Here is a 57,671-nt window from a genome sequence, read left to right on the forward strand (position 1 = left end):
CAGAATGAGAGGCGTGTAGTATGGTGCTCCATCCGTTTCCTCCTGGTTTCCCAGCGTAATATACGGGAAGCCGAAGAGGATGTCCAGCATTTATTTATCGCAGGGGATCAAGCTCCGTCAAAAACGGGTAATGCTCCCATCGTCTGTCGGGCCGATTCGATGGCCGCCTCGATCCGGGCCAACTCCTCGGCCGGCTTTTCCCACCAGTCGGTGGACCAAACTCGATGGATAGTCCAGCCAAGACCGATCAGGATGCTTTCCCGCAACTTGTCCCGGTCCCGGGCTGTCTTGGATCGATGGTAGTTCGCCCCGTCGCACTCTATCCCCAGCAGGTAACGCCCCGGCCGTTCCGGATCGACAATGCCGAGATCGATCCGATACCCGGAGCAGCCGACTTGTGGATACACGGTATACCCCTTGTCCCGTAGGGCATCACAGACCTGGACCTCGAAGGGGGATTCGCACTCTCCTTCACCTTCTGACGAGCGACGCTCAGCAATAGCTACCGGGCCACGTTCGGCATAATCGAGGAAGCATTTGAGGTCGGCCACCCCCTGCGATCTGGTCTTAGAGAGGTCGATATGTTCGGCACGGAGGGTGGAAAAGACGATCACTTCCTGACGCGCCCTAGTGATGGCAACATTGAGACGCCGTTCACCGCCATCGCGGTTCATGGGGCCGAAGTTCATCGAGACCCGTCCCGTGGCATCGGGACCGTAGCAGATGGAGAAGAGGATCACATCCCGCTCGTCTCCCTGGACGTTTTCCAGGTTCTTGATAAAGAGCGGCTCGACCGCTCCGTCGGCGAAGTATTGCTCGATCTCCGGATTCTGCCGGCGTGCCTCCTCCAGCAGATCGTCGATAAGCTGCTGTTGGGCCTGGCTGAAGGTGACAATGCCTATGCTGAACTTGGCTTGCAGAGGATCGAGCAGCCTGTTCAACACCTCGCTCACGACTGCTGTGGCCTCGGCCCGATTGGTCCGGCTCTTGCCCTTGTCATATTCACCAGTGACAGGGCGGAACGATACCCCCAGCTCCTGGTGGGGCGAAGGGAAAGTAAGCAGCCGGTTGCCGTAATAATGGTAATTACTGAAGGCGATCAGACTTTCATGACGGCTGCGATAATGCCAGTTGAGATGTCTCTCGGGAAGCTGGGCAGCAATGCAGTCGTCAAGGATGCTTTCCAGATCATCCACAATACCGTCATCCGCGTCGGCGCCATCATCACTATCTGCCCGCGAGAAGAAGTTGGTAGGCGGCAGCTGTTTCGGGTCGCCTACGATAATTGCCTCCTTGCCGCGAGCAATGGCGCCGACGGCATCCCAGACCGGAATCTGCGAGGCTTCGTCGAAAACGACAATGTCAAAGGCTGAATGGCTTGGGTCGAGGTATTGAGCAACGGAAATCGGACTCATCAGCAAGCAGGGCTTCAACCGCGGGAGCAGGTTGGGAATTTTCTGGATCAGGGCTCGAACGGGCAGATGGCCGACTTTTCGCTGCAGCTGATGGCGAAGAAGTCCCATCTCGGAGTTAGGGTTATTCGCCTGCCCTTTGGGAAGCTTTGCGGCAACACGCATCTGAATTTCTTTTCTCGTCAACAGGGTGTACTTATCGTCAATTTTCTTGAATTGCCGGATCTTATCCTCGAAGGCACTGCTGAAGAACCCGCACAGGGCAGGTTCAGCGCCGATGATGGCATCGCACCACCACTGGTAATAACCTCTTGTAAATGTTTCCTGAAGCTTCTCCGTCGCCAGACCTTGAGTCTCATAGGCGTCGATCAACGGTTGCAGATTGAGCGAAAGCGCCTCCCTACGCACCGACCGCCAGTAGCACCATGCTTTCAGGCCATTCAGCTGCTGTTGCCACAGGATGCAGCGCTCCTGGAGAGCGGTCAGATAGTCACTGGCTGCGGATGATCCCCAGGCGGTTTGCGGATCGAGTACCAGCATCGACGTCAGGGCGCTTTCAACCTTTGTGAAATGCTCGAATGTTTCAATATATGCCTGAAGGCGCTGGCCGATCGGACCTTCATTGCTGAGCTGCTCCCGCCCTTCTGCTATCAGGTTTGCCCATTTCGTGCGGAACTGAATGGTCCGCTCAAAGTCGATACCAGCCACGCGGGATGCCACCTTACGCAGGGATTCCGTCCGCTCGATGTAGTCTCCAACGGCATTCCAATCGGCCTCCCCACCTTGCCAATAGACGCCCAGAATCCCTTCGGCGCGGGCCGCGGCCTGATTGATGAACTGCTCTTCCTGCCTCAAGGCCAGAGCCTGTTCAATGTCGGCGGGGATCTCCGTATTCTGGGGGCTATGCTCAGGGCGGGCGACAGTGCCGAGGGTCTTACGCACCTTGCGGCAGCCGAACCAGCGTGGCAAAAACCACGATTTCTGGGCTACCGACCACTGCTGGAGCAGCCCATCAAGATCCATGGCAAGGATACCGGGGTTGAACCGTTTGTAGAGCCTTTCCCTCTGCTGATTCCGTTGCAGGCCGTGGGCCGCGATTTCCTGAATCGTCGCCTTGAGCGGTTCCCAGTCGGAGGACGACAGGAGTGCCGGCGGAACGGATGGGCAGTTAAGCAGTGCCGCTGCAATTCCGGCCAGGTTGTCGAAATCCTGGCGGCTCCAGGGGCTTTGCGTCATGCCAACGATGGACGAGATTTTGCCGGCTGCCTCTTCCAGGGCCGGAGCGGCACTCCGCAGTTCCTCCACGGTGCGCTCAACGGAATTGCGAAACTCAGGTGTCCAAGTTTCACATGCGGCTGGTGCCCAGGCGTTGGTCGCCGGATGGCCGATTTGTGCGCCCGCCAGTTGCAGCTGGCGTACCGTTTCGCGAAGGGCATTCAACTGCTGGCGATCAATGTGGGCCGAGGAAGGCCAGACGAATTTAACGAGAGCAATATCACGGTGGCCGATGAGTTGGGAGATGCCGTGAAAGATCGACTCCCCGGATTCGCGAACCGCATGCAGGGCCGATACAAAGGCGTTCAACTCCTTGCGGGTTGCCGCAAGTTTTTGCGCCTCCGCCAGCCATTCTTCCGCTGAGTGGCCGACGTGGGCGTTCAGCGCCTGTTCAAGCTGGCCCAGCACCCCTTTTTTGTGGCTTTTGTTGGAATGCAGCTCCAGGCAGAACGGCCCCAGGCCGGACTCCGTCAGGCGACGGTGGACAACCTCCAGGGCGGCCCGCTTTTCAGAAACGAACAGGACCGTTTTCCCCAGTGCCAGATTGTGGGCGATGATGTTGGTGATGGTCTGGGATTTGCCGGTTCCAGGCGGACCATGGAGTACAAAGCTTTTTCCGGCAGCCGACGCGTGAACAGCAGCGAGCTGTGACGAATCGGAACTGAGCGGACAGAAAGTCTCTTCCGGGCTGTGTGTCTCATCCAGACGGTCGGGATCAGGAAAGACGCCATCATCGGGGTACACCTCTGACGGGGTGTGAATCAGGTGCTTGACGATGGCGTTTTTCTGTAGGTCATCGGCACGGATCTCAAGGTCGCGCCACATGAGGAACTTGGTGAACGAGAAATGGCCGATATAGGCGGATTCAAGAACCTCCCAGCGGTCGATGTCGACAACGGCTTCCCTGAATTTCCGGAGTATCAGCGGAACATCGATACCATGTTCATCCATGGGGATCGGGTCGAGGCCGGGAATCGACAGTTCAAAATCCGTAGCCAGATGGGCCAACAGGGTGACGTTGACCATAGGTTCATCATCACCCTGTTTGATGCTGAACCCCTCCTGAACGGAACGGCGCTCGATCTCAAGAGGTATCATGATTATCGGGGCCAGCCGACGTTTAGGGGATGTGGTTGTCTCGTACCATGAGAGAAACCCAAGGGCCAGATAAAGCGTGTTGGCTCCGTTCTCTTCAATGCTCAGCTTTGCTTCCCGGTAAATTTCCAACAGACGTCGGTTGATCTCTGCTTCGGTTTCATCCGCGTGGAGCCGGCGCGCAACCAATTCCTCCCGGAGCATCTCGTCCAGGGACTCTTTCCCCGTCCGGCTGCGGTGGACATCGGCATTGCGGGAGTTGTTCTCGCCCAAATCTCCAAGCCTGGGGAATATTTTGAATGTCTTCCCATCCGCCAGGGCATCTTCCAGTGAACCTAGGTCGGGACAAAGAATAGGCAGGTTCTTTTTGGAATCCCGGAAGTTCAACTGCCGGTTATTCAGGGTAAGGTCGAGAAGTTTCCGTTTCCAGCGGTCAAGGCGGGTTGCCGGAGTCTCGACAACGGCTTCCGGCTGCTTCTCATGCTGGGTAACGAAGGTCGGGAGATTGATTGTTGGTGCAGCCGCGGGATCAGACGCGTTTTCCGTGGCCGCCTCAGATGGGGCCGAAGCAGGTTCAATGCGCAGCGGCAGGGGGCGAATTCGGCTCTTTCTCGCCCGACGTATATCGAGCACGCACCGAAACGCCGATTCGTTCTCAAGGTGCTTCGAGGCTTCTTTCACCGCCTGCTCGAATGGAACAGTTGGTTCATTGGTGAGGAGCGTGGTTTCAAAAAGTGTTATCTGGCCCAGCTCAACCCGCTTGCGTAGCCGCAACAGGTCATCGGTAGCCACGTCGGCAAAGGTCTCATCTTCCAACCATACACCGACGAAGGCGTGCCCGGCGGTGATGACCACAAGGGAATGGAGCCCGGCCTGCTCCAGACAGGAAGCAGCGAGGACGGTAAGATCAAGACAGGTGGCCAGCCTGCTATCCAGTATCCGATCCGGCAGGCGGATCTTCTGGCCGGTTTCTTCAAAGCTTGCCGGCGGATTGATATAGCGGATGTTGCGCTGTTGGAGCGCCGCATAGACGGCAGCTGCGGTAAGGGCAACACGCTGAGGATCACGGGACTGGTAACCGGAGATTGCGGAGTTCCCCGTCCAAGTGCCAAGAATGCCCGCGACATCCGAAAGCACAGATTCCACCATGGGATGGTTGGGGGTCACGAATGCCGCAAGGATTTCAGGGATTGATTGAAGACCGTTCCATTCGTCGTAAGCCAGCACATCTATCCTCTGGCTGGACGTGCTCAATACGGCATTATCCTGCGAGACTTCCACGAGAAGAGAGCCGGCAACCCGTTCAGTTAGGCGGGCAAGGAAATCGTGGGACAGCGGTAGATCAATAACCCCAAGGTTGAATGTCTCACCGGGGTTAACAGCAGTGACCCGGCCTTCCCACGAGGCGGCGAAGGCGGGTTCAGTGGTGATTCGGACGTTCAGATCACGCAGGGCGGCATCGGTTCCGTTGCGAATCCGCAGGGCCTTTACCACCGGCACGTCATTCTGCTGCATCGCGTAATTGACGGTCCGGTCATAGTCCAAATCGACGGAAATCGTCTTGCTACCCTCGTCCGGATTCGTTTCTTGGTCCGCTCCTTCCATCACAATCCTCCCTCGATCACCATGAATCTCTCTATTGGATGGCAACCGTCGTTGACGTCATCCAGCAAGATACAAAAAAACCGCTTAATCAGCCCAAACGCTGATCCAAGCGGCTTTAGAGTAATATCTGGTCTTTCCCGGAAAACATTCGATCACTCCAGAAGGCTTTCAATGCACAGCATTCAGCGGTTCGCTTGCAGTTAATGAGAAGAACGAGTGTCGCCGGACAAATATCGCTTTCTTATCGCACAGATACGCCATTAAGTCAATGAATCTCATTCTGTCTTGCCTCTAATGTCGCGCATGATGGGGATGGCGCGGGGACGGACGTCAAACAACTGGAAAAACCTCTTGAAATCTGTTATGTTTTGACGATTTTCAACAACTGACCTCCGGCTCGAATTCCAAGCGTCGACAATAGAGAGGCTTGAAGATAAATATGCTTACCGGCGACATCCGCAGTCAAATAAACTCCATCTGGGACGCCTTCTGGTCCGGCGGGATATCCAACCCCCTGGAAGTCATGGAGCAGATCACTTACCTGCTCTTCCTGCGTCGTCTCGACGACCTGCACACTCTTGAGGAGAACAAGTCGGCCCGGTTGAAGCGTCCCATGGAGCGGCGCATTTTCCCGGAAGGAAACGACGACCACCCGCGCAAGCCACGCCCCTATGAGGACCTGCGCTGGTCACGTTTCAAGCACTTCGCCCCGAAGGAGATGTTCTCCGTGGTTGGCGAGCATGTCTTTCCGTTCCTCCGCAACCTGGGGGGCGACGATTCCACCTATGCCCACCACATGAAGGACGCCCGCTTCACCATCCCTACTCCAGCGCTGCTGGCCAAGGTGGTGGATCTCTTGGACAAGGTGCCGATGGAGGAGCGGGATACCAAGGGGGACCTCTACGAGTACATGCTTGGCAAGATCGCCACTGCTGGGCAGAACGGCCAGTTCCGCACCCCGCGCCACATAATCCGGTTGATGGTCGAGTTGACCGCCCCGCAGCCTAGCGATGTAATCTGCGACCCGGCCTGCGGCACGGCCGGTTTCCTCGTGGCTGCCGGCGAATACCTGCGGGAGCGCCACCCGGCCATACTCCACGACGTCAAGCAGAAGGAGCACTTCCACCACCGAATGTTCCACGGTTTCGATTTCGACAATACCATGCTCCGGATCGGCAGCATGAACATGCTCCTGCACGGGGTGGAGAACCCGGACATCCGCTACCGCGACTCCCTGGCCCAGGACCATGCCGGCGAAGAGGAGAAGTACACCCTGGTTCTGGCCAATCCTCCCTTTGCCGGGTCGCTTGATTACGAGAACACCGCCAAGGACCTCTTGCAGATCGTCAAGACCAAGAAGACTGAACTCCTCTTCCTTGCTCTGTTCCTGCGATTACTGAAGCCGGGCGGCCGGGCTGCGGTCATCGTCCCGGACGGCGTCCTCTTCGGCTCGTCCAAGGCGCACAAGGAGCTGCGGCGAATTCTGGTGGAGGAGCAGAAGCTCGATGCGGTGATCTCGCTTCCCGGCGGCGTGTTCAAGCCATATGCCGGCGTCTCCACCGGCATTCTCGTCTTCACCAAGACCAATTCCGGCGGCACAGATCATGTCTGGTTCTACGACGTGACCGCCGACGGATGGAGCCTGGATGACAAGAGGACGCCGCTCCTACCCGAGGAGAAGCTCGGCCCAGTACCCACCGCTACCCTGTCGCAGGAAGACCACGACCGGAACAACCTGCCTGATCTTCTCGCCCGTTGGTCGCAACGGGACAATGAGGAGAAGAAACGTCCCCGCACCGCCCAGAGCTTCTGCGTGTCCAAAGCCGACATCGCCGCTCAGGGGTATGATCTCTCCCTCAACCGTTACAAGGAAGTGGTGCATGAAGAGGTTGAATGCCGCAATCCGAAGGTTATTCTTGCTGGCTTAGCGAAGCTGGAGGAAGAGATTCAGAAGGGGATGAAGGAACTTGAAGGGTTATTGGGATGAGTGGGTGGAAGGCAGTCGCCATTGGGGATTTGGTTAGCAGTGCCAAGACATGGAATCCTATGCGCTCTGCGATGGATGACGTCTTTAGCTACATCGACCTGAGTGCCGTTGATCAGGACGCCAAGACCATTGTCGGTGCGCGTGAAATTGTCTGTGGGGACGCGCCGAGTCGTGCCCGTCAACTCGTAGAGAAAGGCGATGTTCTTGTCTCGACAGTGCGTCCCAACCTGAATGGCGTGGCACGAGTGCCTGAAGAGCTCGATGGAGCAACTGCTTCAACAGGCTTCTGTGTCCTTCGACCACGTAATCACTCTATCGACGGTGCCTACCTGTTTCAGTGGGTAAAATCGCCGATGTTCATAAGCGACATGGTGAGGAAAGCGACTGGAGCAAGCTATCCTGCTGTTTCGGATCGAATTGTCGCTGAATCAAGAATTCCTCTTCCAGTCTTGCCCGAGCAACGGCGGATTGCCGAAATTCTGGACAAAGCCGAGGATCTCAGGACAAAGCGCCGCGTCGCTCTTGGACAGCTCGATACCCTCAACCAGTCCATTTTCCTGGAGCTGTTCGGAGATCCGGTGGCGAATCCGAAAGGGTGGGCAAAACGAGCTTTCGGTGAAATCTGCGAGTCACGTCTTGGTAAGATGCTCGACCAGAAACAACAGACTGGCAAGCACTTACATCCATACCTTCGAAATGCAAACGTTCAGTGGTTTCACTTCGATCTTAGTGAAGTGTACGAGATGGATTTCGATTCAACGGCCCGTGACGAGTTTCGCCTGAGAGATGGTGATTTGCTCATATGTGAAGGAGGAGAACCAGGGCGTGCTGCAATTTGGAGAAGTCAGCTTCCCGAATGTTATTATCAGAAGGCATTGCACCGAGCTCGTCCTCGCGAGGGGCAGGCAAACTCTGAATATCTTGCTTGGCTTCTCTGGTTTCTCTCAAACCGAGGCGGGCTTGGAGACCATGTGACGGCTGCAACAATAGCTCACTTGACTGGCGAAAAGCTGAAAGCTATGCGAATTCCTCTCCCGCCGTTCCCTCTGCAACAGGAATTCGCTCGCCGTGTAGTGGCCGTTGATAAACTGAAAACGGCCCACCTCGCCGCACTGGCAGAATTGGATGCGCTTTTCGCTTCCCTCCAGCATCGAGCCTTCAGAGGGGAGTTATAATATGGCAGGTTTTCCCGTCTTTCCAGAAGGACAAATTGAGGCGCTGGCTCGCGTTCTCGGTGAATGCGGGTCAGGGACTGATATTTCGCGGGTTCTGCACGATCGTGGCATGATCGACAATTCAGGCGAATCTACCAAGTGGCGACGTCTGTATTCGATTTTTCTCGACTGTCAGCGCCTGGATGGTTGTGCAAATCGGGTCGTGGACTTCATTCAATCTTTTCTGATACCCTCGCGATTCGTTGGGCGGATTCAAGAGTTCGAGCAGCGACGGCTAGAGCTGAACACCATCCTTGCTTTTCCCGGGCTGGAATACGGGAAAGATGGCAAGTTCCGTCATTGCAATGCTGTGCAGACTCTTGATGAAGCCGAACAAAGAGTCCAAACGCTGCGGGCCAAGTTCCAGGGAAGGCGTATTCACCCCGAAGTGCTGAAATACTGCCGTGCCGAGCTGCTCCACGACAACTACTTTCATGCCGTTTTCGAAGCATCCAAGGGCCTGGCCCAGCGGATTCGCGAGATGTCCGGGATACACACCGATGGAGCTGCCCTTGTCGATCGGGTCTTTTCGATAGAGCGGCCGGTTGTGGCGTTTAATACCCTGCAAACCGAGACGGAGAAGTCAGAGCACAAGGGGTTTGCTTCGCTTCTGAAGGGTTGCTTTGCCGCCGTCCGCAATCCATTGGCGCATGAACCGAAGGTACTTTGGCAAGGCGAAGACGATGCTGCTGACTACCTCTCCCTGATCTCGCTCCTGCATCGAAAGCTGGATGAATGTGTGCCTACAGGACTGGCATGAATTTGAGATGAAGTAGCTATTGTCCTTTCAGGAGGGAACTATAGCGATGCAACAGCAAAATATACCGATCAGCACCTTGGTGGACATGTATAAGCGTGGGGAGCTTCGGTTGCCGGAGATCCAACGTCATTATGTTTGGCAGGGCACACGGGTTCGCGATCTGCTGGATTCCCTCTATCGAGGGTATCCTAGCGGCTCCATCCTGGTCTGGGAAACCGATGAGCCCATACCTACGCGCGACTTTGCCATTGCTCAGGATACAACCGCCTTTGCCGGGCGCAAACTGCTTCTTGATGGGCAGCAGCGGCTAACTTCCTTGACGGCTGTACTAAATGGCGAGGCGGTCACGGTTCGAGGACGAAAACGCCCCATCGACATATTGTTCAACTTGGAGCACCCGGAGGGCCCGCCGACAGAAGTGGTCGAGGTGGAGAGTGATGAGGTTTCACCACTTATCCCTGACGATGAGTTGGAAGATACAGACCAGTCTGATGAGGCAGATGACAACGAGCAAGGGCTTTTGGAACGCCTGAAGCGCCGTACCTTTGTGGTGGCAAGCAAGAACCTGCTCGCACAGCCGAACTGGGTGTCTGTAAGCGAGGTTTTCAAATCAAGCGACACCACAATTCTGGAAAAGGCAGGAATTGAGTCGTTTAAGGATCCCCGTTACCAGAAGTACAGCGACCGTCTGAATAAGCTGCGCCAGATCAGGAACTACCAGTATGTGGTGCATGTTCTTGAACGCGAGATGGATTATGAGGAGGTCACAGAGATTTTCGTTCGGGTCAATTCGCTGGGTGCCAAATTACGCTCCTCAGATTTGGCCTTGGCCCAGATGACCTCCCGCTGGCCAAACCTGCTCAAGAAGCTGGAAGAGTTTCAGGATGAGTGCGAGAGAGTCTGGTTTACCATCGACCTGGGCCAACTGGTCAGGAGCATCGTGGTCTTTGCCACCAAACAGTGCCTATTCCGCACCGTTGCCTCCACGCCGATTGAGCGCCTGAAAGCGGGGTGGGAGGAGGCAAAGGAAGGTTTGCGCTTTGCCGTTAATTTTCTGCGTACCAACGCAGGTATTGAAGATGAGACCCTCTTGTCTTCTCCCATGTTTATCCACGCACTGGCTGCGGTCAGCCGGGTTAAAGACAACAGGCTCACCCAGGCTGAACAGCAATCTCTCCTTCATTGGCTGCTGATTGCCAATGCCCGGGGCCGATATTCACGTGGTTCAACTGAGACACTCCTGAACGAAGACCTGGCCATCATCTTCCGTAGCGGTGACATTTCGGCTCTGCTCGAACCGGTAGAACGGCAGTTTGGGCGGCTGCACATTGAAGCAAATGACTTGGCAAGCCGTGGCGCCAACAGCCCCCTCTTCTCGCTTTCCTATCTCGCATTGAAGGACAATGGCGCCAAGGACTGGTTCAGCGGGCTGGGATTGTCGCTTACCCATCAAGGGAAGATGCACTTCATCCAGTGGCATCACATTTTCCCGAAGTCTCTCCTCAAGGAGCGCGGTTTTGAAACTGGCGAGATTAACGAAATTGCCAATATGGCATTCATCACAGGCCAGACCAACCGCCGAATCAGCAATAAGCCGCCGGTTGAATATCTGCCGGACATCGTGAGCAAACAAGGGCAAAAAACGCTAGAGGCTCAATTTGTTCCCTGCAATATGGATATGTTGCAGCTCGATAACTATCGACAATTCCTCAAGGCACGACGCGAGGCGCTAGCCGGGTGCATGAATAGCTTCATCAAGCGTAAAGCTGGGTTATCAATTCGAACAAGGTATCCCTCTGACACGGATGCATCACTCACTTCGCAACTGCCCGACTTTGTGCCTTCCGGTGAGGGGTTGTGATTCATGAAATGGACAAGCCAACATGACTCTACTCCTCAGTCCGCTCGACTTCCTGACACGGCTGAAATTGTCGCCAATCTTTGGTATGTGATGGATAATCAGGGTTTCATTTACAGCCTTCGAATCAAGCCCTATGTTTGCGGAGGCTCAGATGAAGTAAAACTGGCTTTCCTAAAGAGTCGTGCATATCTGGACTATCTGATAGCCCGTCCATTTTCAGTGCCGCAACGCTTTTGTACCACAATTGTCGAAGGCGATGGGAGTGAAACGACGTACGCTGTCATCCACCACGACGACGCCATTCGATTAGGGGGCATCGATCAGCTCTTTTTCGAAGGTTTGGATGAGTTGCAGAAAGACCTGCCCGCCCAGACGGAATTGAAGATCCCCGAATCCCCTTTGATAAAGGTGACGGCTTTGACTGTCGATGAAAACGGGAAGATCGTCCCGTGCGATGCCCTGCGCGGCCAAGATAGCTTATCTACATAATGATTATGAACTGCAGATGGACATCCTCCGCATTCAGGGAGCATCCGTATGAGCCTTACTCATACAACTTACGAACAACTCCAACATTGGCTGGCTGAACCCGAAGGAACCAACATCGAGTTCAAGGAAGCCAAGCAAAACTACCACTTCGAGAAGCTGGTGGACTATTGCGTGGCGCTGGCCAACGAAGGTGGCGGCAAGGTCATCTTGGGGGCGACCGACCGGCGGCCACGCCAAATTGTCGGCACTGCCGCTTTTGCCGAGCCGGGCCGGACAGAGGCGGGCTTGCATGACCGGCTTACGCACCGCATCCCGGTGGAGGAAATGTTGACTCCCGAGGGCCGCGTGCTGATAGTGCATGTTCCTGGAAGGCTGTCTGGCACTGCCTGGCAGATAAACGGCCGCTACCTGAAACGGGCCGGCGATGACCTGGCGGCAATGACCGATGCCGAGTTGCGGGCCATCTTCGCGGAAACAGGACCGGACTTTTCCGCCGAGACATGTCCCGGCGCCACACTGGCCGATTTGTCTTCGGAAGCGATTGCCGCATTCCGTCAGCGTTGGGCGAAGAAAACCCGCGACGAGCGCAAAGATAACTGGACCGACGTTGAGACGCTGACCAACGCCGAATTGCTCGTGGATGGGCAAATCACCTATGCCGCCCTGATCCTGTTCGGCACCCGGTCCGCCTTGGGGCGCTGGCTGGCGCAGGCGGAGCTGGTTTTTGAGTATCGCTCCTCCGAGGCGTCCGGACCGGCGGCGGACCGCGAGGAATATCGGGAGGGTTTCTTCCTCTGGCAGGACGCCATCTGGAACAAGATCAATCTGCGCAACGACCGCCAGAGCTACCAGGACGGGCTGTTCCGGATGGACCTCCCCACGTTCGACGAAGTGGCGGTGCGCGAGGCCCTGTTGAACGCGGTTGCGCATCGTGACTACCGTCTTGGCGGCTCTGTCTTCGTTCGACAATATGCCCGCCGCCTGGAAGTGGTCAGTCCGGGCGGCTTCCCTACAGGGATCACCGCCGAAAACATCCTCGATCAGCAGAACCCGCGCAATCGCCGGCTGGCCGAAGCCTTGGCCAAGTGCGGGCTGATCGAGCGGTCCGGGCAGGGGATGAACCTGATCTTCGAGACCGCCATACGCCAGGGGAAGCCGCTGCCAAGCTTCACCGGCACCTCCGCTCACGAGGTGCGGCTCACCCTGGAAGGGATGGTGAAGAGCACCGCCTTTGTGCGCTTCATGGAGCGGCTCGGCGAGGAGACGCTACGGTCGTTTTCCACCTGCGATTTCCTCGCGCTCGACTATCTACACCGGGAACAACCGCTGACCGAGCATCTGAAGGGCCGCCTTCCTGGTCTGATCGAAGCGGGCGCCGTCGAGACAGTCGGACACGGCAAGGGTACCCGTTACCTCCTCTCCCAGCGGCTGTATGCAGCACTTGGGGCAAAAGGGGTGTATACCCGCAAGAAAGGTCTGGATCGAGAGACGAACAAGGCCCTGCTCCTTAAGCATATCAAGGACAATGCGGCTTCCGGTTCCCGCATGGAAGAATTGCGGCAGGTGTTGCCGTCACTTTCTCGAAGCCAGATCCAGGTGCTCCTGCGCGAGCTGGTGAAGGCCCAGGCCGTCCACAGCGTCGGGGCGACCAGGGGAGCACGGTGGTATCCCGGTCCTGAACGAAAAGATTGCAACTAATACGCGGAAATGCGTAATAATTCCAATGACCCCAATGAGGTCAAACGCAATAAGTCATGATATTACAATAAATTATGCGGCGGAATAGATTGCAACCAGGTTGCAATAAGTTGCAATCCTGAGTTTATGGCAGTTGCAAAGGACAGGGTGTCTTTTTGAGGTCTATAACCCAAAACAACGAATAGCGCAGAAAAGGTTTTATCCTTTTTAGCCATAAATCCTTTTATTTCAGTAAGTTCTATAGCCCAAGAAACGAATCTTTGTCCTTTAGAATGTCCTTTAGAAGGGGTTAAAAGATGACCCACTTCACCTTCCTCCAAACGGAATGGCCCGCCATTTTCGAGGCGTCGGCGAAAGCCGAGGCAGCGGTGCATCCCGATCCGCGCACCGCATGTTTCTACGCCCGCCGGGCGCTGGAACTGGTGGTGGCATGGCTTTACAAGCACGACTCTTCTCTGCGGCTCCCCTACCAGGACAATCTGAGCGCGCTGATCCACGAACCGACCTTCAAGGCGTTGGTGGGTGAGGCGATCTTCAACAAGGCAAGGGTGATAACCAGGCTCGGCAACCAGGCGGTCCACAGCCCGAAGCCGATCCAGCAGCTCGACGCCCTGACCTCCGCGCGGGAGCTGTTCCACGTGGGCTATTGGCTGGCCCGCACCTACGGCCGGGAAGCGCGACCGGAACCGGGGCTGGCCTTCAATCCGGAAGCGCTGCCAAAGGCTGCGCCCCTCCCCAGGCAGACCATCGATCAACTGCAACGGCTGGAAACCGAACTGCAGGAGCGGGACGAGAAGCTTTCTGTGCTTCTGGCCGACAGGTCGGCGCTCGACGAGGAACTGAAACGTCTGCGGGCCGAGGTGGCGGAAGCGAAGAAGGCCGCGGCGGCCCAGCCCGACACCCACGACTATTCCGAGGCCGAGACCCGTGATTACTTCATCGACCTGCTGCTGAAGGAAGCCGGCTGGCCGCTTGATCAGGAACGGGACCGGGAGTTTCCGGTCACCGGCATGCCGAACAAGGAAGGGAAGGGCTTTGTCGACTACGTCCTGTGGGGCTATGACGGCAACCCGCTCGCCCTGGTGGAGGCAAAGCGCACCCGCCGCGATCCGCGGGTGGGGCAGCAGCAGGCGAAGCTGTACGCCGATTGCCTGGAAAGGGAGTTCGGTCAACGGCCGGTGATCTTCTACTCCAACGGCTACGAGAATTGGCTCTGGGATGACACCGGCTATCCCCCCCGGCAGGTGCAGGGATTCTACAAGAAAGACGAGCTGGAACTCCTCATCCAGCGGCGCGCAAGCCGGAAATCCCTGGCCCAGGCCGGGATCGACGGCACCATCGTGGAGCGCTACTACCAGACCCGCGCCATCCGCCGCATTGCCGAGGCGTTCGAGCGGGACAACGATCGCAAGTCGCTTCTGGTCATGGCCACGGGTGCGGGAAAGACCCGCACGGTTATTGCCCTCTGCGACCTCCTCATGCGCTGCAACTGGGTCAAGCGCATATTGTTCCTTGCCGACCGGGTGGCGCTGGTCAATCAGGCGGTCGGCGCATTCAAGAGCCATCTCCCCGATGCCGCGCCTGTGAACCTGGTCACCGAGAAGGATGCCGAGGGGCGGGTGTTCGTTTCGACCTATCCGACCATGATGGGGTTGATTGACGAGACCCGCAATGGTCAGCGGCGCTTCGGTGTGGGGCATTTCGACCTGATCGTCATCGATGAGGCCCACCGCTCGGTCTTCCAGAAATACCGGGCCATCTTCGACTACTTTGATTCCCTGCTGGTGGGGCTGACTGCCACCCCGAAGGACGAGGTGGACCGCAACACCTACACCCTGTTCGACCTTGAGAACCGCGTGCCGACCGACGCCTATTCCCTGGATGAGGCAGTGAGTGACCGGTTTCTCGTGCCCGCCAGGGCGGTATCGGTGCCGCTCAAGTTCCAGCGCGAGGGGATCCGGTACGACGACCTCTCGGAAGACGAGAAGGACCAGTGGGACGCCCTGGAATGGGACGAAGAGGGGAACACCCCCGAGCGGGTGGAGGCGGAGGCGGTCAACAAGTGGCTCTTCAACAAGGATACCGTGGACAAGGTGCTGGAGCACCTGATGACCCGCGGCCTGAAGGTCGCTGGGGGCGACCGGCTGGGGAAGACGATCATCTTCGCCAAGAACCAGGCCCACGCCGAGTTCATCGCCGACCGGTTCAACGTCAACTATCCGCGCCACAAGGGGGAGTTTGCCCGCACCATCACCTTCAAGACCGAATACGCCCAGAGCCTCATCGACAACTTCTCCGCCAGGGAGAAGGCGCCCCACATCGCCATCTCGGTGGACATGCTCGACACCGGCATCGACGTGCCGGAGGTGGTGAACCTGGTCTTCTTCAAGCTGGTCCGCTCCAAGACCAAGTTCTGGCAGATGCTGGGACGCGGCACGCGGCTCTGCCCGGACCTGTTCGCACCGGGCGAAGACAAGCGGTTCTTCTACGTCTTCGACTACTGTCAGAACTTGGAGTTTTTCAGCGAGAACCCGGAAACCACCGAAGGTGCGCTGGGGGCGTCACTGGGGAAACGGCTGTTCACAGCGCGGCTGGAGCTGATCGGCGAGCTGGACAAGAAACTGATCACCGGCGGCCAGGCCGGAATGGTCAAGGAGCCGCCGTCTTTGTATGGGGTCGTATTGAGCGATGGCGAGATGCGCCGCGATCTTGCGCATCTTCTGCACGGCGAAGTTGCGGCGATGAATCCGGACAACTTCGTGGTCCGCGCCAAACGACGGCTGGTGGAAAAGTACGCGGCCCCCGAGGCATGGACGACCTTGACCGGCGCGGCCTTCGCCGAACTTTCCCATGAAGTCGCCGGGTTGCCGTCGGAGCTGGAGCCGGAGGCGGAGGAGGCGAAGCGGTTTGACCTGCTGGTGCTGAACCTGCAACTGGCCCTGCTTCGGTCCGAGCCTGCCTTTGAGCGGTTGGCGGAACAGGTGAAGACCATTGCCGGACTGCTGGAAGAGATGGCGAACATCCCGATGGTGCGGGAGCAGATGCCGCTTATTCAGGATGTCCAGACAGACGAGTGGTGGCAGGGTGTTACGGTACCGATGCTGGAGGTGCTCCGCAAGCGGCTACGGGCGCTGGTGAAGCTGATCGAGAAAAAGAACCGCAAGCCGCTGTTTACCGATTTCGAAGACGAGTTGGGGGAAGAAACTGGGATCGAACTCCCAGGGTTCACCGCTGCGGGGGATTTCGAGAAGTTCCGCGCCAAGGCGCGCGTTTTCCTCCGCGAGCATCAGGACCATATCACCATCCACAAGTTGCGGATGAACAAGGTCCTGACCGCGACCGACCTTGTGGAGTTGGAGCGAATGCTCGTACAGAGCGGCATCGGCGACAGTTCGGATATCGTCCGCGCCAAGGAGGAAGCCCACGGGCTCGGCCTGTTCGTGCGGGCGCTGGTGGGGCTCGACCGGGAGGCGGCCAAAGAGGCGCTGGCCGGGTTCCTGGTCGGCAAGACCCTGTCCGCGAACCAGATCGAGTTCGTGAACCTGATCGTGAACCACCTCACCGAGCACGGCGTGATGGATGCCGGGCTCCTCTACGAATCCCCCTTCACCGACATTTCCCCGCAAGGCCCTGACGGGCTTTTTACTTCTCCGGAGATAGACGAGCTAGTGGCGCTTCTCGACGATGTGTACGCCCATGCAGTGGCGTGAGTATCTTGGTGCACTTTTTGGGTACTTATTTGGCGCCTTCCGTCCTGGTTGCCTTTTGGGTTGATAAAACGGCGCCATCAATGGTCATATCCGTACGTACGACGGTTTGGACAGGCAACTGAGCCTCGTCCCCTTGTTCAGAAAGCCACGTATTCGCGCCCTCAGAACTTTCAGCTCATCAGAGGTGATCTCAACCTCATTGGGAACATGCCAGTCCGGAATCATCTGCAGCTCCAGGATAACATGGCCGGCCCGGGCCAAGGCTTTTCTCTTAACATGCTTTGTCTTGTGAGTATCGGTCACCTCGACCCCTATGATGCCGAAGGTTTCGCAGAAGAGATCAGAGTCAAGGGTCAGAACCAGCTGACAATCCACGGCGTATTTGATTCCGGTCTGCTGGTCCTGAACACGCCACTCATCAGAGGCTGATTTGATGCGGAGCAGGAAATCTTTCCCGAACACCCTGATCCGCCAAGTCTGCAGCTTGCACACATAATCCTGTACCAGTTCATGGGCAATGCCCTTGGAACCACTGCCATGGCCGCCTCCGCAACCTCCCAGAAAGGCAAAGCTGGACGATTTTTCCCCTCGGTCCACCGGCACCATGGGCCTCAGCTTGATGATGTCGTAGAAGTGCCTCCCTTCCCATTCCTCCGGAAAATTGCGTCTCAACCGGAGAGCCTCGTGGACGGTGATGATCGGACTGTCAAAATCAGCTGCTTTGTGGGCAAGTAGTTTCATGCTCGTTTCCTTTCGTACAGTTGGGTAGATTGGACAAGATTCTCAAAATGGACTTGCCGTGACAGCATCGCTCTCGATCACAGCCGGCGACAAGAGGCTGATCGCCTTGGCGATGGCGATGTCCAGCATGATCACCTCCTGGCCGTCGAGGTAGCACTCGTTGACCGTGGCACCTCTCTGCTGGAAACATATCTGGAGGAAATGTTTCTTGTTCTTCTGCCGGGCGATGAAGAAAAGCTTTTGCTGGCCCTCTTTTTTGGTTTCATGGCAAAGGAACTTTGCCAGTTCGATCTTGCTCCCTTCCTTGCTGGTCCGCTTCCAGTAGCACTGCATGAAGTAGTTCAACATGGACTTCACAAAGGCGAGCTCGGTCAGATCACCATCAATGGTGAAACCCCAGAAACGGGCTACTACCTTGCCGTTCCTGTCGGCCCGCGACCGGTAATGACCGCCTGAGTCCCGGTAGTCGTGCTGTTTCATCTCGACCGTGGCCTCAATTTTGATCCCATTGAAATCGAACTTAATCATTCCCTTCCATCTCCTTCCATATCTTGACCAGGTAAGACGCAGAGGTCTTGACCTTGCGGGCCCGGGTCAGATAATCGGCTATGGGTCGAAACCCCATGCCTTCAGCCTTCAACTCTTTCACCTCGCCCCAGTGGGCCAGGATCTTCTTCCGAAGCACCGGTGTCCGGCCGCGCTGGATCAATGTGGCCGCTCTCGCCTTGCGCAGGTGGGAGAAATCGTCGTACTGCTCCTTTTCCGCCACCCGGTAGCCTTTCCCTTTCAAGGTGTCCCAGCCGGCCTTGCGGGCCGCCACGATAAAGGCGCAGTACTTGCCGATCCTGCCGGGGAGGTCGGGGCGTTCCTCCTTGATCTGGTAGGCCTTCTTCACCCCATCCTGGAAGATCTCGATGACCTTCTCCTCTGGCAGCGACGCCACCCAGGAGAGGACCTGTTTTCGCTCCCGGTCGGTCAGGCCGGTTATCTGGTTGAGCAGGTCATTCATAAATCACCCTCTCGTGTAGGTCAGGGTCTCCCGCAGCCGGAAATGTGAGGTTTCCAGGGAGGTCTGCTGCAGGGCCTGCTCGTGGCTCAGGCCGTGGCTGATGCATTCCAGGTAGCGTTCCTGGGCGAAGTTGTGTTTGAGGCCGTGACTGCCGCGGCCCGGCGCATACTGCCCGGTTTCCTGCGCGGCCCGGTTGATCGCATCCACGCAGTCGAAGTAGTCGCTTTCCAGTTTGCCATTGCTCTGGATGTACCTTTCCAGCCGCCGGTAGGTCTCGACGGAAACGTAATGCTCCGTTTCCTTCCCTCCCTTTTCCACCGAAGCGACAATGCCCACGGCTCCACCGGTAACCGGATCACTGCCGATGCCGTGCAATCCTTCGCCGGTCAGGGGATTCTTCACCCGGCGGTTGCTCGGCGCCCCCACCCCCTCTGCCCGCAATCCCCCTTCGTATTGCAGTGACGCCTGCAATTGAAAAGTTCCGTCGTGGATTGCCTCGATAAGACGCACCGGGTCGGGATAGGCCCGGGTGTCGAATACCCGGCTCGATTTTCGTAGCAGCTTCCGGCTCCGGGCGTAGAACTCACGACGAAGCGCTTCCGTTTCCAAGGGGTGAACCTCTAAGCCATGCTGCTCAATGTAGTGGTTGACGGCATACTCGAATTTCCCAAGGGCCGAAAGCAGGGTTTCCATGGTCTGCCGTGACCGTTTCCTTTCGACATAGTAAGAAAGCCTCTCTTCGAGATACTCCGCCATCGCGTTTCGCACCGACAGGGTGTCAAGAAGGGTGATAACGCCCATAGTGAGCAGAAATGCCACGAAGCGGTGGGCTTCGTACTTGTAGACCTTCCATGATCCGAAGGATCGAAGCCCCAGGGAGGAGTCCGTTTTCGCCGCCCGAAACGAGCGGATAGCGTGGAATATCGCCTCCACTTGGGAATGGAGTGATCGCGGCCAGCGATGCTTCATGGTTCTTGGTACCTCTGGCCGTTGCCGGCCCGCGTGGTGAGATGACATGCTCTTTTTTCGGCATCGCCATGCCGGCGGTTGCAGCTCCGCCTTCCTGCTCTCTTTCGAGTCTCCTCTATCTGGACTGGGAGATCTTCGGACCTTGTCCGATATCTGCCGACTGTCCGTTGTCTGCTGTGAACCGAGACTCGATTGTGATTCACGCCAGACAGGTCCTCGATTGTGCTGCTCCGGGAAACGCCTCGCCACTGCGTCCTGGACTCAGGGGCCGATACCTGGTCCGCCACATAATGGTATCCGGTGCAACGTGCGATCACGCGAGGGGGAGGTGCCGCTTACCTCGATCATGAAAGGGCTCTGCTTAGGTTGGCCAATCCCGTGGGTGGTGTCCGGCCAGGCCAATGGGCGCGACGGCTCTGAGTACACCTGGCAATGATGCTACATAACTCTATGATCAAAACAGCTTCCAACTGTTTTGTTTGTTTCCTGTAAGTCCGCAACACGTTGACAGCATTGCTGTTTGTTCTCAATCACGGAAGGAAGGGGATCTCGTTTGTGCCCATTCGTGAACACCGTTCCCATGCCATGGATTTCGCTATCGCAGTGATCGCCACCTCCGGCCATTTAATGCCGGGGCTCATCGAGGCGAGGGCCGCGGTGCGAAAGTTTTCCCGGTCGGCATCGGACAGGGAAGCCCAAAAGGACTCTTTCGCCTCCACATCTTTCTCCATCGCGGCCTTCTCCGCTTCTTCCGCCTTCTTCCTTGCACTTCGCAATTCTTCAGCCTTCGCCGCCTTGGCCTTCCGTTCTTCAGGAGTCTGATACCAGGAAGGCACGATAAGGGAGTCGCACAGGGAGTGTAGGTAACCAGCCGGGTTACGGATCTCCTTGGGCTCCCTTCGCCACGTCTCGGTGGCAACATCGCCAACCAGCGTCATCCGCTCAATGCCGTGCCGCCTTAGCAGGACCTGCAGCTCCGGGTCCGAGATTTCAGACAAGGGCGTTCCGGACAACAACAAGCGGACAAGTTCTGTTGTTGTTTCTTCCTCTCTTGTCTGAATCTCTTTGGGTGTCACAGCCGGCACTACCTGGTGTCGCGGATGACACTGGGGAGTGGTGTCATTGGTGACACTACCCTTGGCGCCGTTCTTGCCACCGGAGGGTGGCGAGCCGTCCTCGGAGAAAATCGTGTGCCAGAGGAAGACGTAGGAGTTGGAGCAATGACTTCCGTCATCCCGCCGCCGGGCAACTGCCCGAATCAAGCCGAAATCCTCCAGTTCTCTTATCGCCCGGATTGCCTGCCGGCGTTCGATGCCGACCTCCTGGCCGAGGGTGCTGTAGCTCGGGAATGCCTCCCCGTCCGCTCCGGCATACTGGCAAAGCCGGCCGAAGAGCAGTTTTGCCGTTGCCGACAGCTCCCGGCACTTCAGGATCGCATTCGGGATAAAACTCCCGTTGAACATGCGCCAGGGATTATAGATTTCGCCGTTTGCGGGCATCTATCTCTCTTCACGCCTCTGTCGTACCCAGACTGACTGGCTCCGCGGCGCGGATTTCTTCTGATCAATGATGCGGGGATTACCACGCGCGTGTACCCCTCTATATATAAATTCTGCAGGGGGGAAGTATCCGGGCGATTTTTCTCCCCCCTTACTATGAATATCTTGCAGGGGGGAAGCGGTTTTACGGCTTTTCAAAAAAATTTTTCACAGACGCAACAGGACTTACATCTCCCATATGAATAATCACGAGGGGGGGAAGGTTCATGGACGTATACCCCTCATATACACAATCTATGAGGGGGGCAGGTCGCGGGTGGGGCTAGGCTCGTTGAAATTTAGCCGTGATTATGAGGGGAGGGCAGGCAACGCCTGCCCCCGCAGGATTGGGAGAGTGTCAGAGGGGGGATTATACGGACTTTACTTTGATGGTGCTGCGCAGGTGATGCGCCCAGAGTATCAGCCAGCGGCGCTTTTCCCGGTCGTAACGGTGCCGGTTGTAGACGCTGATGATGCCCTTTTTCTTGTGATTCAGTACCTCGTCAATCACCTCGTCCGGGCATCCGAGCCGGGCAAGGCCGGTCGCCATGGTACGGCGAAGATCGTGCGGGGTCCAGCGGGGGAGCCCGAAGTAGTCGTTATCGGTGAGGTTATGCGAAAGAGTGGAAGGCCTCATGCTGCCGTCAGCACCTATCCCCCTGCCGCGCCCCCGCGCCGGGAAAACGTGGTCGTAATCATCTGCCGGCAACGCCAACAGCGACTTTGACAGGCCGGTGAGATAGACGCGGTTCTCCCGGTCATTCTTCTTGGCGCGCTCCGGCGGTATCGTCCACCACCGCCCGTAGATCTCATCCCGGTGGATTCCGGTCACCTCGCCGGGCCGCTGGCCGGTGGTCAGTATCAGCAGAGTTGCCCGTCCGATTTCGCCATCGTTCAGCGCGGCCCATACCTTCCTGACCTCATCGTCGCTCAATATCCGTTTCCGGGCTTTCGGCGCCGTCACCGGTACGGCCCGGCCGGCGCCGGCAAACGGATTCAGCTCCACCAGTTCCCGGGCCAGGGCAAACGAATACATTGACCGAGCGGTCTTGATGACGTTTCTGGCCTGTCCGGGCGCTCTCCGCGCTACTGTCTCGACCAGGGCGATGGCGTCCTTCCTCCGGATCTCCGCCGCCGGCAGATCTCCGATCACGGGCACAACATCCTTGTCCAGGGTCCGCTCCTGCTGCACAACAGACCTTTCCACCAAATGGCTCTTGATATGTTTCACATAGAGCGCCTTCAGCCCGGATACGGTGAGCACCTCCGGCTTTGCCGGTTCGGGCTGGGGTTCCGGTGGCGGGGTCTGGGGATCGATGCCGTTTGCGAGCAGTTTCGCCGCAGCGAGGTATTTTTCATGGGCATCGGCAAGGGAGACATGGGGATAGTTCCCCAGATTCAGTTGCCTCCGTGTACCATTGATCGTGTAAATGTACAGGAAGGTCTTGACCCCGGACGGCAGGACCCGCAAAGCAAAACCCCTTTGCTCCCGTACGTAGTATTGCTTCTCTTTTGGCTTGAGACTCTTCAGGTAACGGTCAGTGAAAGTCATTGTGCAACCTCCATGCAACCTCTAACTGCTTGGCAAAGGCATATACATTTTTTCACACTCCGAAACAAAAATAAACCATATTACCTTACAAGTCAACATGTTATAAAATGAGGTTGCTACAGAGAGAAACATTAGGATACGTCATGAAATGAATTTTATAGGACTGAAAATCCTCGTGTCGGCGGTTCGATTCCGTCTGTGGGCACCATGAAAAAACTTAAGAAGTACAGATAGATAGCAAAAGGCTCCCGATGCCGACCGGGGGCCTTTTGCTTTTGGAGTAACCTTTCGAGTAACCAGAGTAACCGGTTTAAAAGGTTACTCTCGACTTTTTCTATGATTCAGAATGAAAGGTCGCTTTCGCCTCCCTTCAGCATCGCGCCTTCCAGGGGGAGTTGTAAAAAACCTTGTTTTTGACACAAAAAATATATATTATTTGTGGCAAAACTGTATGGGAAAACATGCACAATCCATAGACTCCTTGATTCTGGAGCGCATTTACAGCCACGGGCCGGGGTGGGTCTTCACACCGAGCCATTTTACCGACCTGGGAAGCCGAACCGCTGTGGCGTCTGCACTGAAGCGCCACAAACAGGCCGGCGCGATCCGCCAGATCGCCCGCGGCCTGTATGAAATTCCGCGTCAGGATCAGTTCATCGGCCAGCTCTCCCCTTCGGTTGACGCCATTGTCGAGGCATTGCAGGGGCGCGATGCAATACGCCTGCAACCGTCCGGCGGCTATGCGGCCAACCTGCTGGGGCTGTCGGAGCAGGTGCCGATGAAGATCGTCTTTCTTACCGATGGACCGGCACGACGGGTTCAACTCGGCAAGCAGCTCATCCTGCTCAAGCACACAACCCCTCGGGCCATGGCCACTGCCGGCCGGGTAAGCGGCCTGGTCATTCAGGCCCTGCGCCACATCGGCCAGCGCCATGTTGACGACACGCTGGTGGCCCGGCTGCGAAAGCGCCTTTCCGACGACGACAAGCAGCAGTTGCTTCAAGATATCCGCTATGCCCCGGCTTGGATCGCCGCCATCATGCGCCAGGTCGCCGAACCGTAAAAGGACTGAGAGATGAACACATTCCTGCACCTCCCGGCAGAACGTCGGCGCCTCCTGTGCGAAGAGGCTCAATCGCGGCTCGGCCTGGCGCCTTCCAGCATCGAGAAAGATTTCTGGGTCTGCTGGACGCTACGGGAGCTTTTCAGCCTGCCGGTGTGGGGCGAACAGCTGACCTTTAAAGGCGGTACCTCCTTGTCCAAGGGATGGAAGCTGATCTCCCGCTTCTCCGAAGACATCGATGTGGTCATTGACCGTGGCTTCCTCGGTTTCGGCGGTGAGGACCTTGGGAGCAAACGGCAGAAAAGACTCCTCAAGGAATGCAGCCGGCGTATCCAGGAAGAGCTGCGGCCGGCACTGGAAGAGCTTCTCCGTAAAGCCCTGCCCGCTGATCTGGCTTGGGACTTAATACCGGCGGACGAAACGGAAGACCCCGACTTGCAAACCCTCCTCTTCCATTATCCTGCCGTCTTTGCCGACAGCCTCGCCTATGTGCGGCCGGTGGTCAAAATCGAGCTCGGCGCCCGTTCTGACACAGAGCCGGTCGAGACCCCCGCCATTCAGCCTTACCTGGCAGAGGCATTCCCCGACCTGCTAAAGGAAAGCACCTTCCCCATCCGCACCGTGGCGGCCCGCCGAACATTCTGGGAAAAGGCGATGCTCTTGCACGAGGAGACATTCCGGCCGGCTGACAAAAAGCGAAAGGCCAGGCTCTCCCGCCACTACTATGACCTCTGGTGTCTGATCCGGAAAGGGATCGCGACGCAGGCCATGGCCGATCCCGACCTGTTCGAGCAGGTGGCCCGGCATCGCCAGATGTTCTTTAAGCAAAGATTATTCCTATTAAACATCCACAAGTTACAACAACGGTTAGAACTCGTCCCTGCCATAAAAAATAAGGGGGTTGCGCCACTGCGTAACCCCCTTTTCGTTTTTCGCTGGCGCAGAACGACGTCGGCTTACCCAGCGCTTTTCCGCAGATACTCCACCAGGAGCCGAACCCCCACCCCCGTGGCCCCCTTGGGGAGGTAGGGGCGCCCTTTCTCCTCCCATGCCGTGCCGGCGATGTCGATGTGGACCCACTTCGCCTTCCCCGCGAACTGCTTGAGGAACCACGCCGCCGAGATGGTGCCGGCGTGGGGACCGCCCGCGTTCTTCAGGTCGGCCACGTCGCTCTTCATCAGCTCGCCGTACTCGTCCCAGAGGGGGAGTTCCCAGAGCCGCTCGCCGCTCGCCTCCCCGGCCGTCTTCAATCCCTTGATCAGGGCGGGGTCGTTCCCCATGGCCCCGGTGGCGATGGCGCCGAGGGCCACGAGGCAGGCGCCGGTGAGGGTCGCCAAGTCGATGAGGGCGGCCGGTTTGTAACGCTGGGCATAGTGGAGGGCGTCGCAGAGGAGCATCCGCCCCTCGGCGTCGGTGTTGACGATCTCCACGGTCTTTCCCGCCATGGTCCGGACGATGTCCCCCGGCTTGTAGGCCCCGCCGCCGGGGAGGTTTTCGGCGGCCGGGATGAGCCCCACGAGGTTCACCGGGAGCCGGAGTCCCGCGGCGGCCATGAAGGTCCCCATCACCGCGGCGGCTCCGGCCATGTCGTCCTTCATCCGCTCCATCCCCTCCCGGGGCTTGAGGGAGATCCCCCCCGAATCGAAGGTGACCCCCTTGCCGACGAGGACCGTGGGGCGCTTTCCCGCCGCGCCCGCCAGGTATTCGAGGATGATGAAGCGGGGGGGCTGGTGGGACCCCTTCGCCACGGAGAGGATCCCTTCCATCGAAAGCCGCTCCATCTCCTCGCGATCGAGGACCCGGCAGGTGATCCCGAGGCGGCCGGCCATCTCCAGGGCCTTTTCGGCGAGAAAGGAGGGGGTCGCCACGTTGCCGGGGTGGGAGACGAGGTCCCGGGCGAAACAGACCGCCTCGCAGAGGGTGGCCGCCTCCCCCGCCTCCCGTTCGGCGTCCGCCGTGGCGGCGCCGGCGGGAAGGAGGACCGTTACCCCCTCCACCGGCCGCTCGTCGGGGGGAACGGTCTTGTAGTTACTGAAGGAGTAACCGCCGAGGATGAACCCCTCGACGCTCGCCCCGATGGCACCGTCAACGTCCCCCGCGCGGTGCAGCACCGAGGAGAGGCGGGTCACACCGGCGACGCCGGCCCCCTTGGCCGCACTTCCCGCCGCCTGGCGGAGCCGTTCGGCGGTGAGTTCCCCCCGCTTGCCGACCCCCACCAGGATGAGCCGTTCCGCCGGAAGGCGGCCGAAGGTGTGGAGCACCTTCACCCGGTTGAGCCTGCCGGTGAACTCGCCGCTTGCCCGAAGTGCGGCGATGCCGCCGCCAAGAAGCCGGTCCAGGGGGGCCAGCAGCCCGTCCGCCGGAAAATCGTCCTCGACGCAGCCGACCACGAGCGCCGGACAGGGGTGGGTCGTGTGCTCCTCGGCGGCAACAGAAATGTTCATCGTCTCTCCTCCTTCTGTTTCGGTTGATGATAAAAAAAAGGGTGCCGCCCCGCAACGGCACCCCCGAGCAGATCCCCGGTCACTCCACCCTGAGGGCGAGGAAGTAGTTGCCGTCGCCCCGCCGGAGGAGGAACCGGATCACGTCCCCCTTCTTGTACGAGCGGATTGCCTTGTCGTAGTCGGCGACGGTGGCGACGGGGCGGCCGCCGATCTCGCGGATGACGTCCCCCGGCTGGACGCCGGCCCCTTCGGCAGCGCTCCCCGACTCGACCGCGGTGACGACGACCCCGCCGGACTCCTTGAGGCCCATCTTCGCGGCAAGCTCCGGGTTAAGCTCCCGCACCGTCATGCCGAGCTTCTCCTCGGCCACCTTCGTGCCCCCCTCCTCGCCCTCGGCAAGCCGCCCGACGGTCACCTCCACCTCACGGGGTTTGCCGTCACGCAGGATCTTCACCTTCACCGTCCTGCCGACGGGGGTGGCCGCAACGATGCGCGGCAGCTCGTTCACCTCGCGGATCTTCTTCCCGTCGAACTCCAGCACCACGTCGCCGCTTTCGAGCCCCGCCTTGGCCGCCGGGCCATCCTTCACCACGTCGGCAATGAGGGCACCCTTCTCGTTTTCGAGGCCGAAGGAGCGGGCGAGGTCAGGGGTGATCGGCTGGATGGTGACGCCGAGCCATCCCCGGACCACCTTCCCCTTCTCCTCCAGCTGCGGGATCACCTCTTTGGCCATGTTGATCGGGATGGCGAAGCCGATCCCCTGCCCCCCCGCCACGATGGCGGTGTTGATGCCGATCACCCTGCCGTCGGTGTCGAAGAGGGGGCCGCCGGAATTTCCGGGGTTGATGGAGGCGTCGGTCTGGATGAAATCGTCGTAGGGGCCGCTGCCGATGACGCGGCCGGTGGCGCTCACGATGCCGGCGGTGACGGTCTGGGCGAGGCCGAAAGGGTTGCCGATGGCCATGACCCACTCGCCAACCTTGATCTCGTCGCTGTTACCGAGCTGGGCCACCGGCAGGTGGTCCTTCACCTCGATCTTCACCAGGGCGAGGTCGAGCTTCTCGTCGGCCCCCTTCACCTCCCCCTTGAACTCGCGGCCGTCGGAGAGACGGACCTTGATCTCGTCGGCGCCGGCAACGACGTGGTTGTTGGTCAGGATATACCCCTCGGCGCTGATGATGACGCCGGAACCGAGGCTGCGCGCCCGCTGGGGCCGGCGGGGGGCTTCCTCGAAGAAGCGCTCGAAGAAGTCCTGGAACGGGTCGGCCGGCTGGCCGGGGTAGCGGCGAAACCGCTGCTGGGGCTGGAGACTCTTGGCGGTGCTGATGTTGACTACCGTGGGTTTCAGCGTTTCCGCCAGGGTGACGAAGTCGGGGGCAAGCACCTTCGCCGGCGACTCCCCCGCCGCCAGAAGCGACAGGGAGAGGGCAACGGCAAGCACCTTCAGAAACTGCAGTGAACAGAGTTTCATAGGGACCTCCGGGAGATGAAATTGTCTGATAAATGTAATGAGCACCCGTCGGTTTGTCAACGCCTCCCATTCTGCGGTAAAATGAGCAAAAACTCAGGCACGGCACGGACTTCTCCCGTATTTTCTCTTGCCTGCCGACCGTTTTCGTGTATGTTAACTGGGGCACGATTTGCAACGCCAACGAATTGACCTTATGAAAAAGATTCACCTTTTCACCGCACTCCTTCTCGTTGTCAACTGCCTGGCGGTTGCCCACATCGCCGCCGGCGTTGTATCTTACCGTCTTTCCCACGCATTTCCGGAAACCGCAACGGCACCGAAGGCCACGGCCCCTTCCGCCGCATCCGAGGAGCTCTCCGCCTTCTCCCCGATCCTGGAGCGGGGACTCTTCGGCAGAGGGACCCAGGGGAAGCTGACCCCCATCAGCGCGGCCACTCCCGCCAAGGGGCCCCAGGCCCCGGCCCAGGGGGACCTCACCCTCGTCGGGACCGCCCGGGGGTCGTTCCGGGAGACCTTCGCCCTGATCCGGCGCGCAACCCCGCCCGAGGAGCGGGTCTTCCGCCTCGGCGACCAGGTCTTCGGCCTCGGCCCCCTCGTCTCGGTGCAGAAGGAGAGCGCCGAGATCCTCGTCGGCGGACGGCGGGTCAAACTCCTGACCCCCACGTCCCCCGCCGGAGAGCAGCCCCCGCCGCCGGGCCAGCCCCAGGCCGGCGCAGGCGCCGTCCAGACCGGCGCCGGGAGCTATGTCGTCGACCAGAAGGTCCTCAACGCCGCCCTCGACAACCTGGGCCAGGCGATGACCGACGCCCGGATGCTCCCGAGCGTCAAGGACGGCAAAGTGGAAGGATTCAGGGTTTCGGAGGTGAAACCGACGGGGATCTTCGCCACCATCGGCATCCGCAACGGCGACGTGCTTCAGCGGATCAACGATCTGCCGGTCGACTCCCCGGAACGGGCGATCCAGGCCCTCGCCTCCCTCAAGGGGCAAAACCGGATCAAGCTCGACCTGATCCGGGACGGCCAGCCGACGACGTTCACCTACGACATACGATAACGCAGACAACGGGCGACAGGTGCGGAAACCCGGTCCCGCCGCTCCCCGCACCGGCCCGTGCAACCCGGAGGGATTCGTGATCACGCGCATCGGTTCAAGGCTCGCCACGGCGGCGCTCCTCCTCTCGCTCCTCGCCCCCGTGCCGGCGCTGGCGAAGGGGGTCATCCTCAACTTCAACGACGTCGACATCGCCACCATGGTCAAGTTCATCAGCGACCTGACCGGCAAAAACTTCGTCATGGACGAGCGGGTGAAGGGGAAGATCTCGGTCTATTCCCCCTCGAAGCTCTCGACGGAGGAGGCGTTCAACGTCTTCACCTCGGTGCTGGAGCTCAAGGGGTTCACCGTCGTCCCGGCGGGGAAGGTCTACAAGATCCTGCCGACGGCCACGGCCAAGCAGGCGGGGATGCGGCTCCTCACCGAGAAGGAGCGGCTCCCGGTGAACGACGCCTACGTGGCGCGGGTGATCTCCCTTGAGCGGATCTCCTCCCAGGAGGCGGTGGCATTTCTCCAGCCCATCGTCTCCAAGGATGGCTACATCGCCTCCTTCGGCGCCAGCAACATGCTCCTGGTGGTCGATTCGGCCCTCAACATCCGGAAGCTGACCGGCATCCTCGCCCTCATCGACACCCCCCAGAAGCGGGAGGGGGCCGAGCTCATCTTCCTCAAGAACGCCGCCGCCGACAGCGTCGCCAACGTGATCCGCGAGTGGCTCGGAAGCAAGGACCGGCCCCCTCGCGCCGTCATCCCCGGGCAGGCGGCCCAGGCTGCCACCACCACCCCCTCCGGCGCCCTCATCGTCCCCGACTCCCGGCTCAACGCCCTCATCATCTTCGGCTCCGAGCGGGACAAGGAGGACATCAAGAAGCTGATCGAGCTGGTCGACGTCACCCCGCCGACCGCCAGCAGCAAGATCAACGTCTACTACCTGGAGAACGCCGATGCCACGGAGGTGGCCAAGGTCCTCGACTCCCTCATCAAGGGAACCCCCGCCATCCCCGGCCAGCCGGCGGGGACGGCGGCCCCGGTGCAGTCCGCCTTCGAGGGGGGAAAGATCTCCGTCACCCCCGACAAGGCGACCAACTCCCTCGTCGTCATGGCCTCCCCGGCCGACTACCAGAACCTCCTCCAGGTGATCCAGAAGCTCGACAAGCGGCGCCGTCAGGTCTTCGTCCAGGCGGTGATCGCCGAGGTTTCCCTCGACAAGCTGAAGGATGTGGGTGTGCAACTCGGCATCACGGGGGGGGGAGTCAGTGGAAATACCGCTGGGGCAGGCGCTTTCGATCCGTTCAACTTCATTGGCTCAACCGATCCGGCCCAGGTGGCCATCTTCACTGTCCTGAAGAGCCTCGCCTCCAGCCCCGGATCAAACATCCAGATCGCCGGTAATCTCAGAGCACTGATTACGAACGGCGCGATCAACGTCCTCTCCACCCCCAACATCATGACCTCCGACAACAAGGAGGCGGAGATCTTCGTCGGGGAGAACGTGCCGTTCCTGACCCAGACCAATCTCAGCTCAACGGGACTTTCCCAGCAGTCGATCGAACGGAAGGACACCGGCATCACGCTGCGCATCACCCCCCAGATCAGCGAGGGGGAATACGTGAAACTCGATATTTACCAGGAAATTTCTGCGGTCAAGGATCCGAACAACAAAGGTGCCGCTGCCGACATCACCACTACCAAGCGGTCGGCCAAGACCTCCATCGTGGTGAAGGACAAGGACACGGTGGTGATCGGCGGTCTGATCCAGGACCAGGACACGGAGACGGTCAACAAGATTCCGATCCTGGGCGACATCCCGCTCCTCGGCTGGCTCTTCAAGACCAAGTCGTCCCGGCGGCAGAAGACCAACCTGATGATCGTCCTCACCCCCCGCATCGTCCGCGGCGGCGAGGAGATGGCCGAAGTCACCTCTCTCCAGAAGCAAAAATTCGGTGAGGCGCTGAAACTGGACGCCCCGTTCGACCTCGACCGGGAGCTTCACCTCGAAAAGAAATGACCGACACGACCGACATGGAACAGCTCGCCCGGCGGCTCGGGATCCCGTTTGTCACCGAGATCGAGGAGGGGGAGGCCGATCCGGCCATCCTCGGCCGGCTCCCCCTCGCCTTCGCCCGGGGACGCCTCGTCCTGCCGCTGCGGGAGCGGGACGGGAGGCTCGTGGTGGTGACCGGCAACCCGGCCGACCTGGCAGCCATCGACGAGGTGCGGGGCGCCTACGGGATGCCGGTGGAGCTGGCGGCGGCGCCGGCCCGGGTGGTCCTCGACGCGGTGAACCGCCTCTACGCCCGGGTCGGGAGCACGGCCCAGGAGGTGGTGGAGGAGCTGGAGGGTGAGGACCTCTCGGTCATCGCCACCGAGCTCTCGGAGCCGAAGGACCTCCTGGACCTCACCGAGGAGGCGCCGGTCATCCGGCTCCTCAACTCCATCCTCTCCGAGGCGGTGAAGGAGCGGGCGAGCGACATCCATATCGAGCCCTACGAGCGGGAGCTGGAGGTCCGGTTCCGGATCGACGGGATCCTCTACAAGAAGCTCGCCCCGCCGAAGGTGGTGCAGGACGCCCTGGTCTCCCGGGTGAAGATCATGGCCGGGCTCAACATCGCCGAGAAGCGCCTTCCCCAGGACGGCCGGATCCGGGTTATCGTGGCGGGGCGCGACGTCGACATCCGGGTTTCCATCATCCCGACCTTCTTCGGCGAGCGGGTGGTGCTGCGGCTCCTCGACAAGCAGAAGGGGATCATCTCGCTTGCCGCCATCGGGATGTCGGAGACCGGGGTGAAGGCGATGGAGCGGCTCCTGTCGCGCACCAGCGGCATCGTACTCGTCACCGGCCCCACGGGGAGCGGCAAGTCGACCACCCTCTACGCCTCCCTCAACTGGCTCAACTCCCCCGAGAAGAACATCATCACCATCGAGGACCCGATCGAGTACCAGATCAAGGGGATCGGCCAGATCCAGGTGAACCCCAAGATCGAGCTCACCTTCGCCCAGGGGCTGCGGGCCATCCTGCGGCAGGACCCGGACATCGTCATGGTGGGGGAGATCCGGGACGCCGAGACGGCGGAGATCGCCATGCAGGCCTCCCTTACAGGGCACCTGGTCCTCTCCACCCTCCACACCAACGACAGCGCCACCGCCATCGCCCGCCTGGTCGACATGGGGATCGAGCCGTTCATGGTGGCCTCTTCCCTCTCGGCGGTCCTGGCCCAGCGGCTGGTGCGCCGCATCTGCCCCCACTGCCGGGAACCGTACACGCCGGAGCGGGAGTACGCCGGCATCACCCTCCCGCCCACCCTCTACCGGGGCAAGGGGTGCGAGAAATGCTTCGGCCTCGGCACCCTGGGGCGGGTCGGGATCTACGAGCTCCTTCCCGTGGACGGCGAGATCTGCTCCATGATCATCCGGCGCACAGCGGCGGGGACCATCAAGGAGTACGCCATCTCCAGAGGGATGCGGACCCTGCGGGAGGACGGCCTCGCCAAGGCGGCCGCCGGCATCACCACCATCGAGGAGGTCCTGCGGGTGACGCAGGAGGAGTATGCCGACCTTCCGGTATAGCGCCTATACGGCCGCAGGACGCGAGACCGCCGGGACGGTGGAGGCGGAGAGCCTCAGGGAGGCCCGGCTGCGGCTCAAGCACGACGGCCTCTTCCCCCGGGAGCTGGCGCCGGCCGAGGAGGAGGTCCGGGGTCCGGCCCGGAGCCTCTTCGGCAGACGGGTGGGGCTCGCCGAGCTCTCCCTCGTCACGCGGCGGCTGGCAACGCTCGTCGCCTCCCAGGTGCCGGTCTTCGAGGCGGTCACCACCCTCTGGGAACAGGAGCCGGCCAGCGAGCTGAAAAAGGCCCTCGGCCGGGTCCGGGAGCGGCTGGCGGAGGGGGGGAGCCTCTCCCGGGCCCTGGCGCTGGAGCCCCGGCTCTTCAGCGAGAGCTACGTCAGCATGGTGGCCGCCGGCGAGGCGAGCGGCGCCCTGGACGCGGTCCTGGAGCGGCTGGCCCAGTTCCTGGAAGAACAGCGGGCCATCAAGGGGAAGGTGACCGCCGCCCTTGCCTATCCGCTCCTCATGACCGTCGTGGGGGGAGGGGTCATGCTCTTTCTCCTCGCCTTCGTCATCCCCAAGATCGTCACCATCTTCCAGGACAACAAGGCGGTACTGCCGCTCATCACCATCGTCGTCATCAAAACGAGCAGCTTCATCCGCGGCTTCTGGTGGGCGCTGCTGATCGCGGCGGCAGTCCTGGTCTGGCTCTACCGGCGCCTCATGACGCGGGAGGAGCACCGCCTGCGGCGCGACCGGCTCGTGCTCCGCCTCCCCCTGGCGGGGCCCCTTGTCCAGCGGCTTCTCCTCTCCCGCTTCGCCAAGGTGCTGGGGCTGCTCCTCGCCGCCGGGGTCCCGGTAATCCGGGCGCTGGAGATCACGGGGGACGCGGTGGTGAACCGGGAGTACCGGGGGGCCCTCCACGGCATCGCGGCGGAGCTGGCCGAGGGGGGAAGCCTCTCCGGGGCCATGAAGAGCCGCCACCTCTTTCCGCCGCTTCTCGTCCACATGGTGGCGGTGGGGGAGAAGGGGGGGGAGCTGGAGGGGATGCTCGACAAGGCGGGAAGCGCCTTCGAGCGGGAGTTCGAGTCGGCGGTGAGCTCCGTCATGTCGCTTCTGGAGCCACTTCTCGTCCTCGCCATGGGGCTTGCCGTCGGCATCATGGTGGTGGCGGTGCTGCTGCCGATCTTCGAACTGAACCAGCTGATCAGATAGGAAACGCGCCTTTTCCGCAATCTCTGCGTTGGGCTTCAGGATTACTTGTGCGGCGTAGCGCTGCTACGCCTCCGCGCAATCCCTTGCCCGCCTTGACCTTGCGAAAAAATCACGTTTCCAGGTAAGGTAACAAAACAGGGAGGTTTTCCGATATGAACAACAAACCCATGAACAACCGCGGCTTCACCCTCATCGAGATCATGGTCGTCATCGCCATCCTGGCGCTGCTGGCGGCGCTGGTGGCGCCGAGGCTCATCGGCCGCTCCGAAGACGCCAAGATCACCGACGCCAAGGTCCAGATAAAGAACCTGGAGACGGCGCTCAAGCTCTACAAGCTTGACAACGGCGTCTACCCCTCCACGGAGCAGGGGCTGGCGGCGCTGGTCGCCAAACCGACGGTCGGGGTGATCCCGAAGAACTATCGGGAGGAAGGATACGTGGAGAGCAAGAAGGTCCCCCAGGACCCGTGGGGAAACGACTTCGTCTACCTCTCCCCCGGCGAGCATGGCGACTATGACCTCTGCTCCTACGGCGCCGACGGCGTGAAGGGGGGCGAAGGGAAGAATGCCGACATCGAGAGCTGGAATCTGCAGTAGCGTGCGACGTTCAGCGTGCGACGCGCAACGCAACTTCAGGACCGTCTTTCGCGCGTCTCCCGTCCCGCGTCCCACGGACCACGGCTTCACCCTGATGGAGCTGGTGGTGGTGATCGCCGTCCTGGCCCTGGTGGCGGCCATCGTCCTCCCGCGGCTCACGGTGAGCCGCGCCGTGGAGCTGAGACGCTCGGCACGGACCCTGGCGGCCACGATCCGTTACGTCCAGGACCGCGCCATTACGAGCAAGACCCCATACCGGATGCGGATCGAGATCGGCACCGGCACCGTCAGGGTGACGAAGCTCTCCGCCGCCGGCACGGAGGTGGCGACGGGGGATCCCTCCCTCGACCGCCCGCTCCTGGCGGAGGATGTGACCGTGGCCGATGTCCTCACCCAGCGGGGGGGGAAGCTCACCGAGGGGGAGGCGGTGCTCCGCTTCGACCTGGGGGGACTGGACGACTTCGCCGCCATCCACCTGAAGAGCGTCGACGGTGCCACCGTCACGGTCATGGCCCTCCCCTCCTCGGGGAAGGTGACGGTGGCCGACGGCTACCAGGAGGAACCCCGGTGACCCCGGCCCCCGCCGCAGCGGCACGGAGAGGCGACCACGGCTTCACCCTGCTGGAGGTGATGGTGGCCCTTGCCATCATCGCCGGCACCGTCTTCACGGTGATCAGCGCGGTGAACTACCACCTCTCCATCATGGCCCGGGACCGGGACGAGACCGCGGCCGTCCTCCTCGCCCGGCAGAAGCTGGACGGGCTGGAGGAGGAGAAGGAGCTCCCCGAGCACTCGAACGGGACCTTCGCCCCGGCCCATCCCGACTACGCCTGGGAGATGGCGGCGGTGCCGACGGAGATTCCCGGCTTCCGCAAGGTGACCCTGACCGTTTTCTGGGAGGCGAAAAGAAGGAGCGTGGCGTTTGTCCGGTATCTCCAGAAATAGGGCGACGCCGGCGGGAGGATTCACCCTCCTGGAGCTGCTGGTGGCGCTGCTTTTGCTGGTCATCGTCGCCGGCGCCCTCTACAGCAGCTACTTCTCCGTAGTCCGGGCCCGGGAGCGGGCGGAAGAGGGGAGCGAGGAGCGGCGGGAGCTGCAGGAAACCCTCGACCGGCTCCACCGGGAGCTCGATGCCGCGTATTACCAGGGAAGCGACAAACGGACCCGCCTCGTGGTGGAGGACCGGGACAGCTACGGTAAGCCCGCCTCGACCCTGGAGTTCGTGACCGTCGCCCCCCCTGCGGCCGACGGGCGCCCCGCCTCGGACCTGGTGGCCGTGAAGTACGCCATCAGGGAGAAGGAGGGCGCCCTCACCCTCACCCGGGAGGCGACCGATCTCTACGGCAGCGTGAAGCCGATTCCCTACCCGCAGATGGAGAGCATCCGGAGCTTCCTCGTGGAGTGCGACGACGGGAGCCAGTGGGTCCGGAGCTGGGACACGGCCCTCAACCCGCGGCTTCCGAAGCGGCTCCGGATCACCATCGCCGTCAGGGAGGGCGAGAAGACGGTGGAGTTCGCCACCCTCGCCCGGCCGAGGATGCGATGAAGGGAACGGGAAACGAGCGCGGCTTTGCCCTCGTCCTCACCCTGGTGGTGACGGCGCTCCTGGTGGCGGTGGCGGCGGAGTTCATCCACCAGGTCTACGTGGAGACCTCCCTCCACCGCAACTTCCTGAACCTCCAGCAGGCGAGCCTCATGGCCCAGAGCGGCGTCACCGGCGGGGTCGAGCTGGTCCGCAACCTGCGGCTCGCCGGCGACCAGGCCCCCCCCCTGCTGCAGGTGATGGCGAAGCCGCTGGAACTGGAGGACGAGAAGGGGCACATCTCGGTGACGATGGAGGAGGAGGACGGGAAGCTGAACCTGAACTCCGTCACCCTCCCCAACGGTCAGCCCAACGACTTCTTCGACCAGGCGGAGCAGCGGCTCCTGAAGCGCCTCGGCCTGCCGGCGGCGCTCCACGACACCCTGGCCGACTGGGTCGACGAAAACGACGACCCCCGCCCCGACGGCGCCGAATCGGCCTACTACCAGGCGCTCCCGGCGCCGTACCTCCCCCGGAACGCCCCTTTCGCCACCTTCGGCGAGCTGACCCTGGTCAAGGGGGTCACCCCGGCGGTGCGGGACGCGCTTCGCCCCTACGCCACCGTCTACGGCACGGCGGGGGGGAGCATCGACATCAACACCGCCCCGACGGCGGTCCTTCTCGCGCTGGACGACGACATGACCGAAGGGGTCGTCAAGGGGATCGACGACCGCCGCCGCACCACCCCCTTCAAGACCAGGGGGGAGGTGGCCAACCTCCCGGGGATGGAAGCAATCGCCCAGCGGCTCGGGACCAGGATCGACGTGAAGGGATTCACCTACCGCTTCGTTTCCACCGCCACCGTGGGGGACGCGAAGCGGGTCGTGGAGGCGGTCTACACCTTCGATGGGGCACCCCGCTACCTCTACTGGAGAGAGTATTGATGACCTACCTGATTCTCGAATGGACCGGCACCGAACTCCTCGCCAGCCGCTTTCTGCAGCGGCGCGGCGAGTTCCTCCTCCAGGGGAGGGAGCGCCGGCCGGCCGGCGACGAACACGCATTCGGCGAGGCCCTCCGGGCACTCCCTCCCCCCGGTGACGACTGCCGGGTCGTCCTCGCCCTCCCCCTGTCCCACCTCTTCGCCCGGGAGATCGAGCTCCCGATCCGGGAGCGGCGCAAGCTCCGGGAGGTGCTCCCCCTGGAGCTGCGGGGCGAAACGGTGCTGGAGACCGAAGAGCTCGTCTTCGACGGCCTGCCGCTGGAAGAGGGGAAGGTGCTGGCGCTCTGGGGGCGGAAGCGGGAGCTGGCCCTTCACATCGCCGCCGCCGCGGCAGCCGGCTTCGAGCCCGAGGTGGTGACCGCCGCCCCCCTTTCGTGGGGACTCCTCCTCCCGGAGGAAGGGGGGACGGGGACCGTGGCCCTGACCGACGGAAGCGCCCTCGCCCTCTTCCGCGACGGGGCCCCCCTCTTCTATCGTCCCCTCACCGAGGGGAGCGCCGAGATCGGCCAGACCCTGGCGGCCCTGGAGCTGGGGCGGGGGATCACCGTGGAGCGGCTCTGGTACTTTGGCCCCTTTGCCGGGGAGGAGGCCCCGGAGGGGATGGCCGCCGCCCCCCTCCCCGTTGCGTCCTCCCTCGCCGCCGGGTTCGGCGACGATCCGGGCGCCGCCCTGGAGGGGGCCGGTGCCTGGGGAGTCGCCCATGCGGTCGCCGCGGCCGAGGCGGTCGATTTCCGCAGCGGCGAGCTCGCCTACACGAAGGGGAGGGAAAAGGCCCTGAAACGCCTGCGCCTCCCCGCCATCCTGGCGGCGCTTCTGCTCCTGCTCCTCGTGGCCGACGCGGTGCTCCGCTACACGCTGGTGCAGCGCGATCTCAAGTCCCTCGACGCCTCCATCGCCACCCTCTACCGCGAGCTCTTCCCGGGGCGCAAGATGGGGCCCGATCCGGCGGCGGAGGTCCGGGCCGAGATCCGCAAGCTCGGCGCCGGCAGCGGCGGCGGCTCGGTCCTCGGCACCCTGAACGGGCTTGCCGGCGCCAAGGGAGACGACATCGCCGGCCTCTACGAAGTGGAGATCGACGGCACCCGGCTCCGGGCCAAGGGGGACGCCCGTTCGGCCCAGGCGGCGACCGCCTTCCGGGACCGGCTCGCCGGGCTCTTCGGCACGGCGGAGCTGGGACAGATCACCTCCAAACCGGACGGCAGCGTCAGCTTCACCCTCCGGGCGAGCATCAAGGAGGGGGGACGATGAACCCGTTCGACCGCATCCGCACCGCCTATGTCACCCTCTCCCCCCGCACCCGTCTCCGGGCGGGGTACGGGGTGATTATCCTTCTGGCCGCCGCCATCGCCTGTTCGGCCGTGGCGGACCGAGTCGCCGCCCTGGAGCGGAAGCGGCGGCAGCGGGAAGGGGATCTCGTGGAGATGATGAGCCTGAAAGGGCGCCTCCTGGAGGCCCGCGCCCTCTCCCAGCGCTTCACGAACCGCCTCGCCGCCACCCGCGGCGACGACACCCCGGCGAAGATCGTCGAGGAGACCGGGATCAAGGGGAAGTCGCTTCGGATCACGCCGGTGAAGGGGGAGGAACGGCCAGGCTTCGTGGAGGATGCCGCCGAGGTGAAGATCGAGGGGGTCAGCGCCAACGAGGCGGTCAACCTCCTCTACCGCCTCGAAAAGGGACCCCGGCCGGTGATCGTCCGAAAGGCGCTCCTGAAAACCCGCTTCGACGACCCCTCCCGCCTCGACCTGACCCTCACCGTGGTCCTGCTGAAGGCCGCCCCGGGGGGACGATGAACCACCGCAGGATTCTTCTCGCGGCGGGGGGGAGCGTCGCCGCCGTCGCCCTCACCCTCGCCTTCACCCTCCTCCTGATCCCGTCCCGCGAGATCGAGGGGGTGGTGACGCGGCTTCTGGCCCGGGATGGGTACACCTTCCGGGCCGCGCGGTTCGGCAAGGCGTTTCCCCTCGGCGTCTCCGCCCGGGGGGTGACCGTCGCCGGAGCCCGCGGCGAGCTGCTGCGTCTCGACCGGGCGACGGTCCGCCTCTCCCTCCTCCCCCTCCTGGCGGGGCGGGTGAGGGTCTCCTTCGCCGGGGAGATCGGCCCGGGGCGGATCGGGGGGGAGGCGTCCCTGCGGGGTAGCGGCCCGACCCGCGCGACCATCACCGGTGTCCGCCTCGAAGATATCCCGTTTTTCCGCAGCGTGACCGGTGCCGACGCCAAGGGGCTCCTCACCGCCGCCCTCTCGCTTCGGGGAAGCGGCCCCGCCGCCGCGGGGGAGCTGAAGCTGGAGGTCGCGGGGGCCGACCTGCGGGGGATGAAGATCGGCGAGACCCCCCTTCCCGACGCCCCCTACGACACCATCCGGGGGATGCTCCGCCTCGGCGGCCGCCGGGCGACGATCGACAGCTTCACCCTCCAGGGGAGGGAGCTCTACGTGCGGCTCAAGGGAGAGTTCCCCCTCACCGACCCCGTCGGCACAGCCCCCCTCAACCTGACCCTGGAGCTGATGCCGAAGCCCGAGCTCCTCGACCGGCAGAAACTCGTGTTCGCCCTCCTGACCAGGTACCTCGTCACCCCGGGTCATTATCAGCTGCCGATCCGCGGCACCCTGGCCAAGCCCCTTCTGCAGTAGGATCCCCCCGTCACAACACGAGTCTCCCTGCGGCCACCTGTCGATCCAGCGCTGCGGCGAAGCCCCCATATCTCCGACAAAACCAAAGGTATGTGCGAATATGGGGTCTAAGCTGAATGGCTTGGGCCCATATTTTGTCACAGAAGCGGATGACGGCGGCAACTACCGCTCTCGCCCCGCTTCCTGGAACGCCTTGCTCACTGGCGAGAACAGGTACTCCAGCACGGAGCGGGTTCCAAGCTTTATTTCCGCCGCGACCTGCATACCCGGCGTCAGCTTATGGGTTTTGCCGTCGGTGACGAGTTGCTGACTGGAAAGCGTGACGATCGTTTTGTAGTGTAGCCGTGAATCGCCTATACCATGGGCGCTTTCCCCCTTCTCCGGAGCGATTGCAGAGCCATTACCATCGCTCGCATCAGCGCTGACTTGTTCTACCAAGCCATCAATCATGCCGTATTTTTGGAAGGTGTAGGCGCTAAGCTTAAGCTTCACCTCCTGGTTGGGCCGAACAAAACCAATATCTTCGTTAGTGACCCACACCTCCGCCTGAAGTGGCTCATCAAGCGGCACCAGCGTCATGAGGATCGTTCCGGGATTCACGACGGTGCCTGCCGTATGGGTGGCAAGATCCTTGACGACGCCGTCCTGGGGTAGATCCTGCCGCACTACCGCGAGCAGGAGAAGGCCTACGAACAACTTTTGAAAGACGGGCACGTGGCAAGGCTAAGCAGCGGGAGCGTATCGAGAAGGAGCAGGACCTCAGGTCCCAGGAATTCGTCATCAAGAGCCAATCTCGGCAAAGCCGGCGTGGGGGTTGGCGTAGCTCAGGTTGTCGTAAATCGTGCCGGCAAAAAGGACCGTCTCCTGGGGGACCACGCCGAAGATGCTCCGCAGTTCGTTGGCCGACATGTGGCGGATGTCGCCGCCGTCGATCCTGATCTGGCCGTCGGTCGGCTGATAGAACCCGAGGAGAAGCTTGGCGAGGGTGCTCTTGCCGCACCCTGACGGCCCCATGAGGACACTCAGGTGCCCCGCCTTGAAGGTCAGATTGAGGTTGCGGTAGAGGTAGGGGTGCTCGCTACTGTACCGGAAGCTCACATCCTTCAACTCGATGGTGCCCCCTTTCTGATTGTTGGCCCTGGCGGGGGTGAGGGCGTAGGGCTCGGCGGGCATGTCCATCACATCGCCCAGACGCTTGACGGCGATATCGGCCTGCTGGAACTCCTGCCACAGCCCCACCAGCCGCAGCAGCGGCTGGCTCATCCGGCCGGCGAACATCTGGAAGGCCACGAGCTTGCCGATGGTGAAGCCGTCGTTGCGCATGACGAGAAGCGCCCCCACCACCAGGATGGCGAGGGTCATCGCCTGTTCCAGCGCGTTGGCGACCACGTTGTAGGTATTGGAGAGCTGGCGGGTGGAGAAGCCGGCGGCGAGGTAGGAGGCGAGATAATCGCCGTAGCGCTGTTCCAGGACGGGCTCCATCTGCAGCGACTTGACGGTGCTCATCCCCGAGACGTATTCGGTTACGAACGCCTGGTTGCGGGCGCCGAGCATGAACTGGTTGTTGAGCTTCGCGCGGAAGACCGGGGTGACCAGGACGCTCAGACCGGCGATGAGGCCCATGACCCCGAGGGCGATCAGGGAGAGCTGCCAGCTGTACCAGAACATGACCGCCAGGAAGATGACCAGAAACGGCAGATCCAGGACAAGCGTCACGGCGGCGCCGCTTACGAACTGGCGGATGTTCTCCACCCCTTGCAGACGCGCCACCAGCGTACCGGTGGGGCGGTGCTCGAAGTACGGGATGGGCAGGCGGAGCAGGTGCCGGAACACCTGGCTCCCGAGGACGGCATCGATGCGGTTTCCGGTGTGCAGCACGAGATACTGCCGCAGCCAGGTCATGATCCCGCTGAAGACCATGAAGAGGAGCATTCCCGTGGCGATGACGATCAGGGTGCTCTGGGTCTGGTGGACGACGACCTTGTCGATCACGACTTGTGCAAAGAGGGGAGTGGCGAGGCTGATCAACTGTATAACGAGCGACGCCAGCAGCACGTCGCGCCAGATGCGTTTGTGCTTCAGCAACTCGGGAATGAACCAGCGGAAACCGAACCGTTTGGCATCATTCGCTACAGCAGTCTCGCCGTCTGCGGCATTGGCGGGTTCGACACGAGAGACCAACATGATCTCCAGCGCGAAATGATCTGCCAGCTCGTGGCGCATGGCGGTTTCAGGGGACTGTGATCCGGCACGAAAATAGAGAACCCGATCACCGTCAACTATGACGATGAGGACCGGCTTGATGGCAGGGGGAATTGCAGCAGACGGCGAGAGTTGCTCTCCCTCGGATATTTTGGTGGAAACTTCAGCTTGCTTCAGAAAACCGATTGCCGGCAGTGGAAAATCGACAAGGCCATTGCCGGCGGTCAGCCGTTCAATCGCTCCGACCTTGAAGCCGAGAGTATTGAGTGCGGTCTGCAGCGTAGCCTTTGAGCACGGCGGCGGAAACTGACGTTCGATGAGCACCGGGTCGAAGGGAATGCGGTGCAGTTGGCACATGCTGCCGAGCACCCAGAGGAGATCGGTACCTTGAAAATACTTCGTCCCATCGTTGCGCTTGGTTGTTATGGCGGGTTTTATTCCTTTCAAGCAAACCTCACACGGAAGGCCCATCAATCCCTGGTACAAAAAATGCCCATTTCCGCTGAGCTTCACTGCTCACAGGACATGGGCATTCGCCCTTCCGACAAACCATCCATGATTTAAAACCGCATTATGTGTATAGCCGACGAAGGTTAAGCTATATTCACAATAGGCTATTTGTCAACTATTTTTTCATTAATCAATTCGCAATTCCTGTTCTCCATTCGCATCTACTTTCGGTAGTGCCATCCCCCGCAGCCGCCGCACCCGCTCCACCACCGGCGGATGGGAATAGTAGAACGCCGCATAGAGCGGGTGGGGATGGAGGTTGGAGAGGTTCTCGGTGGAGAGCTTCACCAGGGCCGAGGCGAGTCCTTCCGGGTCGCCGGTGAGCCCGCAGGCGAAGCGGTCCGCCTCCCGCTCGTGGCGCCGCGAGAGCCAGCTGGAGAGGGGGGTGAGGGGAAACGCGGCAATGGAGGCGAGAAAGCCGGTGATGACGAGCCGGGCGGCGAAGGAGGCCTCGGGAAGGCCGATGAGCCCGGGGAGACCCTCCCACCCCGTGAGTTTCCAGACGAGCCACGAGGCGGCCAGGGCCCCGACCTGCGTCAGGATCAGCCGCCGGCGGATGTGCCCCTTCTTCCAGTGGCCGATTTCGTGGGCGAGGATCGCCAGGATCTCCCGGTGGTCCATCTGGGCGAGGAGGGTATCGTAGAGGACGATCCGCTTCACCCGGCCGATGCCGGTGAAGTAGGCGTTGGAGTGGCGGCTGCGCCGGGAGGCGTCCACCTGCATCACCCGGCTGACCTTCAATCCCGCCCGCCGGGCCATGGCGCGGATCTCGTCCTCCAGCCCCGGGTCGGTGACCGGTTTGAAGGTGTGGAAGAGCGGCTCGATGAGAACGGGTGACAGATACATGAGGACGAGGGAGACCGCCGCGAAGAAGAGCCAGACCCAGAGCCACCAGAACCGCTGGCTCCACGCCACGAGGGCGAAGGCACCGGCCGTCAGGAGAGAGGTGAGGATCAGGGAGAGAAGGGTCGTCCTGGCGAGGTCCGCCAGCCAGAGCCGCACTCCCGTGGTATTGAAGCCGTAACGGCTTTCGAGCCGGAAGGTGCCGTAGAGGCTGAAAGGGATGGCGAGAAGGGTCTGGGCGACGGTGAGGATCAGGAAGAAGAAGACGCCGGCGACGACGAAGGAGGCGCCGAGGGAGGCGAGCCACCGGTCGTAGGCCGACAGGATGCCGCCGTAGAGAAAGGCGAGGAGGAGGGCACCGTCGAAGAGGGTCTCCGCCACTCCGAGGCGGCTCTGGTCGATGGTGTAGGAGACGCTCTTGCGGAGCGTCCCCGGCTCCACCGCCCCCTCGAATCCCGGGGGGACGGTGGAGCCGTGCCTTTTCAGATGACAGAGGTTGAGGGCGCGGAGCCAGAGCCCCGCGACGAGGGTGGCGAGGTAGGCGGCGGCGAGAAGAATGCCCATCGCAACCGCACCCTCAGTGCTTGACGCTCCCTTCTTCCACGATCACCTCGTATTTGTACCCGCCGCCGAAGTTGCGGTCCTTCCGGAGGGTGCCGGAGATGGTGACCACCTCCCCCACGGCCGGGAGATCATGGGAGGTGACGGTCAGGTCGTGGGTTCCCTTCTTGACCTCACCGGAGCCGTCCTGGAGATGGATCCAGTTGCGGTCCATGATCTCGGCGGAAACCTTCGTCACCTTTCCCCGCACGACCACCTTCTTGCCGTCGAGTTTCTCCTTCAGCCGATGAATCTCGGCCACCGTGTACGCATTGGGCCCGGAGGCCTTTTCGACCGAAATCTTCTCCGCCGGAACCACCACGCTCCCCTTGCTCCCCGGCGAGGGTTTCCCCGTGGTCGCGGCGGCTTTCGCTGCCACCCCTTCGGAGAAATAGATGCTTTCGAAGGTGCGCTTGAGCCCCTTGCTCTGGAAGTTCTTCATCTCCATCCCGGGCTTGAGGGAGATCTCCCGCCCCACCTCGACGGGGGTCTCCGGGATGGCGGCCCAGCGCTTCTTGCCGTCCTTTTCCAGGCAGATGTAAGTGTACCCACCCATGTTCGCGGTCTCGACGACCTTTCCCGACAGCGGGGTGAACTGGACCCCGGTCCCGGCAGCCGCCCCTCCCCCGGCAGAGGGGGCCGCCATGTGGCTGAATCCCCGGGCCGCGAGGGGGGTGAGCGGCAGGAGAGCGAACACGAAGAGGCGAAGCAATGCTTTCATAGATGACTCCTTGCAGGATTGATGGTCGCGGCCGCCGCCACGCCCTTGCAACAGACTACCGGCTTCACGGAAAATTCACAACCTCTTTTCCTCCCCGGCGGACGGCCCGCCGGCCGCATCAGGTCATGAGGATCTTGTTCCTGAGGATCAGGATCTCGAACGCCATAATCCCCTTGCGGGCAATGCTCCGGAACTGTTCGAGCCCCGCCCCGAGCCGGTCCGGGTCGTCGGCGGCGCAGAGGACCGCCACCACGCGCCGTTTCATCACCATCGGCACGAGGAGCACCCCCCGGGGCGCCCCCCCCAGGGCATCGAAAAAGCGCCGGTTGGCCGGCGTTTCAGGCGCCGCCCCGAGAAAGATCCCCCGGTCCCGCACCACCGTCTGGAACACCGACGGCTCGTCGAGCCCGATCCGCAGCTCATCGAACCGTTCAAGCCGCTCCCCCCGGGCGTAGGCCTCCCACCCCTTCACCATCTCCCCCGCCACCACGCAGAGGGCGGCCCGCTCGCACAGGCCTGCCCCCCATCCGACGAGGGCCGCGGCCACGGCATCCCGGTCCCGGGCATCGGCCAGCTCCTGGGAGACGGCATCGACCCCGCACCGCTCCAGCGCCTCGGCCCGGGCGGCCTCCCCACCCTCCCCGCTCCAGGGATAGAAATCGGCCTCGCTACCCTCCAAGGCGGAGAAGTCGACCACCTCGCGGGGAGAGGCCGCCACCACGTCGGCCGGGGTGGCCTGGTAGGAGCAGACCCGTCTTCCCCCCAGCTCCTTGGAAACCGGCAGGTAGCGGATCTCCCGCTTGATCCCGTAATACTTCTCCAGCGCCGCAATGAGCCGGATCTCCGGGGTCACCATCGGCTGAACGACGTAGCCGGTCCGAAACGCGATCTCGTCGATGGCCGGGAGGTCCGAAGGATCGGCCATGGCGATGCTCAGCCTCCGCCCTTCGAGCCGCAGGGGGACGAGGCGGTAGCTTTCGGCCATCTCCTCCGGGATGAGCGAGATCACCTCCGGCGGGACCTCCATGAGCTCCCGGGGGTCGACGTAGGCGACCCGCAGCTGGCGGCTGAGCATCCGGGCCAGTTCCTCCTCGTCGAGGCACCCCATCTCGATGAGGTTCGTGCCGAGCTTCCCGCCGAAGATGACCTGGCTTTTCAGGGCGTCGTCGAGGGCCGCCGGGGTGACGAGTCCGGCCTTGACCAGCATTTCTCCAAGCTTGATCGGCATCGGTTTCCTTTCGTATCAAAATAACGGGGCGCGGAGGCCCCGCGGGGAGAGAGCCCGCCTATGACTGTAGCGCGTGAGCCCAGGCGGTGCAAGCCCCGGTCACGGCCGGGGGGAGGGGACCACCGGGGGAGCCGGAGCGAGGGGAACCTCGGGCGCCGTCGGGGCGAGGGGGGCAAGGGGCGCCGCCGGAACGGCGCGCGCTGCCGGAACGAACGACTCCTCCCCCGGGGCCCCGAACCCGCCGAAAGAAAGGGGGCGTTCCCCTCCCGAGGGCGAGAGATCGGCGACCCCTCCCCCGGCCGGCTCCCCTCTCGGCATCGTGGGGGCCGGCGAACCCTCCATCACCGCCACCACCATGGCGGCGACCGTGAAGCCGACGTAGGCCCATCTGAGCCCCCCCGCCCTTCGCGCCGTCATGTTCCAGGCAACGGAGAAGAGGAGCGGAACGACGGTAAGTTCCAGCAGCGACGTCCACCCCCGCAACGTGGCGCCGAACCTCCCGACCGCCACCGCCGCGCAGATGGCGACGGCGAGGAGAAAGAGCATGTTGGGGCCCGCGACAACGGAGAAGCCGGGGGGCGACGGCTTCATCCCCGATGGACGCTGCGGCCCCGCCGGTGGCTCCCCCCCTTCGAGGTGGGCGACGACACGCCGATGGGCTTCGATGATCAGGCGCAGCCGTTCCTCCGCCTCCCGGAAGCGGTCTGGATCACCGGAAAACCGGTCGGGATGCCAGCGGGAAACCAGCTCCCTGAACCGGTGCCTCACCTCCCCGGCCGAGGCACCCCGTTGGAGTCCCAATAGTTCGTAACTGCGTTTCAGGTCGTCCATCGCCTCCCCGCCTGCATCTTCTCCGGAGCATCGCCCCGCCGTTCCGGCTCCCGACGGCCCCGATGGGGGCTACCTTTCGCTTTTGCCGCAGCGTGCTATACTTTCGTATACCAAACAAAACAGCACCGGTCAGTGGAGGATGCCATGGAAACTGGAACAGGGCAGGAAACGTGCCCCGTCTGCGGCGGCGCGTCGGTGGAGACACGGAATCAGGAGCTTTTCTGCCGGACCTGCGGGCCGGTCGGAGAGCGGGCCGCACCGATTCACCACGAGCATTTTCCCCATGCGGGACAGACGCCGGAACCGGCTGCCGGCACGGAGCAGCATGAGCGGGCCGTGCACCACGAGGGGTTCCCCCATGTGGTTTCCGACGAGCCGGAACCGTGACATCAAACAGATGCAGTCATGATACCAACTTCACAGAGGAGGGAACGGCAATGAAAGGACGTGACATCATGAACGAGATCCGCAGCGTCAAGAGGGGGGATCAGCATTTCATCAAGTGGTGGCGCAAGGAGAACGACTTCGTCGACTACGAGCTGGTCGATTCGTTCCTTGAGGGTGCCCGTCATGACGACGAGTTTTCCGGCTATGAGCTCCTGACCATGGAGCAGATGTGGGAGGCCCTCAGGGAGTTCGACCCGCAGGGGGTCTCGCGGGGCGAGAAGGAAGGGCAGGAGGTCATTTACTGGGAGCAGACCCTCGCCGACGGTTCCACGAGGAACCGGATCTGCCCCTTTGCCCCCGATTCGCTCATCTCGATTTTTGACGCCGTGACAAGGGGGAACCCGGTCGACTGAACCCGTTACTTTCCGCGGGGGGAAAGCGGCTGCGCCCCTTCCTCCTCCGCGCCACCTTCCTTCACGTAGCCGTAAAACTCCTCGATGACGCCGGTGCGGTCGCTCCCCGCCGTGGTGACCGTCAGGTCGGAGCCGGCCAGGGAGTCGATGTCGATCTTGCGGAAGCTGAGGCCGATCCCCTCCGCCGTAGCCCGCACGACGGTCGCCTCCAGACTGAAGGAGAGTTCCGCCGAAGTGCCGTAGAAAAACATGGAGACATCCACCTGCTCGCCGAGGGGGAGCTGCCGGTCGGACTTGACGAAAAGCCCCTTGAGGCTCAGGTTTTCCACCTCCCCCTTGAACGTCACCCCCCGGTGACGGATGATCGCCTCGGTCTTCAAGGCGACCCGCTCGAACATTCTCTTTTCCACTCCCCCCTCCTTCGCTCTTCTGCATCCTGACATCGTATCGTCCGGCCCGGCAAAAACTTGAGACTATTTCTGGCGGCCCCGTCAGATCCCCCACTTGTAGCGAAGGTACTTGAGGGCCTGCTGGTACCCCTGTTCGTAGAGGAACTCCTTCTCCTCCCCCGTGAGGGAAAACGAGAGGGGAGGGACCATGCCGCAGTGGATGGTCACCGTATCCTTCCACCGTCCCCCCTTGAGGAACTCCCGGTCGGTGGCGTGGCAGAAGGTATTGAGGAGGTCGGCGGCGTAACGGCGCAGGGTGAGGACCGGCGAGGCCGGCTGGTTCATGCTCCGCTTCGAGAAGGTCTTGAAGACCAGGGTCCGCCCCCCTTCGGCGCACTGGGTCTCGATGACGTTCGCCATGAGGGTACCGTCGATGAAGACGTGCTCCTTTCCCCGATGGGAGAACTTTTTCCAGGCAAAGACGAAGGGGATCCCGACCGAGAAGCGGACGGCGGCGGCGATCTTGAGCTCGGGGTACTTTTCGGTGGAGAGGAGATGGGGTGAGTGGTTCAGGATGTCGGTGGCGACGACGGCCAGGGGAAACCGGAGGGAATCGCTGAAGCGCCGCCCCCCGAGCTGGCGGTCGAGCCACTCCTCCAGCGCATCGCCGGCACAGACCCCCATGCCGCCAAAAATCCCCCGGGGCCGAAAATCCCGAAACGATGCGGTATCGGTGGCGAGGGAGAGGCGGTGGATCTCGGCGGGGGTCATCCCGGCGGCGTAGAGTGCCGCGACGATACTCCCCGCGGAGGCGCCGATGACCCGCCCAACCGAGATGCCCAGCTCCTCCGTCGCCCGGAGGGCGCCGATGAAGGCGGGGTACCGGATCCCGCCGCCGACCAGCATGAGGGTGAGCGGACCGTTCATCGGTCCGCCGGTGGTAGTGTGATGTTCGTGCATAATGCCCCGCAATTCGTCAGCCTTGCCGCAATTTCAGCAGATCCGCGGCAGCTGTTCTCCCGCCAGCATCTCCACGGCGCGGAGCCCCCCGACGGCGGTCTCCATCTGCACCTTGCCGCCGCCGTCGCCCACCTCGCCGATTATGGCCGCCCCCCGGCCCAGGGGGTGCCGTTTCATCCGCGCGAGGACCCGCTCCGCCGCCTCCGGTGCCACCACCGCCAGGAGCTTCCCCTCGTTGGCGACGTAGAGGGGATCGAGGCCAAGAATCGAGCAGACCCCCTTCACCGCGCCGTTGAGCGGCAGGGCCCGTTCGTGGAGTGTTATTACCTTATCGGACTGGAGGGCGATTTCCTTGAGGGTTGTCGCGACACCGCCGCGGGTCGGGTCCCGCAGGACGTGGACCCCCTCCCCCCCTTCGGCCAGGATCTCGGCGACAAGGCCGTTCAGGGGGGCGCAGTCGCTCAGGATGCCGGTCTCCAGCTCCAGCCCCTCGCGCCTGGCCATGACCGCGATGCCGTGGTCGCCGATGGTGCCGTTGACGATGACCTTGTCCCCCGTCCGGGCCCCGGCGCCGGAGATGACGAGGGAGTGCTCGACGGCGCCGACCCCCGAGGTGTTGATGAAGATCCGGTCCGCCTTCCCCCGGGGGACCACCTTGGTGTCGCCGGTGACGATCCGGACCCCGGCGGCGTCGGCGGCCGCGCGCATGGAGGCGAGGATCTCCGCCAGGGCGGTGCGGCTGAACCCCTCCTCGATGATGAGGCCGGCGCTGATGAAGAGGGGACGGGCCCCCATCATCGCCAGGTCGTTCACCGTCCCGTTCACCGCCAGGCTCCCGATGTTGCCGCCGGGAAAGAAGATCGGGTCCACCACGTAGGAGTCGGTGGTGAAGGCGAGGCGCTGCCCGCCGTGCTCCACCACCGCCGCGTCGTTCTGCCCGGCAAGCGGTATCCCCGAGAGGGTCGGGATGATGAGGTCGTCGAGGAGCTGGTGGGAGAGCTTCCCGCCGCTGCCGTGACCGAGGAGGATGAGGTCTTTGTTCACTGGATTCTCCGCCGTGTTATTTTTTCGCTTCGCTTACTGCCCATACTTGTACGCCGCCGCGCAGGTCCCCTCGGAGGAGACCATGCAGGCGCCGACGGGAGATTCGGGGGTGCAGGCCCCGGCGAAGAGGGGGCAGTCGAAGGGGGTCACCTTTCCCTTGAGGATCTCGCCGCAGAGGCACCCCTGGTGCTCCCGGGTCTCCTCCACCGCCACGGGGAGCGCCTTCTCGGCGTCGAATTCGGCATAGGCGTCGGCGATCCGCAGGCCGCTTCCCGGAATGACGCCGATGCCGCGCCACGGCGCGTCGAAGGGGGTGAGGACCTCGGCGATCACCTCCTGCGCCCGCCGGTTTCCTTCCCGCTTCACCACGCGGCTGTACTGGATCTCCACCCGCGGCTTCCCCTCCATCACCTGACGGACGAGCATCTCCACCCCCTGCATCACGTCCACCGGCTCGAAGCCGGTGACGACGCAGGGGACGCCGCGCTCCTCCGCCAGGAACCGATAGGCGACGGCGCCGATCACGACGCTCACGTGGGCCGGACAGAGGTAGCCGTCGACCTTGAGCTCCGGGTCGCTGGCCAGGACCTCCATCGGAATCGGGATCGTCTTGTGGGCGGCCAGCACGAAGTAGTTGGCGAGCCCCTGCCGCTTTGCCGCCAGGATGCTCCCGGCAATGGTGGGGGCGGTGGTCTCGAAGCCGACGCCGAGGAAGACCACCTTCCGCTCCGGGTTCTTCGCCGCCAGGGCCACGGCGTCCAGGGGGGAGTAGACGATCCGCACGTCGGCCCCCCTGGCCCGCTCCTCGATGAGGGACGAAGAGGAGCCGGGGACCCGGACCATGTCGCCGAAGGTGGCGACGGTGACGCCGGGGAGCCGGCAGAGGGCCACGGCCCGGTCGACGTAGCCGTTGGGGGTGACGCAGACCGGGCACCCGGGGCCGGAGATGAGCCGCACCCGGGGCGGCAGGAGGCTGCGGAGCCCGTACTGGTAGATCGACATGGTGTGGGTGCCGCAGACCTCCATGAAGGTCATCGGCTCGGTGCGCCCCGCCACGAGCTCCCTGATTCGCGCGGCAAGGCCCAGCACCACGCTGCGGTCGCGGAATTCGTCCTGGTAGTTCACGCCATGTCCTCCGGCGAAAACACCTCCCTCATCATTTTAAGGGTCTCCCGCGCATCCTCCTCATCGAGCCGGGAGATGGCGAAGCCGGCGTGGACGATAACGAAATCCCCCACCCGCACCTCCTCGTCGAGGAGCATGAGGCTCGCCTCTCTCCTCACCCCGTCGATCTCGGCGACGATGTCGCCGGCGCCGATGCTCACAACCTGCATGGGTACTCCGAGACACATGAGTCTATTCTCCTTTTCGTGCTGCGTATCCTGCGATTATCGCCTGCCCCAGGGCCACTCCCCCGTCGTTGGGGGGAACGAGGCGGTGGGTGAAGACGGTAAGCCCGCGATCCGTGAGCGCCCGGTGGATCCCCTCGGTCAGGAGCCGATTCTGGAAGACACCACCGGAGAGGACCACCCGGTCGAGGCCGGTGCTGCTCCGGAGCTGGCCGCAGACTTCGGCCACCGCGGCGGCGACGGTGGCGTGGAAGGCGCGGGCCATCTCACTCCCCGGCCGGCCGGCGGCCGCATCCTCCGCCAGGGCCCGGATCATCATCCGGAAGTCGACGGTGGCAAAGCCGTATCTCCTCACCACGGCGAAGGGGTAGAGCTCCCTCGTGTCGCTCTCCTCGGCCAGGGCCTCCAGCTCCAGGGCCGCCTGCCCCTCGTAGCTCACCCGCTCCCGCACCCCGATCATGGCCGCCACGGCGTCGAAGAGCCGGCCGCAGCTGGAGGTGAGGGGGGAGTTGATCCGCCCCTCCAGCATCCGGAGGTAGAGTTTCCGCTCGGCAGCGCCGATCCCGGCGAGCCAGGGGAGCGCCAGGTCGAAGAGCCCGGTGCCGAAGGCGTCGTGGAGATGGGCAAGCGCCATCCGGAACGGCTCCCGCACCGCCGCATCGCCGCCGGGAAGGGGGACCTGGCGCAGATGGCCGGCGCGCCGGAAGCCCCTGTACCCTCCCACCAGGAACTCGCCACCCCAGACGGTGCCGTCCTCGCCGTAGCCGGTGCCGTCGAAGATGACTCCGATCGCCTCCCCCTCCAGGCCGTTCTCGGCCATGCAGGAGGCCATGTGGGCGTGGTGGTGCTGCACCCCCACCCGCGGCAGGCCGGGGATTTCCTCGGCGTAGGAGGTGGAGAGGTAGTCGGGGTGGAGATCGTGGGCCACCAGGGCCGGCTCGATGCCGAGGAGCCGCCTGAGATGGCCGTCCGTCTCCTCCAGGGAGGCGAGGGTGGCGGCGTTCTTCAGGTCGCCGATATGCTGGCTCATGAACGCCCGGTCCCCGGCGGCGAGGCAGAGGGCGCCTTTCAGCTCCGCCCCCACGGCGAGCACGCTTGGCACCGGCGCCGGCAGCCGCACCTCCCGCGGCGCGTACCCCCGGGAACGGCGCAGAAAGAGCGGATTCCCCCGGAAGACCCGGATGACCGAGTCGTCGGTGCGGGTCCGGATCTCCCGGTCGTGGACGAGGAAGGCATCGGCGATCTCCCCGAGGCGCTCCCGGGCCTCGTCGTCACGGTGGGCGATCGGCTCGTCCGAGAGGTTGCCGCTCGTCATCACCAGCGCCGGGAACCGCTCCCGCAGCAGGAGATGGTGGAGCGGCGTCGACGGGAGCATGGTCCCGAAGTAGCCGTTGGCCGGCGCCACCAGGGGGGAGAGCCGGTTGCCGGGAAGCTTTCGCAGCAGCACGATGGGGCGCTCGGGGGAGGCGAGGAGCCGCTCCTCCAGGGGGTCGACCCGGGCGAAGCGCCGCACCGCCTCCAGATCGGGGGCCATGAGGGCGAAGGGCTTTTCGTCCCGCACCTTCCGGCGGCGCAGCTCCCGCACCGCCTCGTCGTTCAGGGGGTCCACCGCCAGGTGGTAGCCGCCGACCCCCTTGATGGCGACGATCTTCCCGCCGGCGAGGAGCACCGCGGCCTCCTCCACCGGATCCCCCGGCAGCTCGCACCCCGTGGCGTCCACCAGCCGGAGCCGCGGCCCGCAGGCGGGGCAGGCGAGGGGCTGGGCATGGAAGCGGCGGTCGCGGGGGTTTTCGTATTCGGTCCGGCAGGCGTCGCAGAGCGGGAACCCCGCCATGGTGGTGCGGGGGCGGTCGTAGGGAACGGCGGTGATGATGGAGTAGCGGGGGCCGCAGTTGGTGCAGGTGATGAAGGGGTAGCGGTAGCGGCGGTCGGCCGGATCGAAGAGCTCCCGGAGGCAGTCGGGGCAGACGTCGCCGTCGGGGGCGACCCGCACCGTCCCGGCCCCCTCCCCGCTCTCGACGATGGCGAAAGTGGTGTCGCCGGCAACAGGGATCTCCTCGGCGGCGATCCCGGCGATGACCGCCAGGGGGGGGGCCTCCCCCTCCAACTCCGCCCGGAAGGAGCCGAGGCGCCCGCCGTCCCCCTCCGCCTCGATCACCACGCCGGCGGTGGTGTTGCGCACCCACCCGGCGATGCCGTGGCGCTCGGCAAGGCGGAAGACGAAGGGGCGGAAGCCGACCCCCTGCACGATCCCTTCGACGGTTATCCTGATGCGCCGGGCGTCAGGCATGGGTCGATCCCCTACGCGTCACCCTTCACGGCGGCGATCCGCTCGGCGAGCCAGCCGTACCAGGCGTCCATCCCCTGGCCGGTGCGGCTCGATATCTCGAAGATGGTGATCCCCGGGCTCACCCGGCGGGCCATCTCCTTGCACTTCTCCACGTCGAAGTCGACATAGGGGAGGAGGTCCACCTTGTTGAGGAGCATCACGTCGGCGGCGTGGAACATCTGCGGGTACTTGAGGGGCTTGTCCTCCCCCTCGGTGACCGAGAGGAGCACCACCTTGTGGTGCTCGCCCAGGTCGAAGGAGGCGGGACAGACCAGGTTCCCCACGTTTTCCACAAGCAGCAGGTCCAAGAGGTCCAGATCGAACCCCTCGGCGGCGTGTCCCACCATGTGGGCGTCCAGGTGGCAGCCGGCGCCGGTGTTGATCTGCTTCACCGGCACCCCGGTGGCGGCGATGCGCCGGGCGTCGTTGTCGGTCTGCTGGTCCCCCTCGATGACGGCACAGCGGTATTTCCCCGCCAGGTCCTTCAGGCTCCGCTCCAGGGTGGTGGTCTTCCCCGACCCCGGGGAGCTCACCAGGTTCAGGACGAAGATCCCCTTCTCCGCGAAGCGGGCGCGGTTATGGGCGGCGAAGCGGTTGTTCCGGGAGAGGATGTCGGTCTCCACGGCGATCCTGCGCGCCTCCTGCTCCTCCCCGTGGTGGTGATGGCCGTGGTCGTGATGGTGGTGATGGGATTCGGGCTCGCAGCCGCAGGTGGTGCACATGATCGGGATCGTCTCCTGTCCGTTATGGCTTTCGCGGATAGTGTATTCGTGCGGATGGAAGTGACACTGACAAGGCGTGGCGGGCGAAAAAACGGAAAACTGCCTTATCTCATCGCCGGTTACGGGCGAGCCTATCTTATTCGCCGCAAAAGGTCAAGCATCCTGCCGGACAAGGCGGCACGCACTCTTCGGGTTTGTATTGCCCCTCCTTTGTGCTATGCTTTGGTGCATCGTTTCCCCATTCTCCACAGCCACGGAGCCGTTCCATGCGTAAGATCGCCCTCCTCGTTCTCGCCTGCGCCCTCCCCCTGACCTACGGCTGCGCCATGTTCATGTCGTGGAAGAGCATCCCGCCGCCGGGCGGGTGCGACCAGTGTCACACGGTGCCGATCAGCGCCAACTGGCAGGTGGCATACCAGCCGGTGGCCCTCACCGACGAGCGCGGTCATCTCTATTTCCAGACCCCGCAGTACGTCATGCCCCAGACCTCCAAGCCGGCCTCCCCCCTGGACCTCAAGAAGGTGGAGGAGCTCCCCTGCTTCGAGTGCCACAAGGAGCCGACCCCGGCCCACAAGGGACGGATCGGCAGATTCCACCACTAAACCGAATCCCCCCCTCCTCCGCATGATACCGGCCCGCGGTCCCGCGAGGGGGGCGATACCCGATCGGACCATCGCCATGGACAAATCGCCGCGCAAGACAAAGATCATCGCCACCGTCGGCCCGGTCAGCTCCTCGCCGGAGATGATCGGCAAGCTGATGGAGGCGGGGGTCGACCTCTTCCGCCTCAACTTCTCCCACGGCTCCAACGACCAGCGCCGGGAGGTGATCGCGGCGATCCGCCGGCTCTCCGCCCAGCGGGGTAAGGAGTGCGGCATCCTCGCCGACCTCCAGGGGCCCAAGATCCGGACCGGCCGGATGGAGGGGGGAGCGATCCAGCTGCTGAAGGGGGAAGGGCTCGACATCACCACCGACGAACTCCTGGGGCGCCCCGGGCTCATCTCCACCATCTACCGGGCGCTCCCCCGCGACGTGAAACCGGGCTCCCGCATCCTGATGGACGACGGCCTCATCGAGCTCCGGGTCCAGGCGGTGGAGGGAAACCGGGTCCACTGCACCGTGGTGGAGGGGGGGGTCCTCAAGGACCTGAAGGGGATCAACCTCCCCGGCGTCCACGTCTCGGCCCCTTCCCTCTCCGAAAAGGACCTGGCCGACGTCGATTTCTCCCTCGCCGAGGGGGTCGACTACATCGCCCTCTCCTTCGTCCGGACCGCCGCGGACGTGGAAGAGCTGAAGCGGCTCCTCTTCGAGCGCGACGCCCGCATCCCGGTGGTGGCGAAGATCGAGAAGCCCGAGGCGCTGCGCAATTTCAGGGAGATCCTCGCCGCGGCCGACGCCGTCATGGTCGCCCGGGGTGACCTGGGGGTGGAGATCAGCCCCGAGAAGGTCCCCCTCTACCAGAAGAAGATCATCCGCGCTTGCAACGAGGCGGGGAAGCCGGTCATCACCGCCACCCAGATGCTGGAGTCGATGATCAGCCACGCCCGCCCCACCCGGGCCGAGACCTCCGACGTCGCCAACGCCATCCTGGACGGCACCGACGCGGTGATGCTCTCCGGGGAGACCGCCTCGGGGCAGTTCCCCCTGGAGGCGGTCCGGACCATGGTCAAGGTGGCCCTCGACGTGGAGCGCTACGCCCAGGTGGAAGGGGGTGCCCGCCCCCGGCGCCACAACCCGAGCATCGCCGAGGCGGTGGCCGAGGCCGCCTGCCATGCCGCCACCACCCTCGACGCCCGCGCCATCGCCGTCATGACCCAGTCGGGGAGCACCGCCGCCCTCATCTCCAAGTTCCGACCGCCGCTGCCGATCATCGCCTTCACCCAGTCCTTGGAGACCAGGCGCCGCCTCGCCCTCTACTGGGGGGTGAAGCCGTACCCCATCGGGAGCATGACCGGCACCGACGAGCAGATCCGCGCCGTGGAGACGACGCTGCTGGCCGCCGGCTACCGCCGGGGGGACGTGGTGGTGATCACCATGGGGGTGCCGGTGGAGGCCCGGGGCTCCACGAACCTGATGAAGGTGCACAAGCTCGGCACCGGCGAGTTCTTCGAGATTTTCTGATTACTGTTCTGATTTTGATTCCGTTGCAGCAGGAGGAGCAGGGAATGCGCGGCATTTTCGACGAAACGAGGATCAACCACCTGGCGCTCCACAACCGCCTGGTCCGCTCCGCCACCTGGGAGGGGATGTGCCGGGACGACGGCCGCCCCACCGAGAAGCTCGCCGCCTGTTACGGGACCCTGGCCCGGGGAGGGGCGGGGCTCATCATCACCGGCTACGCCTTCGTCCGCCCCGACGGGAGGCAGCTTCCGGGCCAGCTCGGCTGCCACGACGACGATTTCGCCGCCGAGGGGAGGCGTCTCGCCGAAGCGGTCCACCGCGAGGGGGGGAAGATCTGCCTGCAGCTCGTCCACTGCGGCGGCCAGAGCACGGAGCGGGCCGCCGGGCGCCAGCCGGTGGCCCCCAGCGCCGTGAAGGTCGACCAGTACCCCGAGCTGCCGCGGGAGCTCCCCGAGGAGGAGATCGCCGAGCTGGTCCTGCGCTTCGCCGACGGCGCCCGCCGGGCCCGGGAATGGGGGTTCGACGCGGTGCAGTTTCACGCCGCCCACGGCTACCTCGTCAACCAGTTCCTCTCCCCCCTCACCAACCGCCGTGAGGACAGCTACGGCGGGACCCCGGAGAACCGGGCGCGGTTTCTCCGGGAGATCGTCCGGGCCGCCCGCTCCGCCGTGGGGGACGACTTCCCGCTCCTGGCAAAGCTGAACGGTGACGACAACCTCCCGGGGGGGCTGGCGCTCGACGAGGCGGTGCAGGTGGCGCGGATGCTGGACGAGGAGGGGATCGACGCCATCGAGGTCTCCGGCGGCACCCCCGCCTCCGGCGACCGGGCCCCGGTCCGCCAGGGGATCGAGACCCGGGAGCAGGAGGCGTACAACCTCCCCCTGGCGTACCGGATCAAGCAGGCGGTCTCCTCCCCGGTGATGGTGGTGGGGGGGATGCGGACCTTCGAACTGGTGGAGGGGATCATCCGCCGGGAGGAGGCCGACTACGTCTCCCTCGCCCGCCCCTTCATCCGCGAGCCTAATCTCCCCCGGCGCTGGGAGGAGGGGGACGAAGCCCGCGCCCGCTGCATCTCCTGCAACGGCTGCTTCAGGCCGGGGCTGAAAGAGGGGGGGATCTACTGCGTGGTGGACAAGATCGAGCGGGAGAGCCGGGGGTTGACCCTCTAGCCGATGGCGAACATCCTCCTCCTCATCGTCTGCTTCGCCGCCGGGATGATCCTGCGCCGGACCGGCCGCTTCCCCGAGAGCACGCCGGCGGCCCTCAACGGCTTCATCATCCACGTCTCGCTCCCGGCGGTGGCGCTCCTCCACATCCACAACCTCCGGCTCGACCTCTCCCTGGTCTACACGGTGGCGATGGCCTGGCTCCTCTTCGGCGCCGCCTGGCTCCTCTTCCGCCCGGCGGGACGGCTCCTCGGCCTCTCCCGGGAGACGGTGGGGGCCCTCATCCTCGTGGGGGGGCTCGGCAACACCTCCTTCGTGGGGCTTCCGATGATCGAGGCGTTCTACGGCAAGGAATTTCTCGGGGTGGGGCTCATCGCCGACCAGCTCGGCTCGTTCCTTGTTC

Annotated in this window: 50 protein-coding genes and 1 tRNA gene (1 of these 51 running past the window's edge); 28 read left to right on the forward strand and 23 right to left on the reverse strand. The window is 62.9% G+C overall.

Features of this window, described 5'->3' with window-relative positions:
- Positions 1-107: 107 nt before the first annotated feature.
- A complete protein-coding gene (locus M6689_RS04935) occupies positions 108-5,387 on the reverse strand; it encodes a DUF4011 domain-containing protein (protein ID WP_298268540.1) in 5,280 nt (1,759 codons plus the stop codon).
- Between the two features lie 439 nt (positions 5,388-5,826).
- On the opposite strand from M6689_RS04935, the gene M6689_RS04940 reads away from it, so the two are divergent.
- Genes M6689_RS04940 through M6689_RS04965 form a run of 6 tightly spaced genes read left to right on the forward strand, consistent with a single transcriptional unit; the run spans position 5,827 to position 13,396 of the window.
- A complete protein-coding gene (locus tag M6689_RS04940; protein ID WP_298268543.1) occupies positions 5,827-7,374 on the forward strand; it encodes a class I SAM-dependent DNA methyltransferase in 1,548 nt (515 codons plus the stop codon).
- On the forward strand, positions 7,371-8,549 hold the full coding sequence (locus M6689_RS04945; protein ID WP_298268545.1) for a restriction endonuclease subunit S: 1,179 nt from the start codon (positions 7,371-7,373) through the stop codon (positions 8,547-8,549). Before M6689_RS04940 ends, M6689_RS04945 begins: the two co-directional genes overlap by 4 nt.
- A 1-nt stretch (position 8,550) precedes the next feature.
- Positions 8,551-9,348: a TIGR02391 family protein gene (locus tag M6689_RS04950; protein ID WP_298268547.1), complete on the forward strand. Its 798-nt coding sequence runs from the start codon at positions 8,551-8,553 to the stop codon at positions 9,346-9,348.
- A gap of 46 nt (positions 9,349-9,394) precedes the next feature.
- The gene (locus tag M6689_RS04955) at positions 9,395-11,209 is read left to right on the forward strand and encodes a DUF262 domain-containing protein (protein WP_298268549.1); all 1,815 of its coding nucleotides are present in this window, start codon (positions 9,395-9,397) and stop codon (positions 11,207-11,209) included.
- A 3-nt stretch (positions 11,210-11,212) separates the two neighbouring features.
- Complete coding sequence (locus tag M6689_RS04960) at positions 11,213-11,698, forward strand: hypothetical protein (RefSeq protein WP_298268552.1); 486 nt, start codon at positions 11,213-11,215, stop codon at positions 11,696-11,698.
- 48 nt (positions 11,699-11,746) lie between these two features.
- Complete coding sequence (locus tag M6689_RS04965; protein ID WP_298268554.1) at positions 11,747-13,396, forward strand: ATP-binding protein; 1,650 nt, start codon at positions 11,747-11,749, stop codon at positions 13,394-13,396.
- 62 nt (positions 13,397-13,458) lie between these two features.
- On the opposite strand, the gene M6689_RS04970 is transcribed toward M6689_RS04965, so the two are convergent.
- Positions 13,459-13,701 (reverse strand): hypothetical protein, encoded by a 243-nt coding sequence (locus tag M6689_RS04970; protein ID WP_298268557.1) that lies wholly within the window; start codon positions 13,699-13,701, stop codon positions 13,459-13,461.
- On the opposite strand from M6689_RS04970, the gene M6689_RS04975 reads away from it, so the two are divergent.
- Complete coding sequence (locus M6689_RS04975; RefSeq protein WP_298268559.1) at positions 13,693-17,106, forward strand: DEAD/DEAH box helicase family protein; 3,414 nt, start codon at positions 13,693-13,695, stop codon at positions 17,104-17,106. The two genes, M6689_RS04970 and M6689_RS04975, sit on opposite strands and share 9 nt — an antisense overlap.
- A gap of 84 nt (positions 17,107-17,190) precedes the next feature.
- On the opposite strand, the gene M6689_RS04980 is transcribed toward M6689_RS04975, so the two are convergent.
- The 6 genes from M6689_RS04980 to M6689_RS05005 form a co-directional block, all read right to left on the reverse strand.
- The gene (locus tag M6689_RS04980) at positions 17,191-17,847 is read right to left on the reverse strand and encodes a hypothetical protein (RefSeq protein WP_298268561.1); all 657 of its coding nucleotides are present in this window, start codon (positions 17,845-17,847) and stop codon (positions 17,191-17,193) included.
- A 42-nt stretch (positions 17,848-17,889) separates the two neighbouring features.
- On the reverse strand, positions 17,890-18,375 hold the full coding sequence (locus M6689_RS04985) for a hypothetical protein (RefSeq protein WP_298268564.1): 486 nt from the start codon (positions 18,373-18,375) through the stop codon (positions 17,890-17,892).
- Positions 18,368-18,856 (reverse strand): hypothetical protein, encoded by a 489-nt coding sequence (locus M6689_RS04990; RefSeq protein WP_298268566.1) that lies wholly within the window; start codon positions 18,854-18,856, stop codon positions 18,368-18,370. The genes M6689_RS04985 and M6689_RS04990 overlap by 8 nt, the downstream gene beginning before the upstream one ends.
- 3 nt (positions 18,857-18,859) lie before the next feature.
- Positions 18,860-19,825: a hypothetical protein gene (locus M6689_RS04995; protein WP_298268569.1), complete on the reverse strand. Its 966-nt coding sequence runs from the start codon at positions 19,823-19,825 to the stop codon at positions 18,860-18,862.
- A 530-nt stretch (positions 19,826-20,355) separates the two neighbouring features.
- Entirely contained in the window at positions 20,356-21,324 is a 969-nt protein-coding gene (locus tag M6689_RS05000; RefSeq protein ID WP_298268571.1) for a helix-turn-helix domain-containing protein, read from the reverse strand.
- Positions 21,325-21,733: 409 nt separating this feature from the next.
- Complete coding sequence (locus M6689_RS05005; protein ID WP_298268573.1) at positions 21,734-22,915, reverse strand: site-specific integrase; 1,182 nt, start codon at positions 22,913-22,915, stop codon at positions 21,734-21,736.
- 143 nt (positions 22,916-23,058) lie between these two features.
- Between M6689_RS05005 and M6689_RS05010 the strand changes: the two genes are divergently transcribed.
- From M6689_RS05010 to M6689_RS05020, 3 genes are all read left to right on the forward strand, one after another.
- Positions 23,059-23,123, forward strand: a tRNA-Phe gene (locus tag M6689_RS05010).
- 243 nt (positions 23,124-23,366) lie between these two features.
- Complete coding sequence (locus M6689_RS05015; RefSeq protein WP_298268576.1) at positions 23,367-23,978, forward strand: DUF6088 family protein; 612 nt, start codon at positions 23,367-23,369, stop codon at positions 23,976-23,978.
- Positions 23,979-23,990: 12 nt separating this feature from the next.
- Positions 23,991-25,007: a nucleotidyl transferase AbiEii/AbiGii toxin family protein gene (locus tag M6689_RS05020; RefSeq protein ID WP_298268580.1), complete on the forward strand. Its 1,017-nt coding sequence runs from the start codon at positions 23,991-23,993 to the stop codon at positions 25,005-25,007.
- On the opposite strand, the gene M6689_RS05025 is transcribed toward M6689_RS05020, so the two are convergent.
- A complete protein-coding gene (locus M6689_RS05025) occupies positions 24,935-26,422 on the reverse strand; it encodes a leucyl aminopeptidase (RefSeq protein ID WP_298268583.1) in 1,488 nt (495 codons plus the stop codon). The two genes, M6689_RS05020 and M6689_RS05025, sit on opposite strands and share 73 nt — an antisense overlap.
- A 79-nt stretch (positions 26,423-26,501) precedes the next feature.
- The gene (locus tag M6689_RS05030; RefSeq protein ID WP_298268585.1) at positions 26,502-27,893 is read right to left on the reverse strand and encodes a DegQ family serine endoprotease; all 1,392 of its coding nucleotides are present in this window, start codon (positions 27,891-27,893) and stop codon (positions 26,502-26,504) included.
- Positions 27,894-28,086: 193 nt separating this feature from the next.
- On the opposite strand from M6689_RS05030, the gene gspC reads away from it, so the two are divergent.
- The 12 genes from gspC (at position 28,087) to gspN (ending at position 39,453) form a co-directional block, all read left to right on the forward strand.
- A complete protein-coding gene (gene gspC / locus M6689_RS05035; RefSeq protein ID WP_298268587.1) occupies positions 28,087-28,947 on the forward strand; it encodes a type II secretion system protein GspC in 861 nt (286 codons plus the stop codon).
- A gap of 76 nt (positions 28,948-29,023) precedes the next feature.
- Positions 29,024-30,952 (forward strand): type II secretion system secretin GspD, encoded by a 1,929-nt coding sequence (gene gspD / locus M6689_RS05040; protein WP_298268590.1) that lies wholly within the window; start codon positions 29,024-29,026, stop codon positions 30,950-30,952.
- Positions 30,949-32,511, forward strand: a complete 1,563-nt coding sequence (gene gspE / locus M6689_RS05045; protein WP_298268593.1) for a type II secretion system ATPase GspE — start codon at positions 30,949-30,951, stop codon at positions 32,509-32,511. Before gspD ends, gspE begins: the two co-directional genes overlap by 4 nt.
- A complete protein-coding gene (gspF, locus tag M6689_RS05050) occupies positions 32,492-33,703 on the forward strand; it encodes a type II secretion system inner membrane protein GspF (protein WP_298268597.1) in 1,212 nt (403 codons plus the stop codon). The genes gspE and gspF overlap by 20 nt, the downstream gene beginning before the upstream one ends.
- Positions 33,704-33,855: 152 nt before the next feature.
- Positions 33,856-34,299, forward strand: coding sequence for a type II secretion system major pseudopilin GspG (gene gspG, locus M6689_RS05055; protein WP_298268600.1), 444 nt, complete (start codon positions 33,856-33,858; stop codon positions 34,297-34,299).
- 1 nt (position 34,300) lies between these two features.
- Complete coding sequence (locus M6689_RS05060) at positions 34,301-34,870, forward strand: prepilin-type N-terminal cleavage/methylation domain-containing protein (protein WP_298268603.1); 570 nt, start codon at positions 34,301-34,303, stop codon at positions 34,868-34,870.
- Positions 34,867-35,244, forward strand: a complete 378-nt coding sequence (locus tag M6689_RS05065) for a prepilin-type N-terminal cleavage/methylation domain-containing protein (RefSeq protein ID WP_298268606.1) — start codon at positions 34,867-34,869, stop codon at positions 35,242-35,244. Before M6689_RS05060 ends, M6689_RS05065 begins: the two co-directional genes overlap by 4 nt.
- The gene (locus M6689_RS05070) at positions 35,222-35,845 is read left to right on the forward strand and encodes a type II secretion system protein GspJ (RefSeq protein ID WP_298268609.1); all 624 of its coding nucleotides are present in this window, start codon (positions 35,222-35,224) and stop codon (positions 35,843-35,845) included. The genes M6689_RS05065 and M6689_RS05070 overlap by 23 nt, the downstream gene beginning before the upstream one ends.
- Complete coding sequence (gene gspK, locus M6689_RS05075) at positions 35,842-36,765, forward strand: type II secretion system minor pseudopilin GspK (protein WP_298268612.1); 924 nt, start codon at positions 35,842-35,844, stop codon at positions 36,763-36,765. Before M6689_RS05070 ends, gspK begins: the two co-directional genes overlap by 4 nt.
- Positions 36,765-38,072, forward strand: a complete 1,308-nt coding sequence (gspL, locus tag M6689_RS05080; RefSeq protein WP_298268615.1) for a type II secretion system protein GspL — start codon at positions 36,765-36,767, stop codon at positions 38,070-38,072. Before gspK ends, gspL begins: the two co-directional genes overlap by 1 nt.
- Positions 38,069-38,614, forward strand: a complete 546-nt coding sequence (locus M6689_RS05085; RefSeq protein WP_298268617.1) for a general secretion pathway protein GspM — start codon at positions 38,069-38,071, stop codon at positions 38,612-38,614. Before gspL ends, M6689_RS05085 begins: the two co-directional genes overlap by 4 nt.
- A complete protein-coding gene (gene gspN, locus M6689_RS05090) occupies positions 38,611-39,453 on the forward strand; it encodes a type II secretion system protein GspN (RefSeq protein WP_298268619.1) in 843 nt (280 codons plus the stop codon). Before M6689_RS05085 ends, gspN begins: the two co-directional genes overlap by 4 nt.
- A gap of 162 nt (positions 39,454-39,615) precedes the next feature.
- Here gspN and M6689_RS05095 read toward each other — a convergent pair whose 3' ends face one another.
- The 6 genes from M6689_RS05095 to M6689_RS05120 all read right to left on the reverse strand — a co-directional run bounded on the left by M6689_RS05095 (position 39,616) and on the right by M6689_RS05120 (position 46,388).
- Positions 39,616-40,149 carry an HlyD family efflux transporter periplasmic adaptor subunit gene (locus M6689_RS05095; RefSeq protein ID WP_298268621.1) on the reverse strand — a complete coding sequence of 178 codons (534 nt, stop codon included), beginning with the start codon at positions 40,147-40,149 and terminating at the stop codon, positions 39,616-39,618.
- An 84-nt stretch (positions 40,150-40,233) separates the two neighbouring features.
- Positions 40,234-42,102, reverse strand: coding sequence for a peptidase domain-containing ABC transporter (locus M6689_RS05100; protein WP_298268622.1), 1,869 nt, complete (start codon positions 42,100-42,102; stop codon positions 40,234-40,236).
- A gap of 189 nt (positions 42,103-42,291) precedes the next feature.
- Positions 42,292-43,572 carry a M48 family metallopeptidase gene (locus M6689_RS05105; protein ID WP_298268624.1) on the reverse strand — a complete coding sequence of 427 codons (1,281 nt, stop codon included), beginning with the start codon at positions 43,570-43,572 and terminating at the stop codon, positions 42,292-42,294.
- A gap of 13 nt (positions 43,573-43,585) precedes the next feature.
- A complete protein-coding gene (locus M6689_RS05110; RefSeq protein WP_298268627.1) occupies positions 43,586-44,329 on the reverse strand; it encodes a DNA-binding protein in 744 nt (247 codons plus the stop codon).
- 118 nt (positions 44,330-44,447) lie between these two features.
- Positions 44,448-45,557 (reverse strand): general secretion pathway protein GspE, encoded by a 1,110-nt coding sequence (locus M6689_RS05115; protein ID WP_298268629.1) that lies wholly within the window; start codon positions 45,555-45,557, stop codon positions 44,448-44,450.
- A gap of 99 nt (positions 45,558-45,656) precedes the next feature.
- Positions 45,657-46,388, reverse strand: a complete 732-nt coding sequence (locus M6689_RS05120; RefSeq protein ID WP_298268631.1) for a J domain-containing protein — start codon at positions 46,386-46,388, stop codon at positions 45,657-45,659.
- Between the two features lie 144 nt (positions 46,389-46,532).
- On the opposite strand from M6689_RS05120, the gene M6689_RS05125 reads away from it, so the two are divergent.
- The gene (locus tag M6689_RS05125) at positions 46,533-46,775 is read left to right on the forward strand and encodes a hypothetical protein (protein WP_298268633.1); all 243 of its coding nucleotides are present in this window, start codon (positions 46,533-46,535) and stop codon (positions 46,773-46,775) included.
- A 50-nt stretch (positions 46,776-46,825) separates the two neighbouring features.
- Positions 46,826-47,188 (forward strand): hypothetical protein, encoded by a 363-nt coding sequence (locus M6689_RS05130; protein ID WP_298268635.1) that lies wholly within the window; start codon positions 46,826-46,828, stop codon positions 47,186-47,188.
- 5 nt (positions 47,189-47,193) lie between these two features.
- Here M6689_RS05130 and M6689_RS05135 read toward each other — a convergent pair whose 3' ends face one another.
- From M6689_RS05135 to hypB, 7 genes are all read right to left on the reverse strand, one after another.
- A complete protein-coding gene (locus tag M6689_RS05135; RefSeq protein ID WP_298268637.1) occupies positions 47,194-47,598 on the reverse strand; it encodes a PilZ domain-containing protein in 405 nt (134 codons plus the stop codon).
- An 81-nt stretch (positions 47,599-47,679) separates the two neighbouring features.
- On the reverse strand, positions 47,680-48,537 hold the full coding sequence (locus M6689_RS05140; protein WP_298268639.1) for a patatin-like phospholipase family protein: 858 nt from the start codon (positions 48,535-48,537) through the stop codon (positions 47,680-47,682).
- A gap of 33 nt (positions 48,538-48,570) precedes the next feature.
- A complete protein-coding gene (gene hypE, locus M6689_RS05145) occupies positions 48,571-49,581 on the reverse strand; it encodes a hydrogenase expression/formation protein HypE (RefSeq protein ID WP_298268640.1) in 1,011 nt (336 codons plus the stop codon).
- 33 nt (positions 49,582-49,614) lie between these two features.
- Positions 49,615-50,706, reverse strand: a complete 1,092-nt coding sequence (gene hypD, locus M6689_RS05150) for a hydrogenase formation protein HypD (RefSeq protein WP_298268643.1) — start codon at positions 50,704-50,706, stop codon at positions 49,615-49,617.
- Positions 50,703-50,933, reverse strand: coding sequence for a HypC/HybG/HupF family hydrogenase formation chaperone (locus M6689_RS05155; protein WP_298268645.1), 231 nt, complete (start codon positions 50,931-50,933; stop codon positions 50,703-50,705). The genes hypD and M6689_RS05155 overlap by 4 nt, the downstream gene beginning before the upstream one ends.
- A 4-nt stretch (positions 50,934-50,937) precedes the next feature.
- Positions 50,938-53,220 (reverse strand): carbamoyltransferase HypF, encoded by a 2,283-nt coding sequence (gene hypF, locus M6689_RS05160; RefSeq protein ID WP_298268647.1) that lies wholly within the window; start codon positions 53,218-53,220, stop codon positions 50,938-50,940.
- Between the two features lie 11 nt (positions 53,221-53,231).
- Positions 53,232-53,981, reverse strand: coding sequence for a hydrogenase nickel incorporation protein HypB (gene hypB / locus M6689_RS05165; RefSeq protein ID WP_298268648.1), 750 nt, complete (start codon positions 53,979-53,981; stop codon positions 53,232-53,234).
- Positions 53,982-54,247: 266 nt separating this feature from the next.
- Between hypB and M6689_RS05170 the strand changes: the two genes are divergently transcribed.
- The 4 genes from M6689_RS05170 to M6689_RS05185 all read left to right on the forward strand — a co-directional run.
- Positions 54,248-54,583: a cytochrome C gene (locus tag M6689_RS05170; RefSeq protein ID WP_298268650.1), complete on the forward strand. Its 336-nt coding sequence runs from the start codon at positions 54,248-54,250 to the stop codon at positions 54,581-54,583.
- 76 nt (positions 54,584-54,659) lie between these two features.
- A complete protein-coding gene (pyk, locus tag M6689_RS05175; RefSeq protein WP_298268652.1) occupies positions 54,660-56,102 on the forward strand; it encodes a pyruvate kinase in 1,443 nt (480 codons plus the stop codon).
- Between the two features lie 44 nt (positions 56,103-56,146).
- Complete coding sequence (locus M6689_RS05180) at positions 56,147-57,271, forward strand: NADH:flavin oxidoreductase (RefSeq protein ID WP_298268655.1); 1,125 nt, start codon at positions 56,147-56,149, stop codon at positions 57,269-57,271.
- Positions 57,272-57,274: 3 nt separating this feature from the next.
- A protein-coding gene (locus M6689_RS05185) for an AEC family transporter (RefSeq protein ID WP_298268657.1) crosses the window boundary here: on the forward strand, positions 57,275-57,671 show its 5' end (the start). The gene runs 509 nt beyond the window's last position; 397 of the gene's 906 nt are visible here — the first part of the coding sequence; it begins with the start codon at positions 57,275-57,277; its stop codon lies off the right edge, out of view.

The organism is Geobacter sp. (assembly GCF_027327745.1).
Classification (GTDB): Bacteria; Desulfobacterota; Desulfuromonadia; order Geobacterales; family Geobacteraceae; genus Geobacter.

Bases quoted from the DNA above. Each gene is read 5' to 3' on its own strand.
- M6689_RS05170 (WP_298268650.1), top strand. From the start codon at position 54,248: ATGCGTAAGATCGCCCTCCTCGTTCTCGCCTGCGCCCTCCCCCTGACC.
- M6689_RS04985 (WP_298268564.1), bottom strand. From the start codon at position 18,375: ATGATTAAGTTCGATTTCAATGGGATCAAAATTGAGGCCACGGTCGAG.
- gspE (WP_298268593.1), top strand. From the start codon at position 30,949: ATGACCGACACGACCGACATGGAACAGCTCGCCCGGCGGCTCGGGATC.
- M6689_RS05105 (WP_298268624.1), bottom strand. From the start codon at position 43,572: ATGGGCATTCTTCTCGCCGCCGCCTACCTCGCCACCCTCGTCGCGGGG.
- M6689_RS05120 (WP_298268631.1), bottom strand. From the start codon at position 46,388: ATGGACGACCTGAAACGCAGTTACGAACTATTGGGACTCCAACGGGGT.
- M6689_RS05015 (WP_298268576.1), top strand. From the start codon at position 23,367: ATGGGAAAACATGCACAATCCATAGACTCCTTGATTCTGGAGCGCATT.
- M6689_RS04990 (WP_298268566.1), bottom strand. From the start codon at position 18,856: ATGAATGACCTGCTCAACCAGATAACCGGCCTGACCGACCGGGAGCGA.
- M6689_RS04955 (WP_298268549.1), top strand. From the start codon at position 9,395: ATGCAACAGCAAAATATACCGATCAGCACCTTGGTGGACATGTATAAG.
- M6689_RS04945 (WP_298268545.1), top strand. From the start codon at position 7,371: ATGAGTGGGTGGAAGGCAGTCGCCATTGGGGATTTGGTTAGCAGTGCC.
- M6689_RS05125 (WP_298268633.1), top strand. From the start codon at position 46,533: ATGGAAACTGGAACAGGGCAGGAAACGTGCCCCGTCTGCGGCGGCGCG.
- gspF (WP_298268597.1), top strand. From the start codon at position 32,492: ATGCCGACCTTCCGGTATAGCGCCTATACGGCCGCAGGACGCGAGACC.
- gspC (WP_298268587.1), top strand. From the start codon at position 28,087: ATGAAAAAGATTCACCTTTTCACCGCACTCCTTCTCGTTGTCAACTGC.
- M6689_RS04975 (WP_298268559.1), top strand. From the start codon at position 13,693: ATGACCCACTTCACCTTCCTCCAAACGGAATGGCCCGCCATTTTCGAG.
- M6689_RS04980 (WP_298268561.1), bottom strand. From the start codon at position 17,847: ATGAAACTACTTGCCCACAAAGCAGCTGATTTTGACAGTCCGATCATC.
- M6689_RS05025 (WP_298268583.1), bottom strand. From the start codon at position 26,422: ATGAACATTTCTGTTGCCGCCGAGGAGCACACGACCCACCCCTGTCCG.
- gspG (WP_298268600.1), top strand. From the start codon at position 33,856: ATGAACAACAAACCCATGAACAACCGCGGCTTCACCCTCATCGAGATC.
- pyk (WP_298268652.1), top strand. From the start codon at position 54,660: ATGGACAAATCGCCGCGCAAGACAAAGATCATCGCCACCGTCGGCCCG.
- gspK (WP_298268612.1), top strand. From the start codon at position 35,842: ATGAAGGGAACGGGAAACGAGCGCGGCTTTGCCCTCGTCCTCACCCTG.
- M6689_RS05140 (WP_298268639.1), bottom strand. From the start codon at position 48,537: ATGCACGAACATCACACTACCACCGGCGGACCGATGAACGGTCCGCTC.
- M6689_RS05130 (WP_298268635.1), top strand. From the start codon at position 46,826: ATGAAAGGACGTGACATCATGAACGAGATCCGCAGCGTCAAGAGGGGG.
- M6689_RS04940 (WP_298268543.1), top strand. From the start codon at position 5,827: ATGCTTACCGGCGACATCCGCAGTCAAATAAACTCCATCTGGGACGCC.
- M6689_RS04935 (WP_298268540.1), bottom strand. From the start codon at position 5,387: ATGGAAGGAGCGGACCAAGAAACGAATCCGGACGAGGGTAGCAAGACG.
- M6689_RS05085 (WP_298268617.1), top strand. From the start codon at position 38,069: ATGAACCCGTTCGACCGCATCCGCACCGCCTATGTCACCCTCTCCCCC.
- hypB (WP_298268648.1), bottom strand. From the start codon at position 53,981: ATGTGCACCACCTGCGGCTGCGAGCCCGAATCCCATCACCACCATCAC.
- M6689_RS04960 (WP_298268552.1), top strand. From the start codon at position 11,213: ATGAAATGGACAAGCCAACATGACTCTACTCCTCAGTCCGCTCGACTT.
- M6689_RS05000 (WP_298268571.1), bottom strand. From the start codon at position 21,324: ATGCCCGCAAACGGCGAAATCTATAATCCCTGGCGCATGTTCAACGGG.
- M6689_RS04995 (WP_298268569.1), bottom strand. From the start codon at position 19,825: ATGAAGCATCGCTGGCCGCGATCACTCCATTCCCAAGTGGAGGCGATA.
- M6689_RS05030 (WP_298268585.1), bottom strand. From the start codon at position 27,893: ATGAAACTCTGTTCACTGCAGTTTCTGAAGGTGCTTGCCGTTGCCCTC.
- hypF (WP_298268647.1), bottom strand. From the start codon at position 53,220: ATGCCTGACGCCCGGCGCATCAGGATAACCGTCGAAGGGATCGTGCAG.
- M6689_RS05110 (WP_298268627.1), bottom strand. From the start codon at position 44,329: ATGAAAGCATTGCTTCGCCTCTTCGTGTTCGCTCTCCTGCCGCTCACC.
- gspL (WP_298268615.1), top strand. From the start codon at position 36,765: ATGACCTACCTGATTCTCGAATGGACCGGCACCGAACTCCTCGCCAGC.
- M6689_RS05115 (WP_298268629.1), bottom strand. From the start codon at position 45,557: ATGCCGATCAAGCTTGGAGAAATGCTGGTCAAGGCCGGACTCGTCACC.
- M6689_RS04965 (WP_298268554.1), top strand. From the start codon at position 11,747: ATGAGCCTTACTCATACAACTTACGAACAACTCCAACATTGGCTGGCT.
- M6689_RS05020 (WP_298268580.1), top strand. From the start codon at position 23,991: ATGAACACATTCCTGCACCTCCCGGCAGAACGTCGGCGCCTCCTGTGC.
- gspN (WP_298268619.1), top strand. From the start codon at position 38,611: ATGAACCACCGCAGGATTCTTCTCGCGGCGGGGGGGAGCGTCGCCGCC.
- M6689_RS04950 (WP_298268547.1), top strand. From the start codon at position 8,551: ATGGCAGGTTTTCCCGTCTTTCCAGAAGGACAAATTGAGGCGCTGGCT.
- M6689_RS05005 (WP_298268573.1), bottom strand. From the start codon at position 22,915: ATGACTTTCACTGACCGTTACCTGAAGAGTCTCAAGCCAAAAGAGAAG.
- M6689_RS05180 (WP_298268655.1), top strand. From the start codon at position 56,147: ATGCGCGGCATTTTCGACGAAACGAGGATCAACCACCTGGCGCTCCAC.
- M6689_RS05155 (WP_298268645.1), bottom strand. From the start codon at position 50,933: ATGTGTCTCGGAGTACCCATGCAGGTTGTGAGCATCGGCGCCGGCGAC.